At 70.9% G+C, this 57,671-nt stretch carries 38 protein-coding genes (1 of these 38 running past the window's edge); 25 read left to right on the forward strand and 13 right to left on the reverse strand.

What is annotated here, in order from left to right:
- Positions 1–192: 192 nt before the first annotated feature.
- A complete protein-coding gene (locus tag AMK22_RS10255; protein WP_079186078.1) occupies positions 193–2,001 on the forward strand; it encodes an ABC transporter ATP-binding protein in 1,809 nt (602 codons plus the stop codon).
- A gap of 295 nt (positions 2,002–2,296) precedes the next feature.
- On the opposite strand, the gene AMK22_RS10260 is transcribed toward AMK22_RS10255, so the two are convergent.
- Positions 2,297–3,040, reverse strand: a complete 744-nt coding sequence (locus tag AMK22_RS10260; RefSeq protein ID WP_143203539.1) for a hypothetical protein — start codon at positions 3,038–3,040, stop codon at positions 2,297–2,299.
- Between the two features lie 938 nt (positions 3,041–3,978).
- Between AMK22_RS10260 and rph the strand changes: the two genes are divergently transcribed.
- Positions 3,979–6,576, forward strand: a complete 2,598-nt coding sequence (gene rph / locus AMK22_RS10265; RefSeq protein WP_073783645.1) for a rifamycin-inactivating phosphotransferase — start codon at positions 3,979–3,981, stop codon at positions 6,574–6,576.
- A 128-nt stretch (positions 6,577–6,704) separates the two neighbouring features.
- Here the strand turns inward: rph and AMK22_RS10270 are convergent, their stop codons facing one another.
- A complete protein-coding gene (locus AMK22_RS10270; RefSeq protein WP_073783647.1) occupies positions 6,705–7,175 on the reverse strand; it encodes a hypothetical protein in 471 nt (156 codons plus the stop codon).
- 71 nt (positions 7,176–7,246) lie between these two features.
- Positions 7,247–8,905: a flavin-containing monooxygenase gene (locus AMK22_RS10275; RefSeq protein WP_338014147.1), complete on the reverse strand. Its 1,659-nt coding sequence runs from the start codon at positions 8,903–8,905 to the stop codon at positions 7,247–7,249.
- Positions 8,906–8,988: 83 nt separating this feature from the next.
- Between AMK22_RS10275 and AMK22_RS10280 the strand changes: the two genes are divergently transcribed.
- The 3 genes from AMK22_RS10280 (at position 8,989) to AMK22_RS10290 (ending at position 12,249) form a co-directional block, all read left to right on the forward strand.
- Positions 8,989–10,218: a saccharopine dehydrogenase family protein gene (locus AMK22_RS10280; RefSeq protein WP_073783649.1), complete on the forward strand. Its 1,230-nt coding sequence runs from the start codon at positions 8,989–8,991 to the stop codon at positions 10,216–10,218.
- Between the two features lie 20 nt (positions 10,219–10,238).
- On the forward strand, positions 10,239–11,087 hold the full coding sequence (locus AMK22_RS10285; RefSeq protein ID WP_107430518.1) for an alpha/beta fold hydrolase: 849 nt from the start codon (positions 10,239–10,241) through the stop codon (positions 11,085–11,087).
- Between the two features lie 265 nt (positions 11,088–11,352).
- Positions 11,353–12,249, forward strand: coding sequence for a PaaX family transcriptional regulator C-terminal domain-containing protein (locus AMK22_RS10290; RefSeq protein WP_073783653.1), 897 nt, complete (start codon positions 11,353–11,355; stop codon positions 12,247–12,249).
- Positions 12,250–12,534: 285 nt separating this feature from the next.
- Here AMK22_RS10290 and AMK22_RS10295 read toward each other — a convergent pair whose 3' ends face one another.
- The 6 genes from AMK22_RS10295 to AMK22_RS10320 are packed head-to-tail and all read right to left on the reverse strand — an operon-like array spanning position 12,535 to position 27,728.
- Complete coding sequence (locus tag AMK22_RS10295) at positions 12,535–14,046, reverse strand: ABC transporter ATP-binding protein (protein WP_079186042.1); 1,512 nt, start codon at positions 14,044–14,046, stop codon at positions 12,535–12,537.
- Entirely contained in the window at positions 14,043–15,278 is a 1,236-nt protein-coding gene (locus AMK22_RS10300) for a glycosyltransferase (protein WP_073783655.1), read from the reverse strand. The genes AMK22_RS10295 and AMK22_RS10300 overlap by 4 nt, the downstream gene beginning before the upstream one ends.
- Before the next feature lies 1 nt (position 15,279).
- Positions 15,280–16,086, reverse strand: a complete 807-nt coding sequence (locus AMK22_RS10305) for an alpha/beta fold hydrolase (protein ID WP_073783657.1) — start codon at positions 16,084–16,086, stop codon at positions 15,280–15,282.
- A 2-nt stretch (positions 16,087–16,088) separates the two neighbouring features.
- Complete coding sequence (locus AMK22_RS10310) at positions 16,089–16,418, reverse strand: acyl carrier protein (protein ID WP_073783659.1); 330 nt, start codon at positions 16,416–16,418, stop codon at positions 16,089–16,091.
- On the reverse strand, positions 16,408–20,916 hold the full coding sequence (locus AMK22_RS10315) for a type I polyketide synthase (protein WP_073784023.1): 4,509 nt from the start codon (positions 20,914–20,916) through the stop codon (positions 16,408–16,410). The genes AMK22_RS10310 and AMK22_RS10315 overlap by 11 nt, the downstream gene beginning before the upstream one ends.
- Positions 20,917–20,924: 8 nt before the next feature.
- Positions 20,925–27,728 carry a type I polyketide synthase gene (locus AMK22_RS10320; protein ID WP_073783661.1) on the reverse strand — a complete coding sequence of 2,268 codons (6,804 nt, stop codon included), beginning with the start codon at positions 27,726–27,728 and terminating at the stop codon, positions 20,925–20,927.
- Between the two features lie 765 nt (positions 27,729–28,493).
- On the opposite strand from AMK22_RS10320, the gene AMK22_RS10325 reads away from it, so the two are divergent.
- Positions 28,494–29,054 (forward strand): hypothetical protein, encoded by a 561-nt coding sequence (locus tag AMK22_RS10325; RefSeq protein WP_143203540.1) that lies wholly within the window; start codon positions 28,494–28,496, stop codon positions 29,052–29,054.
- A gap of 169 nt (positions 29,055–29,223) precedes the next feature.
- On the forward strand, positions 29,224–30,015 hold the full coding sequence (locus AMK22_RS10330; RefSeq protein WP_242433908.1) for an SGNH/GDSL hydrolase family protein: 792 nt from the start codon (positions 29,224–29,226) through the stop codon (positions 30,013–30,015).
- A gap of 279 nt (positions 30,016–30,294) precedes the next feature.
- Here AMK22_RS10330 and AMK22_RS10335 read toward each other — a convergent pair whose 3' ends face one another.
- Positions 30,295–31,947, reverse strand: a complete 1,653-nt coding sequence (locus AMK22_RS10335) for an IclR family transcriptional regulator domain-containing protein (RefSeq protein WP_073783667.1) — start codon at positions 31,945–31,947, stop codon at positions 30,295–30,297.
- 191 nt (positions 31,948–32,138) lie between these two features.
- Here AMK22_RS10335 and AMK22_RS10340 point away from each other — a divergent pair, with 191 nt between their 5' ends.
- The 18 genes from AMK22_RS10340 to AMK22_RS10425 all read left to right on the forward strand — a co-directional run bounded on the left by AMK22_RS10340 (position 32,139) and on the right by AMK22_RS10425 (position 50,603).
- Positions 32,139–32,912 carry a CoA transferase subunit A gene (locus AMK22_RS10340; RefSeq protein WP_073784024.1) on the forward strand — a complete coding sequence of 258 codons (774 nt, stop codon included), beginning with the start codon at positions 32,139–32,141 and terminating at the stop codon, positions 32,910–32,912.
- Positions 32,909–33,550, forward strand: coding sequence for a CoA transferase subunit B (locus AMK22_RS10345; RefSeq protein WP_073783669.1), 642 nt, complete (start codon positions 32,909–32,911; stop codon positions 33,548–33,550). Before AMK22_RS10340 ends, AMK22_RS10345 begins: the two co-directional genes overlap by 4 nt.
- 2 nt (positions 33,551–33,552) lie before the next feature.
- Entirely contained in the window at positions 33,553–34,743 is a 1,191-nt protein-coding gene (locus AMK22_RS10350) for a thiolase family protein (RefSeq protein WP_073783671.1), read from the forward strand.
- Positions 34,744–34,802: 59 nt separating this feature from the next.
- Positions 34,803–35,516 (forward strand): protocatechuate 3,4-dioxygenase subunit beta, encoded by a 714-nt coding sequence (gene pcaH / locus AMK22_RS10355; RefSeq protein WP_242433924.1) that lies wholly within the window; start codon positions 34,803–34,805, stop codon positions 35,514–35,516.
- Positions 35,513–36,091, forward strand: coding sequence for a protocatechuate 3,4-dioxygenase subunit alpha (gene pcaG / locus AMK22_RS10360; protein ID WP_242433909.1), 579 nt, complete (start codon positions 35,513–35,515; stop codon positions 36,089–36,091). The genes pcaH and pcaG overlap by 4 nt, the downstream gene beginning before the upstream one ends.
- A complete protein-coding gene (gene pcaB, locus AMK22_RS10365) occupies positions 36,078–37,442 on the forward strand; it encodes a 3-carboxy-cis,cis-muconate cycloisomerase (protein WP_073783676.1) in 1,365 nt (454 codons plus the stop codon). Before pcaG ends, pcaB begins: the two co-directional genes overlap by 14 nt.
- Positions 37,439–38,641 (forward strand): bifunctional 3-oxoadipate enol-lactonase/4-carboxymuconolactone decarboxylase PcaDC, encoded by a 1,203-nt coding sequence (gene pcaDC / locus AMK22_RS10370; RefSeq protein ID WP_073783678.1) that lies wholly within the window; start codon positions 37,439–37,441, stop codon positions 38,639–38,641. Before pcaB ends, pcaDC begins: the two co-directional genes overlap by 4 nt.
- 154 nt (positions 38,642–38,795) lie before the next feature.
- Entirely contained in the window at positions 38,796–39,989 is a 1,194-nt protein-coding gene (locus AMK22_RS10375) for a 4-hydroxybenzoate 3-monooxygenase (RefSeq protein ID WP_073783680.1), read from the forward strand.
- 2 nt (positions 39,990–39,991) lie between these two features.
- Positions 39,992–40,681, forward strand: coding sequence for an HD domain-containing protein (locus AMK22_RS10380; RefSeq protein WP_079186043.1), 690 nt, complete (start codon positions 39,992–39,994; stop codon positions 40,679–40,681).
- Positions 40,682–40,829: 148 nt separating this feature from the next.
- Positions 40,830–41,615, forward strand: coding sequence for an IclR family transcriptional regulator (locus AMK22_RS10385; RefSeq protein ID WP_073783682.1), 786 nt, complete (start codon positions 40,830–40,832; stop codon positions 41,613–41,615).
- A gap of 111 nt (positions 41,616–41,726) precedes the next feature.
- Positions 41,727–42,986: a cytochrome P450 gene (locus AMK22_RS10390; RefSeq protein WP_073783684.1), complete on the forward strand. Its 1,260-nt coding sequence runs from the start codon at positions 41,727–41,729 to the stop codon at positions 42,984–42,986.
- A gap of 3 nt (positions 42,987–42,989) precedes the next feature.
- Positions 42,990–44,198: a PEP/pyruvate-binding domain-containing protein gene (locus AMK22_RS10395; protein ID WP_073783686.1), complete on the forward strand. Its 1,209-nt coding sequence runs from the start codon at positions 42,990–42,992 to the stop codon at positions 44,196–44,198.
- A 24-nt stretch (positions 44,199–44,222) separates the two neighbouring features.
- Complete coding sequence (locus AMK22_RS10400; protein WP_199883181.1) at positions 44,223–46,043, forward strand: PEP-utilizing enzyme; 1,821 nt, start codon at positions 44,223–44,225, stop codon at positions 46,041–46,043.
- 5 nt (positions 46,044–46,048) lie between these two features.
- A complete protein-coding gene (locus AMK22_RS10405) occupies positions 46,049–46,813 on the forward strand; it encodes an SDR family NAD(P)-dependent oxidoreductase (protein WP_073783688.1) in 765 nt (254 codons plus the stop codon).
- A 24-nt stretch (positions 46,814–46,837) separates the two neighbouring features.
- On the forward strand, positions 46,838–47,158 hold the full coding sequence (locus tag AMK22_RS10410) for a 2Fe-2S iron-sulfur cluster-binding protein (RefSeq protein WP_073783690.1): 321 nt from the start codon (positions 46,838–46,840) through the stop codon (positions 47,156–47,158).
- A gap of 6 nt (positions 47,159–47,164) precedes the next feature.
- A complete protein-coding gene (locus AMK22_RS10415; protein ID WP_073783691.1) occupies positions 47,165–48,433 on the forward strand; it encodes an NAD(P)/FAD-dependent oxidoreductase in 1,269 nt (422 codons plus the stop codon).
- 14 nt (positions 48,434–48,447) lie between these two features.
- Positions 48,448–49,119 carry an HD domain-containing protein gene (locus AMK22_RS10420; protein WP_073783693.1) on the forward strand — a complete coding sequence of 224 codons (672 nt, stop codon included), beginning with the start codon at positions 48,448–48,450 and terminating at the stop codon, positions 49,117–49,119.
- Positions 49,116–50,603, forward strand: a complete 1,488-nt coding sequence (locus tag AMK22_RS10425) for an aldehyde dehydrogenase family protein (RefSeq protein WP_073783695.1) — start codon at positions 49,116–49,118, stop codon at positions 50,601–50,603. Before AMK22_RS10420 ends, AMK22_RS10425 begins: the two co-directional genes overlap by 4 nt.
- A 186-nt stretch (positions 50,604–50,789) precedes the next feature.
- On the opposite strand, the gene AMK22_RS10430 is transcribed toward AMK22_RS10425, so the two are convergent.
- The 3 genes from AMK22_RS10430 to AMK22_RS10440 all read right to left on the reverse strand — a co-directional run.
- Positions 50,790–54,179, reverse strand: coding sequence for a S8 family peptidase (locus AMK22_RS10430; protein ID WP_073783697.1), 3,390 nt, complete (start codon positions 54,177–54,179; stop codon positions 50,790–50,792).
- Between the two features lie 549 nt (positions 54,180–54,728).
- On the reverse strand, positions 54,729–55,754 hold the full coding sequence (locus AMK22_RS10435) for a helix-turn-helix transcriptional regulator (protein WP_073784028.1): 1,026 nt from the start codon (positions 55,752–55,754) through the stop codon (positions 54,729–54,731).
- Positions 55,755–56,045: 291 nt separating this feature from the next.
- A protein-coding gene (locus tag AMK22_RS10440; RefSeq protein ID WP_073783699.1) for a flavin-containing monooxygenase crosses the window boundary here: on the reverse strand, positions 56,046–57,671 show its 3' portion. The gene runs 174 nt beyond the window's last position; 1,626 of the gene's 1,800 nt are visible here — the last part of the coding sequence; its start codon lies off the right edge, out of view — the gene reads right to left on this strand; its stop codon occupies positions 56,046–56,048.

A 57,671-nucleotide genomic window follows, 5' to 3' on the forward strand; every position in this document is an offset into this window, starting at 1 on the left:
ACCTAACAAAGCCCTACTAGCAGCGTCGCACGGCACAACGGGCCGCGCCCCGCTCACCGTCGAGGACCGGGCCGGCCGCACCGATCCTGACCGCCGGCTCGTGGGCCCGCTGCGCCTCCGCGGCGTACGGGGCTGATCGCTTCACCGGTCAGGTGGCCGGGGCGCGGGCGCGTCCCCCTGGATGTGACCGCAATCGAAACGGCCCCCGGCCCCACGCCTTCCATACCCGCTCGTCTCGTCCGGCGCGCCCTGTACGGGCACGTCCGGCCGCATCGGGCGGCGGTCGCTCTCGGCGCGCTGCTCGCACTGGTCGGCGCGGCGAGCGGGCTGGCCCAGCCACTGGCCGCGAAGGCCCTGGTGGACCGGCTCGGCCAGGACGAGCCGATCGCCCCTGTGCTGCTCGCCCTGACCGCCCTGGTCGTGTTCGGCACGGCGGTCGAGGCGCTTGGCTCGTACGTGCTGGAACGCACCGCCGAGTCGGTGGTGCTCGCCGCCCGGCGCTCGCTGATCGGGCGGCTGCTGCGGCTGCGGCTGAACGAAGTCGAGAAGACCCAGCCGGGCGACCTGATGTCCCGGATCACCTCGGACACCACGCTGCTGAGAGCGGTGACCACCCAGTCCGTGGTGTCGGCGGTGACCGGCGGTCTTTCCTTCGTGGCCACGCTGGTCCTGATGGGCTTCATGGACCCGGTGCTGCTCGGCGTCACGGTCGGGGTGATCGTGCTGATCGGCGGGGCCGTGGCGCTGCTCATGCCGCGGATCGCGGCCGCCACCCGGCGCTCGCAGGAGGCGGTCGGGGAGATCTCCACGGTCCTGGAGCGGGCCTTCGGTGCCTTCCGCACGATCAAGGCGTCCGGCGCGGAGGCGCGGGAGACGGCCGTGGTGGACGCGGCGGCTCAGCGGGCCTGGCGGCACGGCGTGAAGTCCGCGAAGTGGCAGTCGCTCGCGGGCTCCTCGATCGGCCTCGCGGTGCAGGTGTCCTTCCTCGCGGTGCTCGGCATCGGCGGCGCGCGGGTGGCGTCCGGGGCGACGACGGTGTCCTCGCTGATCGCCTTCCTGCTGTTCCTCTTCTACCTGATCGAGCCGGTGTCGAAGCTGGTGGAGGCGGCTACGCAGTTCCAGATGGGGTCGGCGGCGGTGTCGCGGATCCTGGAGGCGGAGGCCCTCGATGTCGAGGAGGCGGGTGGCGCCGCGGCTCCCGGTCACGGGCCCGTGTCCGTCGTCTTCGACGAGGTCTCCTTCCGCTACCGCGAGGACCTGCCGCCCGTGCACCGGGGTGTCTCCTTCGAGGTCCCTGGCCGGGGCATGACGGCCTTCGTCGGCCCGTCGGGTGCGGGTAAGACCACCGTCTTCGGGCTGATCGAGCGCTTCTACGAGACGGGCGGCGGCCGGGTCCTGGTCGACGGCCGGGACGTCCGGGACTGGCCGCTCGCCGAGTTGCGCGCCGCCATCGGCTACGTGGAGCAGGACGCCCCGGTGCTCTCGGGCACCCTGCGTGAGAACCTGACCTTCGCCGCGCCCGACGCGACCGAGGAGGAGTTGCGCGGCGTGCTCGTACGGGCCAGGCTCGACACGCTCGTCGAGCGGCTGCCCGAGGGTCTGGAGACCGTCGTCGGACACCGCGGCTCCAAGCTGTCCGGCGGCGAGCGGCAGCGTGTCGCGATCGCCCGGGCACTGCTCCGCCGCCCCCGGCTGCTGCTCCTGGACGAGGCCACCTCGCAGCTGGACGCGGTCAACGAGCTGGCGCTGCGGGACGTGGTGGCGGAGGTGGCCCGCGAGACGACAGTCCTGGTCGTGGCGCACCGCCTGTCGACGGTGACCATGGCGGACCGGATCGTGGTGATGGACGGGGGCCGGGTACGGGCGGTGGGCACCCACGCGGAACTGGTGGCGGCCGACGCGCTGTACGGCGAGCTGGCGGCGACCCAGTTCTTCCTGCCCGAGAGTCGGACCGAGAATCCGAAGATCACCAACGAGCGATCGCAGATGACCGATCTATGAAATGAAACGGGCAATCACATCGTCCGGTACACGGTCGCTGTGACCGCGTCCCGGACGATTCCTCCGCTCCCGCCTCCTCCACCGCTCGCACAAGCCCCGCCTCCTTCGCGGCGCCCCGGCGGCATGGCCGTCGTCGCCAACTCGACCTCCGGCGGTGCCGGAACCGCCACCGAGGACGATGGGGGCCTGCCTCGAAGGAGCCTGGCGGGTGGCCGCTCGTCGGTACGGGCATGGAGCCGATCCACGCCTGGTTCCCGAGCCGAGGGGCGCGGGAGAACGGGCCACCGCCCCGGCCTCACTTCACCCGCGGAGCTATGGCCTTCGCCAGTGCCACGACATCGGCGAAGCCCCCGTACTTGTTGTCGGAGGTCACGGACAGCACCCGGTCGCCGATCTGCATCACGACAAACTCCTGACCGACGTAGATCTTCCGGTCGACCTTGACGAGCACGCCTCCCTCCCCCGGGCCGTCCACCGCGCTGACCGTCACCGTCACCGGGTTGGCCAGCAGCCCGGAGGAGTTCGGCTCATAGGTGGTTCCGCAGATGCCCTCCAGCACCTTCAGCCTGCTGAGCACCTCCGCCGCCTCACTCGCGGGGTAGGAGTTCACCGCGACCCCGACCTCGTGGGCCGACGAGTCCACGACCCCCACGCCGGCGTACGCGGCCGGGCTGCCGACGGCCGCCCCCGTTCCGTGGCCGGCCAGTTGGTCGCAGTCGGGAAGCACCGTCGGGCTGGGGGCGGGGGATCGCGGCAGCTGCGTCGGGCCGCTGTCCGCCTCCTTGAAGACGGAGGACAGCTTCCAGCCCGTGGGCAGGGTGTGGTTGGTCGGCAGGTAGGTCTTCAGGACCGACCCCGGCACCACGTTCGGGTCCACGGTCGGCGTCGCAGGCGTCAGCGGCGACGGGCCGGCGGCGGTACTGGCCGCTGCCGCCGGCCTCTCGGCCGTCGCCTGCTCTGCCAGCTGCGAGCTGCACCCCGCGCAGATGACAGCAATGCACACGGCCCCGGCAACCGTGGAGAATCGGAACGTACTCATCGACACCTCGCCTTCCTGCTCTGTATGACAGCACACCAGGCTGACATCCCCGACGCCCCGGACCGCATGCGGATCCGCCCCTGGTGCTTCCCGGGCCTGCCGTGTTCCAAGCCGCCTGCACCGCGAGGCCGAGCACTTCCTCGCCTTCGTCGGCATGGCGGGCCGCGCGCACCTCGCCGCGAACGGGAACCCGCCCCGTGCGGGAGCCCATGGCGAACGCGGATCCCAGGTTTCCGTGAGACGTGCGTGCCGCACTCGTACGGCCCGACGGCCATGTCGCCCGGGCAAGCAACGAGCCGGACGACGAAGCGCCGGCCCAGGAAGCACGAAACGTCGTGGCCGCCAAGCGCGTCGGGTGAGACGAAGTCGCTGCGGTGGCCGAGGCGGACCACCGGGGCAGCGGTGCGGGCGGGGCCGGAACGGTGGCCTGCGCGGCCTCGGTGCGGGTCTTCGGCCCTGCGGTTTGCCGGGCGCGGACCTGCTCCCGCTCGTACTCGCGGATCCACGCCCTGTTCGTCACCGCTTGGCGCAGCCGCCTCTCGGTGGTCGTGCGGCGCCGCGCCTCGGAGGCGTACTGCATTCCCCGTCGGTCTCAACGTATAGCGCGCCGGGGGGCTTGCGGCAAGACCCGGGTCGTGGCGCAGAATCATCGGCCGAGGTCACAACCTGCGGAAATGGGAACATGTGCGCCTTTTTCGATGTGCGAGGAACGCGGTGCCGTCGAACCGGTGGTGGGACTGGCAGTGCGGTGGCGGGCCCGCGGCGGAGGTTCGGGGGTGCGCTCCGCCGGACGGGGCGGAGCGATCGACTGACTCGTCGGAGGGAAGGCGACCAGGGATGAGGACGTACCCGGCAAGGGGTTCGACAGAGCTGGAGGTGTCGGTGATTCGATCGGCCAGTGCAGCACACCGGAGCACGGCTGCCTCGGAGGTGTCGCGATGATTGAGCAGTACGTGTTGGATCTTCAAGGGATCGACGAGACGCAGATCGCGGTCGTCGGCGGCAAGGGCGCACATCTGGGCGGGCTGTCGGGGATCGAGGGCATCCGCGTGCCGGGGGGCTTTTGCGTGACGACGGACGCCTTCCGGCGGATCATGGCGGAGGCGCCGTCGATCGACGATCGGCTCGACCAGCTGTCGCGCTTGAACCCGGACGACCGGGAGGGGATCCGCACGCTCAGCGCGCAGATTCGCCGGACCATCGAAGGGATTGCCGTCCCGGGCGATCTCGCGACGGCGATCACCCGCGCGCTCGCCCGGCTCGGCGAGCAAGCCGCCTGCGCCGTCCGATCCAGCGCGACGGCCGAGGACCTGCCGACGGCCTCCTTCGCCGGCCAGCAGGACACGTACCTGAACGTCGTGGGGCCGACGGCGATCCTCCAGCACGTCGGCCGGTGCTGGGCCTCGCTGTTCACCGAGCGGGCCGTGACCTACCGCCGGCGGAACGGCATCGACCACCGTACGGTCCACATGGCCGTGGTCGTGCAGCAGATGGTCTTCCCGCATGCGGCCGGCGTCCTGTTCACGGCCGACCCCGTCACGGGCAACCGGAAGGTCGCCACTGTGGACGCCGGCTTCGGCCTCGGCGAGGCCCTGGTCTCCGGCCTGGTGAACCCGGACGTCTTCAAGGTGCGACACGGCGAAGTCGTCTCCAGAACGATCGCCGCCGAACAGCGTGCCGTTCGCGCCCTGCCGGCCGGCGGTACGCAGGAAGCGGCGTTCGACTCGCAGCCGCAGGAGCAGCCGGCGCTGACGGATGCGCAGGTCGTGCAGCTCGTGCAGCTCGGGCGGCGGATCGAGGCGCACTTCGGCCGCCCGCAGGACATCGAATGGTGCCTGGCCGATGACGGCTTCCAGATCGTTCAGAGCCGACCGATCACAACGCTGTTCCCCGTCCCCGAGACCGGCGACCAGGAGAATCACGTCTACGTCTCCGTCGGCCATGGGCAGATGATGACCGACCCCATGAAGCCCCTGGGGCTCTCCATGTGGCAGCTGACGGCCATGGCACCGATGCACGAGGCCGGCGGGAGGCTGTTCGTCGACGTCACCCGGCGCCTGGCCTCGCCCGCGAGCCGCGCCGGCCTCCTGGACCTCGTAGGGAGAGGCGATCCGCTGACCAGGGACGCTCTGGAGACCGTCCTCGACCGCGACGATTTCGTCCCGCTGCTCCCGGACACGGGTCCCGGCGGGCCGCCGGCCGGCGGCGCGTCCGCCCCGATCGAGACCGATCCGGCCATCGTCACCGAGCTGATCGAGCGCAGCCGGGCATCCATCGATGCCCTGGAGCGCGACATCCGGACGAAGACCGGACCGGCGCTGTTCGACTTCCTGTTGGAGGCCTTCGAGGAGCACAAACGAGTCCTCGGTGATCCGCTGAACCTTCGGGCGATCATGGCGGGGATGGAGGCCACGTGGTGGCTCAACGACAAGCTGCAGGAGTGGCTGGGCGAGAAGAACGCGGCTGACACGCTCACGCTGTCCGCCCCCGACAACGTCACCTCGGAGATGGGACTCGCGCTGCTCGACGTCGCGGACGTGATCCGGCCGTGGCCGGAGGTGGTGGCGTTCCTGCAGGGCGTCGAGGACGAGGGCTTCCTGGACGAGCTGGTGAAGCTCGCGGGCGGGACCGAAGCGCGCGATGCCATAGAGGCCTACCTCGACCGGTACGGCATGCGCTGCGTCGGCGAGATCGACATCACGAGGCCGCGTTGGCGCGAGCGCCCCACCACGCTCGTGCCCGTGATCCTCGACAACGTCAGGAACTTCGAACCGGGCACCGCCGAACGGCGCTTCGAGCAAGGGCGGAAGAAGGCACTGAAGAAGGAACAGGACGTGCTGTCACGCCTGCGCGACCTGCCGGACGGGGACCAGAAGGCCGACGAGACCAAGCGGATGATCGACCGGGTCCGTACCTTCATCGGGTACCGGGAGTACCCGAAGTACGGCATCGTCAGCCGCTACTTCGTCTACAAGCAGGCCCTGCTGGCGGAGGCCGAGCGCCTCGTGCAGGCCGATGTGCTTCGTGAGAAGGAGGACATCTTCTACCTCACGTTCCAGGAGTGCCACGACGTCGTGCGCTCGAACCAGGTGGATGAACAGCTCATCCAGCAGCGCAAGGACGTGTTCCGGTCGTACCACGCGCTCACACCACCCCGGGTGCTCACATCGGATGGCGAGGCCGTCACCGGGGCGTACCGGCGCGACGACGTGCCGACCGGTGCCCTGGTCGGCCTACCGGTCTCCGCCGGGACCGTCGAGGGAAGGGCCCGCGTCATCCTCGACATGGCGGAGGCCGATGTCGAGGCGGGCGACATCCTGGTCACGACCTGCACGGACCCCGGCTGGTCGCCCCTGTTCGTCGGAATCACGGGCCTGGTGACGGAGGTGGGCGGCCTGATGACCCATGGCGCAGTGATCGCCCGGGAGTACGGCTTGCCGGCCGTCGTGGGCGTGGAGCAGGCCACCCGGCTGATCCGGGACGGGCAGCGGATCCGCGTGCACGGAACCGACGGGTACGTCGAGATCCTGCCTTGACCGACCACACCGGGCAGGCCCATCCGTATCACGGACTGAGCGGGACCATGCTTGTGGGGGTGGGCCGCGAGGTGGCTCACCCCGCTCCTCCCGCTGGTCGGAACTGCGCCACGTACCGCTCAAGGCCGTCAGGAACGCTGTCTCCGCCGGCAGTCGGCGTGGCCCGTGCCGCGCAACAGCATGCCGAGTGAGAGCATCCCGGACAGGCTGAGCAGCAGCGTGGACCAGAACCAGAAACGCATCCATGTGTCGGGGACAGGCAGCAGGAGCACCAGCACGGCTGGGTACAGAACCAGCAACCACCCCAACCGGCGCTCCGCTCCGGACTGTTGGCCCAGTCGCCTGGTCACGCACTCGCCCGACCCGGTGGCCCCACGGGTGACCAGCATCAGCCCATCAACGATGGTCGGCCGACACGTATGCACGAGCGCGCCGATCATTGTGAGGAGCAGGGCCAGTCCCAGTAACTGAGCCCATGCGGGCACTCGGGGATGGCCTGCTGTGGTGACCATCAGCATGGGCACCGCGAACATCACGGTGCCCAGCGCCTCGAAGGCGAGAAGCCGGTTGGCCGGGGTGCGGCTCAGCGCCGTGGACACCGGCGACTTCCTGGACAGAGAACTTCGGTGGCCGCAGGTACAACCGATCGCTCGGGGGCGGCGAGGATTCGTCATGATCCTGGCTGCGCTGCGTCGGCGCCCACCCGGTCGGACTCGCCGGAGACGTGCCGGTTCAGGGTGTCGCGTGACGCCGTCAGCACATACTCTTCCGGGTCGATGGTTCGGGTGCGACGGCGGAACCGCCAGGTCGGCGCGGGCCAGATGGTGGTGACACGGCCCGTACGGTCCTGGTACCAGCCGGAGCAGCCGCCCGCGGCCCAGACGGTGGGGGCCATCCTGTTCCGCAGTTCGACGTTGTACGCCTGTTGCGTCTCCGCGTGCACCTCCACGGCGCCCAGGCTGCGGCTGCGCATCAGCCGCAGGGCGCTGATGAGGTAGTTGATCTGTGACTCGATCATGTAAATGAGGCTCGTGTGTCCCACGCCCGTGTTGGGGCCCGCCATCAGGAACAGGTTGGGGAATCCCGCGACGGTCGTGCCGAGGTGCGCCTGCGGGCTGCCCTGCCAGATCTCGTCCAGGGAACGCCCGTCAACGCCTATGACGCGCCGCGCGTAGGAGGCGTCGGTGACACGGAATCCGGTTCCGAAGAGCAGTACGTCCACCGGATGCGCGGTGTCGGCGGGTGCGGCGCCACCGGATGCGGCTTGCGCGCCGCCACCCGGCGTGGTGAGGACCACGTCCGGCCCGATGCTCGCGATCGGGTCGGTGACGACGTGGACGTTGGGTTGGACCAGTGCCGGGTAGTAGTCGTCGGACAGCAGGACCCGCTTGCAACCCAACGCGTAGTCCGGGGTGAGCTTGGACCGCAGCTCAGGATCCTTGACCTGGCGGTGCAGATGGGCCAGTGCCTCCCGACGCCCCAGAGCGGCCATGGTGCGGTTGCCGAGCAGAGCCGGCAATGTCGCCTCCCGAACCAGGTACTCCCAGCCTCGCGCCAGTCGCTGCACCGGCGGAGCCAGCCGGAACAGGCGACGCTGCCATGCCGGGACCGGCCGATCCCGGCGCGGGGCGACCCATGACGGAGTGCGCTGAAAGACCGTCACCTGCTGGGCCGTGCGCTGCAGGTGAGGGATGAACTGGACGGCGCTCGCGCCTGTCCCGATCACACCCACCCGCTTTCCGGAAAGGTCCAGGTCGTGCCTCCACCCGGCGGAGTGGAACGCCGCTCCGGTGAAGTCTTCCAGGCCTGGCAGCGAGGGGATGGCCGGCTCCGAAAGGGGCCCTTGGGCCATCACCAGCAGCCCGGCGCTGAGCGGTCCCGTGCTGGTGTCCAGGTCCCAGCGCAGCCGCTCAGGGTCCCAGGTGGCGCGCTGCAACTCGCAGCCGAGCCGAAGGCGGGGCGTCAGACCGTACCGGGCGACGCAGCGCTTCAGGTACCGCTCGATCTCCTCCTGAGGAGCGAAGCGCCTGCTCCAGGTGGGGTTGGGTGCGAACGAGAACGAGTAGAGACGCGAGGGCACGTCGCAGGCGCACCCCGGATAGGCGTTGTCCCGCCACGTGCCGCCGACCTCATCGGCCCGCTCCAGTATCAGCAGGTCGCGGTGGCCCTCCCGCAGCAGCCGGATGGCTGTGCCGACTCCCGCGAATCCCGCACCGACGATGACGACGGATGCGTGACGTCCGGGTGCGGCGCTGCCCGGCCCGGTACGCCGCTGCCGCGCCATGACTGGCCCGCGGGGGACCGGATCCGTGTCGTGCGAGTCGGCCATGATGACCCTCCTCCAGCATTTACTCATCGTGAATACGATCGTATGGTCTACGATCGTATTACACGCGACGAACGGAGTGCGCGATGAGGATTCTGGCTCTTGGTGGCCCCGGTGCGATGGGAGCCGTAGCGGTACGCGTGGCAGCCGGACTCCCCGGTGTCACCGAGATCGTGGTGGCCGACCGGCACCTGGAGGCAGCCCGGGCGCTGGTGCGCCGGATCGACGAGGAAGGCACGGGTGGCGCGGCGATGCGTGCGCTCAGGGTCGACGTGACCGACAGCATCGCCCTGCACGCCGCTCTGGAGGGCACGGACGTCGTCCTCAACACCGTCGGCCCGTACTACCGTTTCGGTCTCACCGTGCTGCGGGCCGCGATCGCGACCGGTACCCACTACCTGGACATCTGCGACGACTGGGAGCCGACGGTGCAGATGCTCGGTCTGAACGAGGAGGCCCGGCGCGCCGGCGTCCGCGCCGTGGTGGGAATGGGAGCCAGTCCCGGCGTCAGTAATCTGCTGGCCACACGCGCCGTCCGGCGGCTGGACCATGTCCAGGACCTGTACACCGCATGGCCCGTCGACGTCTCCGGCAGTGGCGGGGACGACGAGCAGCTGAGCGACCCCGACGGGCGCCCCAGCGCGGCCGCCGTGCACTGGATGGAGCAGATCAGCGGGAAAGTGGCGGTGGTCAGCGACGGCCGGCTCGTCCACCGGCGGCCACTCCGGCCGGTCACCCTCTCCGTGTCCGCCGGACGCTCCGGCACGGCCTACACCGTCGGCCACCCCGAGCCGGTCACCCTGTACCGCAGCTTCAGACTGGCCGGCGAGGCGGCCAACCTCATGGTCGTCACCCCGGGCACGGTGGCGTACCTCGACGTCCTGCGCCGCGACATCGACGCCGGGAAACTCACCAACGAGACCGCGGCGGCCGACCTGGCCAAGCCCGCGATGTCCCGCGCGCTGCGGGCCACCGCAGGTGCCATGACCCGTAAGGGGCCCGGGTCGCTGCCCCCGTTCTTCGCCACCGCCACGGGCACCCGCGACGGCCGCCGGGTCACCGTGCTGGCCCGGCTCGCAGATACACCCGGCGCCTCGGCACTGCTCAACGACATGGCGGAGGCGACCGGTCTGCCCCTGGCGCTGGGGCTCGCGCAACTACTGGACGGCACCGGCGGCCGACTCGGCGTCCACCCACCGGAGACGGCCATCGACGCCGAACGCTTCTTCCTCGACCTGGCACGCCACGTGCCCGACCTTCCCGGTGACGACGGCCCTCGCGACGGCGTGGTCGTCGACGTGACCACGAACGAGTGAAGCGAAACAGGAGATACTCCGTGCCATCACGAGAAGCAGCCACGCCCCCCACCGCGTTCCTCGACGTGGCGGGACGCACCGTCCGCTACACCGCGGCGGGCAGCGGGCCCCCGGTACTCCTGCTGCACGGCCTGGACCGCAGCCTGGCGGACTGGGCGCCGCTCCAGGCTGCTCTGCCCGACCACCGGCTCATCGCGATCGACGTCCCCGGGTTCGGCCGGTCGCAGCCTCTGCCGGACTGCCGGCTCGCCTCCCTGACCGGGCACGTCGAGCGGGTGCTCGACCGGCTCGAAGTCCTCTCCACCGTGCACGTGGTGGGCAACTCCCTCGGCGGCGCCATCGCGATGCAGCTCACCGCCCATGCGCCTGAGCGTGTGGCGTCGCTGGCGCTGCTCAACAGCGCGGGATTCGGCCGCGAGGTCACCTGGGCACTGCGCATCCTCGACCTGCCACTGATCTGGCGGCTGCTCCTGCGCCCCGGTGAGGGGAACGCGCGGCTGACGGAGCGTTCCCTCTTCCATGACCCGGACTTCGCGACCCCCGAGCGGATCGCCGCGGCGGTCGCCCTCGCCCGCCGCGAAGGCGCTGCCCGGACGCTGCGGCAGGTGGCCCGCGACCTCGGCTCCTGGCGCGGCGTACGTTCCGACTGGCGCGCAAGACTACTCGCGGAGATTTCGGCGCTCGATACCCCGACACTCATCGTCTGGGGCACCCACGACCGCATCCTCCCCGCCCGCCACCTCATCAACGCCGCGTCCGCCCTGCCCCGGGCACGCACCCACCTCTTCCCGCGAACCGGTCACCTGCCGCAGATCGAGCGCACGGAAGAGACAGCCGTTCTGCTCAGCTCGTTCTGGAACGGCCTGTGAGGTGCGTTCGTGCGGGTGCGAGGGCCTGGCGGCGGAAGTGACGGGCAGACCCCGTCCCCGGTCACCTTTGCAGGCGTCCTGGGTCTCCCCCGCGCTCTCGCCGTAGACGTGCAGGTGTGCATCGCGCTCGGGAGTGCGCAGTATCCGATGACCAACGGTACTCTACTTGACAAACGATCGAATCCATTCCGATCGCTCATCGACTGAACATCCGGACGCAGTGCCTTGGTCAACCTCTCAACGACGCTCGAAAGGCTCCCACCCCATGACCGGAACGGATTCACCCCGCACACCGGAACCGGCCGTCCAGGTCCCCACCCGGACGCTCGTCGAGGCGCTGATCCGCACCGATCACACCGTCGACACCGGTGAGCTCTACGCCATCGCCCCGCTGCTCGGCATGACCGACCAACAGGTGCGGCTGTGCGTCAAGCGGCTGGTCACCGAGGGGCGCTTCACCCAGGAAGGCAGGGGACGCAAAGCAGTACTGCGGGCCACCGGCGCCACCGAGCAGACTCTTGTGCCCGACGTCGAATTCGTCGCACACGCCTTCCGGCAGGACGCGGGCCTCGCACCCTGGGACGGCATCTGGCACCTGGTCGCCTTCGCGGTCCCCGAGACGGCCCGCACCGCACGCGATGCCCTGCGGGCCGCACTCACCCGGCTCGGCGGCGCCGCCGTGCAGGGCGGGTTGTACATCAGCGCCAACGCCTGGGAGCCGTACGTCGAAGACCAAGCCCGTCACCTCGGCGTCCTCGACCACCTCACGCTGCTGACCACGGACAACCTGCGCCAGGGCGACGAACACGCCCCCGCGGCGCTCGCCCGCGTCCTGTGGCCGTTGGACGAGATCGCCGACCGCTACCAACGACTCGCCGCTGTCGCCCGACCGCGGCTGCGCCGGCTCCAGGAAGACGACGGCCTCCCCGGTCCCGAGCGGCTGACCATCGCGGTCGAACTGGCCGCCGAGTTCACCCGTGCCATGGAGCCCGACCCCCTCCTGCCCCCGGAGCTGCTGCCCCAGCCCTGGCCCGGCACCCAGGCCCGTGAACTCGTCGCGCAATGCTGGACACTCCTGGAGGAGCACACGAAGGGGAGCGAGCGAGCCAGCCTCTTCCAGCTCTACCGCGACGTGCTCCGCCCAGCAGCCGCCGACAGCTGAGACCCGCGACGCCCGGACGCCCCACACGGAGTCGCCGCATCCGCGGTATCGCGATCAAGCCCAATCGGCCGGCAGTCGAGCACACCACCGCGTACTGCCAGGACCTCCACCGACAACACTCTCAAGGGGTTGCGCCGCCGGCGCGGGATCTCCTCAGGCGGAGGCGAACCGACGCGGGCAGGGACCGAAGGGACTCGATTCTCGTACTTCTCGCATGAGCGGTCCCTCAGCTGCCGTGGGGCCAGGGAGAAGGGCGCTTCTCGTTGTGCTCGCCGATACCGACGATCAGGGTGCTGCCGTCGACGGCGCCGGCAGCGCGGCAGGCCGACCCCGGGTCGCTGAAGCCCAGCTGCATGAGACCGGCGGCTGCGCAGGCCATCTGTCCAGGCCCTTGTCCAGCCGGGCCGTCAGGCCGTCGAGCCGGGTGGCCCGCAGAGCCTCGGCGATGTTCTCGTGGGTGGCGTCCGGCGCCGCGTGGAGCAGGTTGTCACGGAGGGTGCCGGCCAGTGCGGGGGCGTCCTGCTCGACGTAGGCGATCCGGCGGCGTACCTCGGCGCGTGGAAGGGACGCGATGTCCTGCCCCCCGATACGGATGCACCCTGCGGTGGGTTCGTAGAACCGCTGCAGCAGTGAGAACAGCGTGGTCTTCCCGGCGCCCGACAGGCCGACCAGTGCGGTCTGGGTACCACCGGGGACGGTGAAGCTCACACCGTGCAGCACCGGGGGCCGGTCGGCGTAGGCGAAATCCACGCCGTCCACCTCGACCGCCGGGGGCGGGCCTGACGCGGTGCAGGCGGCGAGCGCCGAGTCGATGTCGTCCTCCACGGGCATGACCGTGACGTGTTCTATGCGACCGATGGCGCCCAGGCCCTGCTGGAGTATCCCTGCCCCGCCGACCAATGAGGCAATAGGGCTCGCCAGGAAGAACACGTACAGCAGGAAGGCGATGAGTTCGGAGGCGTTCATGGTGCCGTTGGCGACCAGCATCCCGCCGAACCCGAGCACCACCAGGAACGCCGTCTGGATCGACGCGCCGCCGAGCATGGTGATGATCGCGCTGTAGCGCGCGCCGGTGAGGCCCGCGCGATAGGCGTCCTCCACGGCGTCCTGCGCCGCCTGCGTCTCACGCCCCTCGGCGCCGTTGGCCTTGACCGTACGGGTTGCCCCGAGCGAGCGGTCCAGGAGGGAACCGACGACACCGACCGCGTCCTGCTCGCGTGCCACAGCCTGCCGGATCCGGGGCAGCACCAGGGTCATCACGACCCCGACGAGCGCGAGGACCAGTGTCGTCGCGGCCAGCAACCCGAGGTGCAGGGTGGCCATCATCACCAGGGCCGCGACGAATGTCAGCAACCCGTTGACCGACATGATCAGGCCCTCGGTGGCGGCGCTCTTGAGCAGAGTGCTGTCCGAAGTGACGCGTGCGATGAGGTCGCCGGGCGGGCGCCGGTCGATCTCGGGAACTCGGAGCCGGATCAGCCGGTGCACCAGGTCGCGGCGGACCTGACGGACCACGCGCTCGGAGGTGCGCTGCTGAAGCCACGCGTTCGCTCCGGTCAGCAGCGCGCCCGCGACGAGCAGGGCTGCCAGCACGGTGATCGGCTCCGCGACGCTCCCGCCGGTGGCGAGCCGGTCCAGGATGTTCTGGGCGAACTTCGGCTGGACGAGGCCCGAAACGCTGGCCAGCAGGCTCAGGACGAGGGACAGCGTCAGGATGCGCCAGTGGGGCCGGGCGTAGCCGAGGAGCGAGCCGAAGGTGCCCGGGGGCCTGTCGTCGGATGGGGTGCCGGTCGTCATCGGGCGCCCGCTCTCTTCTGCTTCCGTCCGCTCCCGTGGCCTGCGGACGGCGACGTGGCACGCGGCAGGAGGCCTTCGAGACGGTCGGCCGCGGCCACGCTGCCGCCCGCCGCCCGGAACGAGCGGCCGATCGCGCGCGCCGCGTCGCGATGTCCGGCGGTCTCGTCCAGGACGGTGCCGACGGCGTCGGCGATCCGCCGCGCGTCGGCACGGCCGAAGCGCAGGCGGACGCCCGCGCCCGCGGCGGTGACCTGGCCCGCGACAATGGGCTGGTCGTCCCTGATGGGGGCGACCACCAGGGGGACGCCGTTCCACAACGCCTCGCAGACGGTGTTGTGCCCGGCGTGGCAGACGACGGCGTCCACGTGGGCGAGCAACGGCAGTTGCGGCACGTGCGGGCGCAGCAGGATGTTCTCACCTGCTGCGGCAACGCTGTGAGCGGGATCGACGACGACGGCGCGTACTCCGGGCAGGCCGGACAGCGCCTGCACCGCGGCGTTCAGGAACGGCCCGCTCGCTTCCGCGTTGGCGGTGCCCAGGCTGACGAGGACGGTGCGCTCGGTCCCTTCCAGCCATTCCCAGGGGAAGTCGGTCGGCGCCGGGCGGTCGGTGACGGACGGGCCCACCAGCCATACGTGTTCGGGGAGTGCGACCGCGCCGAGCAGGGCTCTGGTGGTGTAGGCGAGGACGCCGTACGGGGACATTCTCGGGTCGGCAGCGCCCTTGCCGTCCGCGATCCGGCCACGCAGCGCCTCGACGAGGCCGTCCAGCCAGGCCGCCACCTTGGGCATGCCCGCGAGCGGGTCGACCAGTTCGGCCGATGTGGTGGCGGAGGTGACCCAGGTCAGGCCGAGCGACTCGGCGACGATGCCGCCCGCGATGGTCTGCTGGTCGGCGATCACGACGTCCGGGCGGAACTCCTCGATGGCCGTGCGTATCCGGGGGGCCATGTGGTCGGCCAGCGGGATCAGGAAGCGCTCCCACAGGAACTGGAAGGCCGCGGGGCCCTTCAGGTGACCCGTCCGGCCCACGATCTCCCCGGCGTTGTCCGGTTTCGGGTCGGGCGGCACACAGGGGAACACGCGTGCGTCGGGTCCGGCCAGGCGGCGCACCAGGTCGGCAGGTCCGGCCCAGGCGACTTCGTGGCCGCGCGCGGCGAGCACGGCTGCGGTGCCGACCGCCGGGTTGACGTGGCCGACGAGGGGCGGGACGACGAACAGGAACCGGCTCATGCTAGCCCGCCTTCAGGGGTGTGTGGATGTCGTCCGCGAGCCAGCCCGATATCAGGTCGGCCGTCTCCTTCGTACGCTCCACGAGCACCGAGTGCCCCTGATCGGGCAGGACTACGGTGCGGCAGTGCGCGAGGGTGGCGGCCAAACGGCGGGCCTGGCCCGAGAGTTCGGAGTCGGCGCCGTACAGGGCGAAGACGGGGCAGCGGATGTCGGCGAGCCCGTCGTCCAGGAGACGGCTGCGCGGGAGGTCCTCCCTCAGCGTGGTGCTCTCCAGGATCCGTCCGGCGAACTGGAAGGGGCGCGGGTTGCGCTGGGGGTCCGCGGCGAGCCAGGTGCGCACGTCTTCGACCAACAGGCCGCCTTCTTTGCCGGTGAGGCCCGCGGCCATCTTCTCGGCCCACGCCTTCATCGGCGGCTCGGACTCGATCGCGATGACGGACCGGACGCGGTCGGGCCGGGCAGCGGCGAGCCCGTAGGCGATGACACCGCCGAAGGAGTTGCCCACGACGTGCGCCGGGCGGTCCTCCCCGAGTGCGTCGAAGAGTTCGTCCAGGTCCGAGACGAAGTCCTCCAGGCGGTAGCCCGCAGCAGGCCGACTGGTCCGTCCGTGCCCGCGCAGGTCGTACATGAGGACGTCCATGCCGCTCTCGGCGAAGGCGGGGCCGAGCGAGAAGTAGTAGCTCGCCAGGCTGTCGATGAGCAGACCGTGGACCAGCACCACGAGGGGCGGCGGGCTCTCGGCCGGGGCACCGACCGCGGACATGCGCTGTATGTGGACGTCGAGTTCGCCGACGCGGATCTTCGCCATGCTCAGACCGCCTCGGCCGCGGCCGGGAGGGAGACCACGATGTGGAGCACCAGGTCGCCCACGGTCAGAGCGATGATCTCTTCAAGTCCGCGGTCCGCGATGAATGCGGCGAGGTTGACCGTGTCACCGTAGTGTTCGCGCAGCGCCGCAGAGAGCGTGACGAGGTCGATGCTCTCCATTTCGAGGTCGTCGTGGAACCGGGTGTCCATGGTGATCGCGGCGTCCGTGAGTTCGTACTCGCCGAGCACCTCCCGCAGCATGCCGGTCACTTCCTCCAGCACGATCGGTTCGAGCGGAGTGGGCGGTACGGCGCGGTGGTCTTCAGCAGTCATCGTCGCTCTCCTCATCGTGGGCGGTCGTCCAACCGACGACGTAGTTCCTGGGTGGCAGTCCGGGTGGGCTGCCGACCGTCCGGTGATGGACGTGGTAGGTGTCGCCGCCGGTGAGGACAGTCAGTGCCGTACCGGTGGCGGTCTTGATCTCGAAGCGCTTCGGGGCTCCGGCCAGGCCCGTGCCGAGCGTCTTGCCGACGGCCTCCTTGGCGGTCCAGAAGCGGGTGAACCACAGGGCCTCGGGTTCGCCGGTGTCGCGGGCCAGTGAAGCGATGAGGTCCCGCTCCTGGGCGCCGAGCGCCACCTCAAGGGTTCCGTCCGGACGGTCGATCACCTCTTCGATGTCGATTCCGCAGGGGCCGTTTCCGGCGATCGCGACCGCGGCCTCCGCCCGGTGCGCGAGGGAGACGTGGAGGTCGGGGAGAGTACGGCCGTAGGCGCCGGTGACGTACGGTCGGCCGGACGGGTCGTTGACGACCCGTAGCTCGGAGGGGAAGATCCCGCCGTTCCCGGCATTCCACAACCGTCGGCGCACCGCGTCCTTGACCGCGATCCGGCCGAGCAGCCACTGGCGGCGGCCGCGGGGTGTGTGCGCTTCGTAGGCGGTCCGTTCCTCGCCCGCCAGCATGTTCCGCATGATCAGCTCGCGGGTGGCCAGGTCGGGCCAGCGTTCGTGGAGCAGGACCCAGCCGCCGGGTTGCGGCTCGGAGAGGGTGTGGTGTTCCGGTTCGCGGTCCACCCTGCGGATGTGCGGGTCGCTGTCGAAGCGGCGGTCGCGCCAGCCTGCGAGTTCGGCCCAGACCCGGCCCTGTCGCACCAGTTGCATGTCGGCTTCGAGCGTGGTGTCGGTGACGGAGGCGATACGGATCAGGCAGTCGAGCCGTTCGCCCGGCTCGGGGGGCGCACCGTGGAAGCGGATCTCGCGCATGCCGACGGGGAAGACGGTGGTGCGGGTGGGGAGTTGGGCCGTGATCCAGTAACCGAGCAGTTGGCCGACGTTGTCCAGCAGGGCTCCCGGAGCGGGTGGGGTGGTGATGACTCCCCTGACATGGGCGTCGCCGATCGCGGTCAGTTCGGTGACGCCCTGGAAGCGTGGGCCATGGAACATCCAACGACGGGCGTACAGCTCACGGGCTGTCAGCTCGCAGGGGCGTTCCTTCTCCTTCGGGAAGGTCCAGGCGGTCGCCGGTCGGGGACCGTATTCCCGGGCGAGTTCGACGGTGGCTCGGGCGTAGGGGCCGAGGGTGGCCGTCACCCGGGCGGCGCCGGAGGGGTGCGGGGGCTCGGGGGTGATGTGGACGGGAACGTCCACCGCGGGGATGGCGTTGATCCACTGGTTGAGCCGGACGTCGTGGACAGCGACCGCGCGCAGACCGGAAGCCGCCTGCTCGGCGAATTCCATCATGTGCCCGATGATGGTGGTGCCGGGTACGACGGGCCAGCGGTCTGCGGGAGCGGCCTGCGGCGGTTGCTTGAAGAAGCAGTGGTCGAGCAGGTACGGCATGGTGTCGACCGAGACCCGCAGCGAGGTCCGCAGTTCGCGCGGGGTGGACGGTGGTGGGCCGGCAAAGGGCCCGTTCGGCCGGGGAGCGTGCGCGGAAGCCCGAGACGCGGTGGATCGCGGCCCGCCGTGCCGGCGCACGGTGAGGACGTCCGCCGCGAGCGCTGCGGTGTCGTCGAGGATCGCGGAGAACTCAGCGGCCAGCGGGTCCTTGATGGCGAGGGCGTCGAGGGCGGACGGCAGCGTGCCTTCGGCCACCCTGCGTGGCCGCGCCAGCGCGGCGCCGATCTCCGTGCGCGTGGGCTCGTCGAGGGAGATCAGCGCGCCGCCGAGGTCGAGCCGGACCGAGCGGTGCGCGACCTCGCGCGCGGGAGTGGGGCGGAGCGCGGCCGTGTTCGGCCCGGCCCCGTCGGCCCACAACGCCGTGGCCACGCGACGCAGTTGGGGAAGGCCGGAACGGTGCGGGGAGTGGGCGGCGACCACGAGGTGGTCGGAGCCTCGCAGCGTGTCCGCGATCAGTGAGCCGACCTGGCCGGCCCCGAGCTGGACGAAGGCGCGGAAGCCGGCCGCGTGCATGGCCTCGATCATCTGGCGGAAGCGGACCGGTTCCAGGAGGTGCTGTACGAACAGCTCCCGTATTTCTCGTGGTCGCGCGGGGTACTCCCCCGCCGTGGTGGCGGACCAGACGGGCAGCCGTGCGGCGTGCAGCGTGTAGGTGTCCGCCGCCTTCCGTATCGGGTCCAGATAGGGCCGGAGCATGGGGGTGTGGAAGCCCGACCGGAACGGCAGGACCTGCGAGATCGCGCCCTTTTGGCGGAACAGGTCGACGAATTCGTCGACCGCGGCCGACGGGCCGCAGATCATGGACTGGTGAGGGGCGTTGTCGTGCGAGAGCACGACCTGTGTCTGGCCGTCGAGGGCTTCCATGACGCGATCCACGGGCGCACCGATCACCGCGAAGGCCAGTCCCGGCACACGCAGGGCGTCCGGATCGAATGTGGTCAGGAAGGCATCGACCTCCTCCTGAGCGTGGATCCCGGCGGCGGCCATGGCGGTCCACTCGCCGAGGCTGTGTCCGGCGAGCGCGTCGGGCACGATGTCCATCCGCTCCAATGCGGCGTGCAGGAGGCGGCCGAGTTGGAATACACCGGTGCCCTGACGGCCGATGTCGCCGACCGTGATGTCGGTACCGGAAAGCGACCACGGGAGGCCGAAGTGGCGTGCCACGTCGTCGCAGTTGGTGTCGAAGTCGGCTTCGAGGCCGGGAAAGACGAAGGCGAGACGGCCGCCGGCGTCACCCAGCAGCGGCTCGGGAACGAACCACATGTCGTTCTTGCCTCGCCATGGTCGGCCCCGGTCGACCGCCTTGCGGGCCAGCGCCAGCCGTTTGGCCGTCGGGTCCACCACGCCGAGCCGGACCGGGCTGGCGGGCTCGGACCCGGTCTCGTCCGAGGCGGTGGCGAGGAGGGTTGCGTCATCGCGGTCGAGCAGGCGGGCCAGTTCGGCGGGTGCTGCGGCTGACAGCCGCAGCACCCGTTCGGGCTCGCGCACCACCGCCACGGGTCCGCCGGTGACGGGCGGAGCGGCGACGGAGGCGGGCTGTTCCAGGACGACATGGGCGTTGATGCCGCCGAAGCCGAAGGCGTTGACGGCGGCACGGCGTACGGGGCCGTAGGTGTCGGTCGCCCACGGCAGCGCGGTGTCCACGGTGGTGAAGCGGGTGCGGGCGAGTGCCGGGTGCGGGTCGTCGCAGTGCAGGGTCGGCGGGAGGACGCCATGGTGCACGGCGAGTGCGGCCTTGATGAGCCCGGCGATCCCCGCGGCCGGCATGGTGTGACCGATCATGGACTTCACCGAACCGATCACGCCGCGGGACGCGTCGCCCGGCGGGCCGAAGACCGCGGCGACCGTCTCCAGCTCGGCGGTGTCGCCCGCCGGGGTGGCGGTGCCGTGGGCTTCGAGCAGCCCGACGGAACCGGGCTCGGCAGGGTCCCGGCCGGCGCTGCGCCATGCCTCGCGGATCGCCTCGGCCTGGCCCGCGGAGTCCGGGCTGAGCAGACTGCCGGTGCGGCCGTCGCCCGCGACGCCGGTGCCGGTGATCACGGCGTAGATCCGGTCGCCGTCGCGGTCGGCGTCGGCGAGCCGTTTGAGCACCACGACGCCGGTGCCCTCGCCGATGAGCACCCCGTCGGCGTCCCGGTGGAACGGCCGGATGCGCTCGCTCCGGGACAGGGCACCGAGTTGTGAGAACACGCTCCACAGCGTGATGTCGTGGCAGTGGTGGACTCCCCCGGCCAGGACGACGTCGCACCGGCCGCTCTCCAGCTCGCGGGTCGCGTGGTCGACCGCGATGAGCGAGGAGGCGCACGCGGCGTCCACCGTATAGGCCGGGCCCCGCAGGTCCAGCCGGTTGGCCAGCCGGGAGGCGGCCAGGTTGGGCACGAGTCCGATGGCCGACTCCGGTGCCTCGGGACCCAGTTGGTCGGTGAAGGCGCGGCGCACCTCCTCCAGGCGCTGTTCTCCGAGGTCCGGCAGGAGTTCGCGCAGCGTACGCACGAGCTGTCCGGCGGTGCGCACCCGCTGGTCGAGGCGGACCAGGCCGGGGGTGAGGTATCCGCCGCGGCCCAGGATGACTCCGGTGCGGCGCCGGTCGGCGAAGAGCCGGTCGGCGCCGCCCGCGTCGCGGACCGCCTGGGACGCCACCCGCAGTGCGATCAGTTGGTCGGGTTCGGTGGCCTGCACGGAGGCGGGCATGATCCCGAACGAGGTGACGTCGACGTGGGCGAGGTCGTCGATGAAACCTCCTCGGCGGCAGTAGACGCGGTCAGCACGGCGTTCAGCGTCCGGGGCGTAGTACACGGCGTCCCAGCGGGCCGCGGGGACGTCGGTGATCGCGTCGACGCCGTGGACGAGGTTGTGCCAGTACGTGTCGAGGTCGGGCGCTCCTGGGAAGAGCGCGGCCATACCGACGACGGCGATCGGGCAGGCCCTGGCCATCGCGGCGGTCACCACCCCGAGGCGGTGTAGACGACGGCGGCGCTCTCCTGCGGGCCCCACGCCAGTTCGCGCAGCAGGCTCATGGCGCCCTCGTCGGGATCGATGAGGCGGATGCCGCGTGCTGCGTAGGTGCGCATCAGTTCCGGCGTGACCATGCCGTTGTTGGTGCCGGTGGGCGCCCACGGGCCCCAGTGGACGGTCAGCCCGCGGCGGTCGCTCCGGTCGCCCCAGGCGCGGCCGATGGCTTCGAGGGCGTCGTTGGCCGCGGCATAGTCGGTCTGGCCGCGGTTGCCCAGGGTGGCCGCGATGCTGCCGAACAGCACCGCGAGGCGGGGGCCGTGCGAGAGTCCGTCGACGGCGTCGAGCAGAGTCCTGGCGCCGTCGGTCTTGGTGCCGAAGACCCGGTGGAAGGACTCCGGGGACTTCTCGGCGAACAGCTTGTCCTCGATCACACCGGCCGCGTAGACGACCGCGTCGAGTCTGCCGTGTTCGGCGTGCACGTCCTTCACCGCGCGATGCACGGCCTCGGTGTCAAGCACATCCACGCAGTGGTAGCGCACCCGGCTGCCCAGCCGGGTGAGTCGGTGGACGGTGTCGCGGACCTCCTGCTCGGCCTGGATCCTTCCGATCTCCCGTTCGACCTGAGCCGGGGATCTCATGCCGCCCGCGATCAGCTCGGCTCGGAGCTCGGCTTCAGTGGCAGCCGTCGAGGCGGTTTCGTCCAGGACGGGCAGCGGCGTGCGGCCGAAGAGTTCCAGGCGGCAGCGGGCAGCGGTGGCAAGCGCGGTGGCGAACCTGGCAGTGATGCCACGCGCCCCGCCGACGAGGAGTACCACCGACTCGTTGTCGAGTCCGAGAGCCGCAGCCTCGGCGGCGCCGTCGTCGGAGGGGCCGGCTCCGGCGCTGCCCAGGACGCCGCGGTCGGTCTCGGTCATCCGCAGTCCACGCCGGGTGTTCCCGGTGCGCAGAACGACCGGCTCGCGGTCGGTGGAGGTCAGCTCCGCGACGATCGCGTCGGCCGCGACGGACGGGTCTGCTCCGGCAGGCTGTTCGATGACGCGGGCGATGGTCTGCGGGTACTCCCTGGACAGGGAGCGGAACAGTCCGCGCAGGCCCTCGGAGGCGCCGGCGACCAGCAGCCAACGTGGCCCGGCGGGCAGGGCGGACCGGTAGAGGGGGACGGCACCGGGCAGCACCGGCTCGTGGGCCGGACCGCCGTCCGGGGAGGCGAGGTGGATCAGGCCGTCGAAACGGTCGCCCTCAGGGAATTCGGTGGCGGTCACCGTCCGGGCACCGCAGGAGTCGAGCCGCTCGGCGACGGCCGCCGCGAGCGGGCCTTCGCCGATGACCAGGAATGTCCGTCCGACGAGTTCGGTGGGCTCCAGGAGGGCGGGCGCGAGGTCGTATTCCGACATCACCAGCCGTTTGGGGGCCGTGACGACTGCTTCGGCGTCGGCGGGTGGTGCGGCCGGTTCCGTCGCGGCGGGCCCGGAGGCGGGGGGCTCGGGCGGTGGAGTGTCGTCCTGCCGCGCGGCGACGATCAGTTCGGCGATGCCCGCCGCAGTGCGCGCCCTGGTCAGCGCCTCCGTGGCGGCGTCGTCGGTGGCGGGCAGCCGGAGCCGTCGAGCGAGCTGGCCGACGATCTCGGCACGCTTGATGGAGTCGACACTCAGGTCGGCCTCCAGATCCAGATCGGGTTCGATCATGTCGGCCGGATAGCCGGTTCGTTCGCCTATCACGTCCAGGACGGCCGCGAGGACCGCATCCGTGGTCAGCTCGGTCGGCGCCGGGTCCGGCGCGGGCTGCGGCTCGGTGGGCTCCGGGACCGCCTCGTCGGCGGGTGCCGCAGTCGCGGGGAGAATCGCCTCGTTCAGCTCACGAGGTGCGTACTCCACGGGCTCCGGTCCGGTCCGGACACCGGGGTCGGCGCCGAGGTAGCTCAGCAGGACATCGCGCTGAGCGGCGATCATGTCCCGGCTGGTGCGCAGGAATTCACTGATGAGGGCATCGCCGCCGATTCCCGACGCGCCATGGGCGGGTTCGGTGCGGAGCGCGTTTCCATGCTCTGCGTCTCTGCCGGAACGAGTGGTCACAAGTGCCTCCGGGATGCGCTGGGCGGGATGCAGGGCTGCGGCGGGGATGGCGCCGTCGGAGGTGCGGAGGAGATGGCCGTCGATGGTCCAGCCCGCGCGCCTGCGGCGGGGGGCCTGGACCGCATCGACGGCGTCGCGGCCCTCGAACAGCCAACCGGTGCGTACGTCGGCCCCGGCGACGGCGAGTTCGGCGAGCGCGGCAAGGAATCCGGTCAGGCCCGTGCCGCGCCGGGCCTCCAGGGTGACGGTGCGGTGCGGGCGATCGCCGAGGATTTCGGTGACCTGCCTGGTCAGCACCGCTCCGGGCCCCGCTTCGACGAAGATTCGGGCACCCGCCTCGTACATGCCCTCGATCTGCTCGACGAAGCGGACCGGCGATCCGATCTGGGCGGCCAGTTCGGCGCGTATCGCCTCGGGGGTGGTGGGATAGACCGCGGCGGTGCGGTTGGACCACACCGGGATGGACGGTGTCTCCAGCGGTACCGAGGCCAGCATCGCCGCGAAGGTGCCGCCGGCGGTGGCGACCAGGGTGCTGTGGAAGGCGCAGGCCACGGCGATCCGCTTCGCCTTCAGCCCCTGCGCGCGCAGCCGCTGCACAGCTGTCTCCACGTCGTCGGTGGGGCCCGATATCACCGTCTGACGGGGTGAGTTGTGGTTGGCGACGACGACGGAATCGGCCACACCCGCCTTCTCCAGGGCGGCGGCGGCCTCCGGTGCCGAGGCGGTGACCGCGGCCATGGTGCCGGGGTCGTCGCCGCAGGCGGCGAGGACGGATTCGGCACGCGCCCTGCTGCACGACAGCAGTTCCTCGGGGCCGAGGACGCCGGCCGCGGCGAGGGCGGCGAGTTCGCCGTAGCTGTGTCCGGCCGCCATCGCCGGGCGCACACCGACACGGCCGAGCAGATGGCGGGCGGCGAGTCCCGTGATGCCGAGGGCCGGCTGGGCGACACGGGTGTCGGTGACACGCTCGGCCAGGGCCTGGCGTCCGGCCTCGTCGAAGCAGGCGGGTGGGAAGAGGGCCGCTGCGACGGACTCGTCGAGGCGAAGGAAGCGCTGGAGTTCGGGGAAGGAGACGAACAGGTCGGCGAGCATGCCAGGTCGCTGGCTGCCCTGCCCGGGGAAGAGGAAGGCGATCTCGCCCGGTTCGGTGCCGTCCGCGAGATGGATGCCGTCGTCGGGAGCGTGTTCGCCGTCGGCGGCCCGCCGAAGCGCTGCCGTCAGCTCCGGTACGGAGGAGGCCAGTACGGCGATGTGGGTGGACAGGCCGCGCGCGGCCGCGAGGTCGGCGCGCCGGGAGGCGGCCAGGGCGAGGTCCCGCAGGCGCGGCGACTGGTGCGCGGTGTGGTCGGACTCGGCGAGAGCCAGTAGTTCGCGGGCGGCCTTGACGGCGGCTTCTCGGTCGGCGCCGCGGAAGGTGAACAGTTCGGCGGGCCACTCGTCACGGGCGTGGGTGGGTGGGGCGCCGTCGCCGTGGGCGCGCAGAACGACGTGGAAATTGGTTCCGCCGAAGCCGAAGGCGCTGACACCAGCGACACGTTCGGTGGGCGGCGCGGGCCAGGGCCTGGCCCGGGTGTGGAAGGCGAAGGGGCTGGTGCGTTCGTCCCAGGCCGGGTTCGGCTGTCGCAGGTGCAGTGTCGGGGGCTTGACACCGTGGTGCAGGGCGAGCGTGGTCTTGACCAGTCCGGCGAGGCCCGCCGCACACTTGGTGTGGCCGATCTGGGACTTCACCGAGCCGAGGGCACAGCCGCCAGGGTCTGCTCCGGCCTCGGTGAAGACCGCGGTCAGGGCGCTCAGCTCGGTGCGGTCGCCGACGACGGTGCCGGTGCCGTGAGCCTCGACCACGCCGACCTCGGCCGGTGAGATCCCGGCGTTCCGGTAGGCCCGCGTGAGTGCCCTGCGCTGACCGTCCGCGCGCGGCGCGGTGAGGCCGAGGGCCCGGCCGTCGCTGGAGCTGCCGACTCCCTTGACGACGGCGTAGATCCGGTCGCCGTCCCGTTCGGCGTCGGCAAGTCGTTTGAGGACCACGCAGGCCACGCCCTCGCCGAGTGCGATGCCGTCGCCGGAGCGGTCGAAGGGCGCGGAACGGCCGGAGGGGGACAGCGCGTGCGCGGAGGCGAAGAGCAGGTAGTCGTTGATGCCGTTGTGCAGGTCGGCGCCGCCGCACAGCACCATGTCGCTGGTGCCGACCGTCAGTTCCTTGCAGGCCACGTCGACCGCGGCGAGGGAGGAGGCACAGGCGGCGTCCACCGTGTAGTTGGCCCCTCCGAGGTCGAGGCGGTTGGCGATCCGCCCGGCGATGACGTTGGCGAGGACACCGGGGAAGGAGTCCTCGGTCAGGCGCGGCAACTGGGCATCCAGCCCGGGTGGAAGCTGTCCGACGTAGGCGGGCAGGACCGTTCGGAGCGTCATGGTGTTCGACAGGTCGCTTCCCGCCTCGGCCCCGAACACCACGGAGGCACGGTCGCGCCGAAAGGGGCGGTCGGCGTAACCGGCGTCGGCGAGCGCGCGTCGCGCCACGTCGAGGGCCAGCAATTGGACCGGTTCGATGCTCGGTAAGGAGGCGGGCGGGATGCCGTAGTCCAGGGGTTCGAAGGGGATCTCGGGCAGGAAACCGCCCCAGCGCGAGGGGGTGTGTTCTCCCGCCCCGTCCTCGGCGTAGTAGAGGGAGGGGTCCCAGCGCGAGGTGGGCACCTCGGTGATGGCATCGGTGCCGGACAGCACGTTCCCCCAGAAGGACTCCAGGTCGGGCGCCTCGGGGAACACGCAGGCCATCCCTACGATGGCGATGTCCAGTGGTTCGGGTGCGGCGGCCGGCTCGTCCGGCCCGGTATCGAGTGCAGCCCTGCGTCGGTCGAGAAAGGTCTGCGCGCCGGTGGTCACCGCGGTGTGCAGCGCGGCGACGGTGGTGACCTCCGACCGGAGGACGGCGACCTGCCCGGCCATGAACATGCCCTCGGAGCGCTGCCGCTCCTCGTCGACCTCGCGCAGTTCGTCACCGACACGTTCGATGCCCTTGCTCGCCAACCTCAGTCGGCCGACATTGAGTTGTTCCAGCCGCTCCCATGCCTCGCGACCGGACACGTCACCGGCCCGCAGCTGTTCCTTGCGGGCCGCGAACTCGTCCGTGAAGGGGCTGCGGACACAGCGAGTCGCATGACCGGGTGCGGTTTCCAGCAGTTCGGTGCGCTCGGCGTCGACCATCTGCTGCTGGAAGAGCGGCTGTACCGCGCCCGCCGCCACGGCCTCCTCCGTGAAGAGGTAGGCGGTACCCATGAGGACTCCGATCGCGGCACCCCGCGCGGCCAAGGGGGCGGTCATGGCGGCGATCATGGCTGCGGACCGCTCGTCGTGCACGCCACCGGCGAACAGCAGTTGGAGTTCGGCGGCGGCGTCCTTCCCGGCAGCTGCGAGGAAGTCGTCCACCACGTCGAGCTGCGCCTGCCACAGCGGAAAGCCGGCCCGGGGCCCGACGTGGCCACCGCACTCGGAGCCTTCGAAGACGAACTTGCGTGCACCGGATTCGAGGAACTGGCCCAGCAGGCCGGGCGAAGGCACGTGCAGAAAGGTCGAGATGCCGACTTCTTCAAGAGCCACGGCCTGCGCGGGACGTCCACCGGCGATGATGGCGTGCGAGGGACGGACCTCCCGGATGACCTCCAGTTGCGCTTCCTTGACGGCCGCGTCGGCGAAGCCCAGGACCCCGACACCCCAAGGCTCCTCGCCCAGGGTGCTGCGGGTCTCCTCCAGCAGCGCGCGCGTCCGCTGCCCGTCGGACACGGCGAGCGCGATGAACGGCAAGGCGCCCTCGGCGGCCACGGAGGCGGCGAACGCGGCTTGGTCGCTCACCCGTGTCATCGGCCCCTGGACAACCGGGAGCCCCGTACCGAGAGCACGGCTGCCCGTGCTGCCCGGCCCGAGTACGGGCACGTCCTCGGCAAGCGTGTCGCTCACCGCCCCGCGTATGCCGCGTATCGCCGCGCCCAGCGTGCCCCAGCACCGTTGGAAACGGACCGCCAGGAACGCGTCCTGGCCGATCTCCAGGGGGGCTGCGATGCCGTCCGGGTCGGGGGTACGTCGTCGCAGCACGCGCAGACCGTCCTCGACCACGGTCTCCGAGCCGTCGAGTCCGACGAGCGCTCCGGTGATCTCCGCGGGGAGTTCCGCCTCTGCGAGCAGCGCGGTCTGGGTGTCGAGGACCACACCGCAGGCGCCACCGGCGACCGCTGCCGCCGCAGTGTGCGCGCCGATTCCACCGCAGGCCCACACCGGCAGCCGGTGGGACGCGTCCGCGAGCAGTTGCTGCAGCAGCACGAACGTGCTCAGCTCGCCCACCCGGCCGCCGGCTTCATGGCCGCGGGCGATCAGTCCGTGTGCCCCGGCCGCCACGGCGGCGCGCGCCTGAGCGCCGGAGGTCACTTCGGCCAGCACACGTCGCCCGGGGAAGTCGGCAGCGTTCACCGTCGCCCCGGCGACGAGGACCACGGTGTGGACACAGGCGGGAAGGTCCGAGGCGGGGATGCCGCTCCCGTCTCCGAGTCGTACGCCGAACCCGCAGCGCGCCCACTCGGTGGCCAGGCCCAACTGCTCGCGAGCGGACCGGGCATCGCCCGTCAGGTCGAGTACTCCCAGTCCGCCGGCGCGCGCGGCGGCCGCGGTGAACCGTGCCGACGCGACACCGAACGGATGCACTGCGAGGACGACGTCCGCCGTCGTGGACATGCCACCATCAGTGCCGGCACCAGGCGTGCACATGAAGAACTCCAGGGGACGAGGAGGCGCGCGAGATCGAATGTCCAGGAACGACGCCAGCCACTCTCTTTGCGAGACGCATAAATACGCGCAGGTCTGACTCGGCCTCGAAAGAAGAGCGAACTGCCGACGAATCAAGCGCCTCGGGGGGTGGGGGGTAAGGCGTTCGAGAGCGGGCAGACGCGATCGTACTACGGAGTACGACAATCCACTCCGCCTCTTCGGTTACAGCTTGACATCGACGGATCGAATTATCAGGACCCACCGAGCAAACAACACCCATTGACACGAGTCGACCCGATCCCGAAACGAATTAAGCAACAAAATTTCCGAAATCGCCTGAACATACCCTTACGAATACACATGCTTGGTCCGCGTGAATACGAACTCATCGCATATGACAGCAGCACCCCGCAAACGCGGGCTCGACGCCTGACATCCGACGCGTCACGGACGCCCGCGACACAGGAATCCACCAGCCCTGCCGAACACACCCATATCGATGAAGGCGGAGGCTGCGCGACTATTTCATTCGCAGATCACCGGACCCGGCCCAACGGAAGCCAGGGGTAGGAAATCCGCCACCCCCGACTGATCGAATACCCCTCGGCAACCTTTCATATTGACGCGTACACGCCAACCGAGATACGGTCCCTCCGCCGAATTGGCGCACCCCCCACGAAAATGGCTTCCACTTCGGCTGCTTTGAGGCGGGAGCCAGAAGGAGACATTTCAATGTCCAGCCTGCCCAAAAAGTCGAGATCAAGGTTACCCAAGTCATTCACGCGCGCGGCGATCTCCCTGACAGCGGGGGTTCTGCTCGCGGGGAACGTGAGCGCGGGGGTCGCTTCCGCAGATGCCGCCGACACCCCCCGTCACCACGCGAACGCCGAACTCCTCGACTCCCGCTGCGCCGTTCCGGCAGACCGTGACCCGGACATCACCCGGACCGTGTACCGGACGGCGGTCGAGCGCGGCGTCACCGACAAGGTGCTGCTCGCCGCGTTCGAGACGGGCTGGGTGGAGTCCCACATGAACAACCTGGACTGTGGCGACCGCGACTCGCTCGGCGTCTTCCAGCAGCGCCCGAGTCAGGGCTGGGGCACCCCGGAAGAGTGCATGGACCCGGTGCACGCCACCAACGCGTTCCTGGATCAGGCCGTTCCGAACGACGCCGACAACCCCGGCTTCACAGCAGGCGAACTGGCACAGAGCGTGCAGCGATCGGCGTTCCCGGACCGGTACGACGAGAGCGAGGCCAAGGCCCTCGCCCTGATCGCAGAAGTTCAGGGCTGACGCTCCTCAAGTGCTCCAACCGATCGGAGTCCTGCGTCGGCCGGGGCCCACCCCCGTTTTCCCGCACTGCACCGGCGCTCCGCCTGCTCCGGCAGGTCCTCCAGCAACCTCTCACACACTCCAGGAGTGAAACATGCGCTCGTCAAGAGCTCGCAGGTGCCTCGCGTCGTTGTCCCTCGCGCTGGCTGCCGTTTGCCTCGCGGTCCCAAGTGCGTATGCCGCCGACGTCGAGCCGGTGGCCGCCGGCAAGTATGTGGCGCTCGGCGACTCGTACGCCGTCGCGCCCGGCACACGCGAATACGACAACCCTGACGACCCGTGTCGTCGTGGCCCGTCGACGTACCCTCGGCTGTGGGCCCAACAACACCCCTCGTACTCTTTCGTCGAGGCGTCGTGCTCCGGCGCGACCACCGCAGATCTGACAAGCCAGCAGGTTCCGCAGCTCACCGCGGACACCACACTGGTGACGGTGCACGTGGGCGGCAACGACGTCGGCTTCGTCGAGGTGCTGAAGAACTGCATCCTCACCATCGACGACAAGGACTGCATTGCCGGAGTGGAGGCCGCGAAGGCCGCCGCGACCAGCAGTCTGCCAGGCGCGCTGGCGAGCACGTACGCGGCGATTCGGGCAAAGGCACCGAACGCCAAGGTCGTGGTCGTGGGCTATCCCCGGCTCTACACGATCGGCGGCAGCTGCGGCATTCTCGGGCTGAGTGACCGCGAGCGGACGGCACTCAATTCGGGATCCGACACCCTCGACTCGGTGCTGGCGTCCGAAGCCGGAAAGGCCGGGTTCACCTTCCTCGACCCGCGTACCGCGTTCGACCCGCACACGATCTGCTCCAAGGGCCAGGCCTGGGTGACAAGCCTGGAGTGGAACAAGATCGACGAGTCCTACCACCCCAACAAGGCCGGGCACGGCGAAGGGTACCTGCCCTTGCTGAACGCGATCACCGGCTGATCGCGGCCGACTGTCCGGCAGTCCCGGGCACCCCGCGGTATTCGTGAGTCCGACGGCGCGATCGTCGGCGTCGGATCTCCGGCTGTCGTGCCACCGTGGCCCTCCGCCCGCAAAATCGCACCGCGCCCGGACGGCACCGACGCACCCATCTGCGGACCGACCCGCCCGGTCGCTGCCACGGTTCGCGAGAACCGTGGCAGCGACCGGGTACAACGCCTTCGTCACGTCGCCACGACATCCAGCAGCGCCGCCACGAAGAGATCCGCGACGGGGTCGGGCTCAGGCGAATGGCAGCGGATGCGCGTCGGAGACCAGGGCGACATCGGCGCTGATCCGCTCCGCCGCGGCGCGCAGGGCGGGCAGGACGGTCCTGAGGGCCTCGTCGGCGGAGGTGCGGCCGGCGTGGAGCGAGACGTTGGCCGCGGCGATCACCTGCCCATCGCGTCCCAGGAGCGGGACGGCGATCGAGCGCAGGCCCTCCTCCAGTTCCTGGTCCACCAGCGCGAAGCCGTCGTGTGCTGCCTGTTCCAGGACGGCGGCGAGGCGGTCCGCACTGGTGACGGTGTGGTCGGTGAACGACTCGAGGCGTGCGTTGCGCAGCCATCGGGCGCGGTGCTCGTTCGGGAGTCCGGCGAGCAGCACCCGGCCGAGAGAGGTCGCGTGCGCGGGGAAGCGCGTACCGACCGTGATCGCTACGCTCATGATCCGCCCGGCCGCGACGCGGGCGATGTAGCGCACGTCGTCGCCGTCCAGCACGGCGACCGAGGCGGACTCGTGCAACTCACGGACCAGTGCGGTCAGGTGAGGCTGCGCCAACTCCGCGAGCGAGAGTGCGGACAGGGGCGAGTAGCCGAGGTCGAGCACCCGGGGCAGCGGGGCGAACCGGTGGCCGTCCGCGTCGATGGCGACGTAACCGAGGTGCTCCAGTGTCAGCAGTGAGCGCCGGGCCGTGGCGCGGGGCAGGGCGGTGGCCTCGGCCACGGCGGAGAGCGTCATTCCGGCCGGGCGGTCGAGAGCGGCCAGCACGGACAGGCCTCGGGCCAGTGACTGCAGGTACTCCGGGCCCAACTCCCTCTTGGCGTCCAGGGAATGGTCCCGGTCCGGGGTCCGGGCCGGTGGCCCGACGTCGACTTCGGCGAGCGCGCGGCTCATCTGCTCGGCCGTGTTCCGCATCCGGTCCAGGGCGAAGTCGCGCAGCCCCTCCGCCGAGTGGCGGCTGGTGTGGCTGACGACGCTCAACGCACAGACCACACGCCCCTCCTGGTCGTACACGGGGACGGCGACGGCGACCAGGCCGGGTTCGATCCGCTGGTCGTCGAGCACCCAGCCGTTCTCGCGCGCCTCGGCCGCGCGGGCGCGCAGCTCCGCCTCGGTCGTCCGGGCCCGGCGCGGCCGGGGAGGCGGCACGGCCGGGAAGCCCGCGTCGTGCGGGTCGGCCCGGGTTCGGGCCTGCCACTGCGCGTACTGCTGAACATCCCAGTCGGCGGCGAAGAGTTCGCCGGGGGCGCAACGCTCGGCGGGCAGCGCGTCGCCGACGCGGAAGGAGACGGAGAGCGTGCGTCGGCGGTTGCTCTGCACGACGAAGCGCACCGCGTCGCCGTCGGGGACGGCCAGTGAAACGGACTCGTCCAGCTCATCGGCGAGCGCTTCGGCCGGCGGCCCGAGCGCCTCGGGGATGCCGCTGCTGTGCAGATAGGCGAGGCCGAGCTCCATCAGCCGGGGTGCGAGCACCAGTTCCCGGTCGTCCTCGCGCAGGTATCCGAGCCGGACCAGGGTGGTCGCGATCCGGTCGACGGGGGACCGGGTCAGGCCGGTCAGGGCGACCAGTTCGCTGGGTCGCAACCGTGCCCGGGGGGCCTGGGCGAGCGCGCGCAGGACGGCGAGCCCGCGTTCGAGCGGCCCGACGGACGAGTCGGCGGTGGTCGGCGGCATGGTCCCTCCTCGACTCCGAACCGTACCTCCGTTCGGCGTCCTTCGGACGCACTGATCGAGGACGGGGCCTTGACAGGCGCAATAACTGCGTCGACACTCACTGCACCGTAGAAGATGAAGAATAGTTCATCAGGCGAACACGCCGTGTGCGGACAGACCGCGGCAAGGCCGACGAGGACAAGGGCGAAGACATGGACAAGGTGGTGCAATCGGCCGACGAGGCCGTGGCCGACATCGGTCACGGCTCCTCGCTGGCCGTAGGCGGCTTCGGGCTGAGCGGCGTCCCGGACGTGCTCATCCGCGCCCTGCACCAGCAGGGCACCGGGGGCCTGAGCGTGGTCTCCAACAACTGCGGCGTGGACGGCGGCGGGCTGGGCATCCTGCTCGCGGCCGGCCGGATAGTCCGCGTCACCGGCTCGTACGTGGGTGACAACAAGGAGTTCTCCCGCCGCTACCTCTCCGGTGAGCTGGAGCTGGAGCTCACTCCGCAGGGCACACTGGCCGAGCGGCTGCGGGCGGGGGGCGCGGGCATCCCCGCCTTCTTCACCCCCGCCGGCGTCGGCACCCTGGTCGCCGAGGGCGGACTGCCGTGGCGCTACCACGCGGACGGCAGCGTCGCGGTGGCCTCGCCCGCCAAGGAGGTACGCGAGTACGACGGCCGCGCCCACGTCCTGGAGCGCGGCATCACGACCGACTTCGCGCTGGTGCGCGCCGCGAGGGGCGACCGCCACGGCAACCTCGTCTTCGGCAAGGCCTCGCGCAACTTCAATCCGCTCGCCGCGATGGCGGGCCGGATCACGATCGCCGAGGTGGAGGAACTGGTCGAGCCCGGCGCGATCGACCCGGACGAGGTGCATCTGCCCGGCGTATTCGTGCAGCGGGTGGTGGAGCTGACGCCGCGGCAGGCCGCGGCCAAGGGGATCGAGAAGAAGACCGTGAGCGAGACGGGAGCGACGGCCCGATGAGCTGGACCCGAGACGAGATGGCCGCCCGAGCCGCCCGTGAACTGCCCGACGGCGCCTACGTCAACCTCGGCATCGGCCTGCCGACGCTGATCCCGAACCACCTGCCCGAGGGCGTCGACGTGGTGCTGCAGTCCGAGAACGGCATCCTCGGCGTCGGCCCCTACCCGACCGAGGACCGGGTCGACCCCGACCTGATCAACGCGGGCAAGGAGACCGTCAGCGTCGTCCCCGGCGCGTCCTTCTTCGACTCCGCCCTCTCCTTCGGCATGATCCGCGGCGGTCACATCGACGTCGCGGTGCTGGGCGCGATGCAGGTCTCCGCCCGTGGGGACCTGGCGAACTGGGCCGTCCCCGGCAAGATGATCAAGGGCATGGGCGGCGCGATGGACCTGGTCCACGGCGCCCGCAAGGTCGTCGTCGTGATGGAGCACACCGCCAAGGACGGCAGCGCGAAGATCGTCGTCGACTGCACCCTGCCGCTGACCGGCCGCCGCTGCGTCGACCGCGTCATCACCGACCTCGGCGTCCTCGACGTCACCGAGGACGGGCTTCGCCTGGTCGAGCTCGCCCCGGGCGTCACGGCCGACAGGCTGCGGGAGCGCACCGCCGCCGAGGTACTGCACCCGAAGGAGCCGTGAGCATGTCCGAGCAGATCAGTGACGTCTACGTGGTCGACGCCGTGCGCACCCCGTTCGGCAGGTACGCCGGGGCCCTGTCGGGCGTCCGCCCGGACGACCTGGCCGCCCGCGTGATCGCGGCACTGCTGGCACGCACCCCGCAGCTGGACCCCACCCGGATCGGCGACGTCGTGCTCGGCAACGCCAACGGTGCGGGCGAGGAGAACCGCAACGTCGCCCGGATGGCCGTGCTGCTGGCCGGACTGCCCGTCGGTGTGCCCGGCGTGACCGTCAACCGGCTCTGCGGCTCCGGCCTGGAGGCGGTGATCCAGGCGGTGCGCGCCATCCGCGTCGGCGACGCGGACATCGTCGTCGCCGGCGGCGTGGAGTCCATGAGCCGAGCCCCCTGGGTGCTGCCCAAGCCCGAGCGCGGCTTCCCCGCCGGACACCAGGAACTCCACTCGACCACGCTCGGCTGGCGGATGGTCAACCGCCTCATGCCGGCCGAGTGGACCGTACCGCTCGGCGAGAGTGCCGAGCTGATCGCCGCCAAGCACGCGATCAGCCGCGAGGAGCAGGACCTCTTCGCACTCGCCAGCCATGAGAAGGCGTCGCGCGCCTGGCGGGACGGCCTGCTCGACGCCGAGATCGTCCCGGTCGACGGGGTGGACCTGCCGCGCGACGAGTGCATCCGCGACGGTGGCACGCCCGAGTCGATGGCGCGCCTGAAGCCCGCCTTCCTCCCCGACGGCACGGTGACCGCCGGCAACGCCTCCCCGCTCAACGACGGCGCCGCAGCACTGCTCCTGGTCGGCGAGCACGCGCTGGCCGAACTCGGCCGCGAACCGCTGGCACGGATCCGCGCGGGCGCGGTCAGCGCGATCGAGCCCCAGTGGTTCGGCCTCGGACCGGTCGAGGCCGGCCGACGCGTCCTGGAGCGGGCCGGGCTCGGCTTCGACGACCTGCTCACCGTGGAGCTGAACGAGGCGTTCGCCGCCCAGGCCCTGGGCTGCCTCGCGGAACTGCCCGAGCTGGACCCGGCCAAGGTCAACCCGCGCGGCGGTGCGATCGCCGTCGGCCACCCCCTCGGAGCCTCCGGCGCCCGCCTCGTCGGCTCCGTCGCCCACCAGCTCGCCGCCCACGGCGCGGGCACCGGGCTCGCCACGCTGTGCATCGGCGTCGGGCAGGGACTCGCCCTCGTACTCGAGCGCTGAACCGTAGAAAGGACAAGGAGATGAGCGAACTCATCGAGCAGGGCGTGATCGACGCCGAGATGGCGGCGATCCGACCGGACGGCGATGTCCACCCGTCCCGTTCCTACGCCCCCTACCGCAGCACGCTGCTGCGCCACCCCACCCAGCCGCTGGTCGTGGTCGAGGACCCGGAGGCGGTCGAGCTGACCGGCCCGGTCTTCGGACACACCGACGTGACCGCGCTGGACAGCGATCTGACCCGCCTGCACTCCGGCGAGCCGCTGGGCGAGCGCATCACCGTCACCGGCCGGGTGCTCGACCGCGACGGGCGCCCCGTGCGCGGCCAACTCGTCGAGATCTGGCAGGCCAACGCCTCCGGTCGCTACGCCCACCAACGCGACCAGCACGCGGCGCCGCTCGACCCCAACTTCACCGGCGCAGGACGCTGCCTGACGGACGACCAGGGCGGCTACACGTTCACCACCATCAAGCCGGGCGCGTACCCGTGGCGCAACCACCTCAACGCCTGGCGTCCGGCGCACATCCACTTCTCGCTCTTCGGCACCGCGTTCACGCAGCGCCTGATCACCCAGATGTACTTCCCGGGCGACCCGCTCTTCGCCCACGACCCGATCTACCAGTCCATCACCGACCCGGCGGCCCGCGAGCGGCTGATCGCCGCATACGTCCACGATCTGTCCCAACACGAATGGTCGCTGGGCTACCGCTTCGACATCGTCCTCGACGGCCCCGGGGCCACCTGGACCGAGCAGCAGGAGGATGAGGCCAGGTGAGCCGCCAGGTGACCGCGAAGGACATCACGCCCGCGCAGACCGTGGGCCCCTTCTTCGGGTACGCACTGCCCTTCGCGGGCGGCGGGGACATCGCACCGGTCGGCGACCCCCGTACCGTGACCCTGCACGGACACGTGCTGGACGGCGAGGGGCGGCCCGTCCCCGACGCGCTGCTGGAGTTCTGGCAGGCGAGCCCGGAGGGTTCACGGGCCGGTGCGCCGGGCTCGATGCGCCGCGACCCCGTCACCGGTGCGGCCCTCGGCCGTCATGGGGTGGACTTCACCGGCTTCGGCCGCGTCGCCGTAGACGCCGACGGCCACTACACGCTGCGCACGCTGCCGCCGCCCGCCGACGCTCCCTACCTCGGCATCGTGGTCTTCGCCCGTGGCCTGCTGCACCATCTGCACACCCGCGCCTACCTGCCGGGCCACGAGGACGACTCGCTGCTCCGCGGTCTCCCGGCCGACCGGCGCGCGACGCTGCTGGCCGTGCGGGAACGCGACAGTGTCCACCGCTTCGACATCCGCCTGCAAGGAGACCCGGGAAAGGAGACGGTCTTCCTTGAGTTCCGCTGACATGCCCGCCGACGTCGGCCTGTTGGCGCCCGGCCGGGCGGGTTCGCCAGTCGAGGCCGCGACCGGCGACCACGGCTTCCTCCAGGCCATGCTCGACGCCGAGGCGGCATTGACGCGGGCGCAGGCCGAACTCGGCCTCGCGCCCGCCGGGGCGGCCGACGCCGTCACCGCGGCCGCGCGCGCCGAGCGCTTCGACGCCCGCTCGCTCGCGCTACGGGCCAGGGGCGGGGGCAATCCGGTGATCCCGCTGGTCGCGGACCTCACCGCGGCCGTCCCGAGCGCCGCCGACCACATCCACAGAGGCGCGACCAGCCAGGACATCCTCGACTCCGCACTGATGCTGGTGGCCGCCCGCGCCCGGCGGCTGATCCTGGCCGACCTGGACCGTGCCGCCGCGACGCTGGCCAAACTCGCCGCCGCGCACCGCGACACGCCGATGCCCGGCCGCACGCTCACCCAGCACGCCGTACCGACCACCTTCGGACTGAAGGCGGCCGGCTGGCGACACCTGGTCCTGGATGCCAGGGACCGGCTCGCCGGCGTCCTGCTGCCCGCCCAACTGGGCGGCGCCGCAGGCACGCTGGCCGCCTTCGGGGAACAGGCGCTGCCGCTCTCCGCCCGGTACGCGCGGCAGCTGGGGCTCGCCGAGCCGTTGCTGCCGTGGCACGTGCTGCGCATGCCCGTCGCGGACCTGGGCGCGGCGCTGGCCCTGGTCGGCGGCGCGCTCGGCAAGATCGCCGCCGATGTGCTGGTGCTCTCCCGCACGGAGATCGCCGAGGTGACGGAAGGCACCGGCGGCGGCTCGTCGGCCATGCCGCACAAGTCCAACCCGGTCCGGGCCACGCTCATCGCCGCCACCGCGCGCCGCCTGCCGCAGCTCGCGGCGGTGCTCCTCGGCTCCATGGCCGCCGAGGACGAGCGCCCGGCCGGTGCCTGGCACGCCGAGTGGGAAACCCTGCGCGAAGCCCTGCGCCTGGTCGGCGGAGCGGCCCATGACGCCGCCTGGATGGCCTCCGAGCTGCAGGTGGCCGACTACCGGATGCGCGCCCACCTCGAACTGACGGAAGGGCTGATCGTCTCCGAGCGCCTCGTCGCCGCCTTCGAACCGCTGGTCGGCCGGACCGAGGCACGCAGCCTGCTCACCCGTGCTTCCCGGGCCGCCGCAACCGCGGGCCTGGGCCTGGACGAAGCACTGGAGGAGGATCCGGCGCTCGCCGGCCTGCTCGCCCCGAAGCAGCTGCGGGATCTGCTCGACCCGACCGGCTACCTCGGCGCCGCCGCGCCGCTCACCGACCGAGCCCTGCGCCGCGGCCCCATCCACCATCACGACTACTCCGAGGACCTGCCATGACGTCACCGAAGACGTCGACCACACTGCTCCACCACCGCGTCGACGGGCGCGACGACGCTCCCCCGCTGCTTCTCGGCCCGTCCCTGGGCACCTCCCTGAGGCTGTGGGACGCACTCGTCCCGGCACTGTCGCGGCGATACCGGGTAATCCGCTGGGACCTCCCGGGCCACGGCGGTACGCCCGCTGCCGTGCTGCCGGACCTCGAGCCCGGGCACACCGCCGTCGCCGACCTCGGCGCGCTGGTGCTCGCCCTCGCCGACGCGCTCGGCGTCGACCGGTTCGCCTACGCGGGGGTCTCGCTCGGCGGTGCGATCGGCACCTGGCTGGCCGTCCACCACCCCGAGCGGGTGGCATCGCTGACGGTCGTCTGCTCCGCGGCCCACTTCGGCGAGCCGACGGCCTGGCAGGCGCGGGCCGCGCTGGTCCGCACGGAGGGGCTGGGCCGGCTTGCCGCCGACGCGCCCACCCGCTGGTTCACCCCGGCCTTCGCCGGGACACCGACCGCCGCCGCCCTGGTCGAGGACCAGAGAGCCTGCGACCGGGACGGCTACGCCGCCTGCTGCGACGCCCTGGCCGGATTCGACCTGCGCGCCGAACTGAGGGGAATCAGCACACCCGCACTTGTCGTGGGCGGACGCGAGGATCTCGCCACCCCGCCGGTCAACGCCCGAGAACTCGCCGACGGCATTCCTGGTGCGACCCTGGTGGAGATCCCCGGGGCCGCGCACCTCGCCCCCGCCGAGCAGCCGCAGCGCGTGCTCGCCGCGCTGCTCGCCCACCTCGACCCGGCCCCGGACACGGCCGGAGTGACACGCGAGGAGACGCACGCCGCCGGTATGGGGGTGCGCCGCGCCGTCCTCGGCGACGCACACGTGGACCGCGCAGTGGCCGGCACCACGGCGTTCACCGAGCCTTTCCAGGATCTGATCACCCGCTACGCCTGGGGCGAGATCTGGACCCGCCCGGGGCTGGACCGGCGCACCCGCAGCTGCATCACCCTCACCGCCCTGATCGCCCTCGGCCACCACGAGGAACTGGCGATGCACGTCCGCGCGGCCCGTACCAACGGCCTGTCCGCGGCGGAGATCGGAGAGGTGCTGCTGCAGGCCGCGATCTACTGCGGCGTCCCGGCGGCCAACTCGGCCTTCGCCGTCGCCAACGGTGTACTCGAAGAACTCGAAGGAGAGCTCCGCCCATGAGCCGAACCACCCCCGCCCGCAGGGCTGTCGGCACCGCCGCCGGCCCCGCGGGCCCGCCGACCGGCCGGACCCGAGCGGCCTTGGCCACAGCGACTTCCGTTGGGCAGAAGTCAGCCGTGGCCGGGGCGGACAGGAGCACCGAACAATGAGCCGTATGTCATCCTCGCGCATCCACTCCCGCACCCGGGTCGGCATCGTCGGTGCCGGTCCCGCCGGACTCATGCTCTCCCACCTGCTCGCGCGGGCCGGAATCGACTCCGTCGCGATCGACCTGCGCAGCCGCGAGGAGATCGAGCGGACCCACCGAGCCGGGATCCTCGAACAGGACTCCGTGGACCTGCTGGTCGGCACCGGTGTCTCGGACCGGGTGCACCGTGACGGCTACCAGCACGACGGCATCGACCTGGCCTTCGGCGGCGGCAGCCACCGGATCGACTTCCGCGGCCTGGTCGGCGCCTCGACGTACCTCTATCCCCAGCAGGACGTCTTCGCCGACCTCGCCGACGCCCGCGAACGCGACGGCGGCGACGTGCGCTTCGGCGTCACCGACGTCTCGGTCGACGACCTCCTCTCGGCGCCGGTCATGCGGTTCACCGACGCGGGCGGGGCCGCTCACGAGGTCCGAGCCGAGTTCCTGGTGGGTGCCGACGGCTCGCGGAGCCTGTGCCGCCGGATGGTGCCGGAGGCCGAACGACGCCAGTACTTCCGCGAGTACCCCTTCGCCTGGTTCGGCATCCTCACCGAGGCACCGCCGAGCGCGCCGGAGCTCATCTACAACCACTCACCCCGCGGCTTCGCGCTGATCAGCCAGCGCACCGAGACGCTGCAGCGCATGTACTTCCAGTGCGATTCCGCCGAGGACGCGGACGCCTGGTCCGACGACCGGATCTGGACCGAGCTGCAGGCGCGCCTGGACGCCAACGGCCACGTGCTCAAGGAGGGGCCGATCACCTCGCGGACCGTGCTTCCGTTCCGCAGCTTCGTCCAGGAACCGATGCACTACGGCCGCCTCGTCCTCGCCGGCGACGCCGCGCACACGGTCCCGCCGACCGGCGCCAAGGGGCTCAATCTCGCACTCGCTGATGTCCGGGTGCTGGCCGAAGAGCTGGAGCGGGCGCTGACCACCGACGACCCGGCCCCGCTGACGAGCTACAGCGAGCGGGCGCTGCACCGGGTGTGGAAGGCCCAGCACTTCTCCTACTGGATGACGACAATGCTGCACACACTGCCGGACGCGACCCCCTTCGACGTGCGGCGCCAGGAGGGCGAGCTGGCCTCGGTGACCGGATCGGCCGCGGGGTCGACGTACCTCGCCGAGGCCTACACCGGCTGGCCCGGAGGGCGTTGAACATGGCTCTGCCCCGCCTGCACCCGATCACCAACCAGCTCGGCAAGGACGTCACGGGCCATCTGCCCGATGCCGCCGGCGTCCCCGGCACGGCCGGCTGGCGGGCGGAGGACGACGCCGTGTGGCGGCTGGCCGTCGATCACCTGCACGTACGCGGCAACGACGGTCACACCGCCTACTCCTACGGCCTCGCCCGCGCCCTGTGCGACCTGCACCCCGAGGCGGACCGCGACGTCGTGCTGCCCGCGATCATCCTCCATGACACCGGCTGGTCGCGGGTGCCGGAGGAGGAGGTGCTGGAGGCGATCCGGCCCGGGGGCGGGCGCCCCGATCTGGTCCTGCGGCACGAGAAGGAGGGTGCCGCCATCGCCGCGGACATCCTCGCCCGTCTCGGCCACGACCCGGTCCGGACCACGGAGATCGTCGAGATCGTCGACGGTCACGACTCACGCCCCGCCGCCCTGTCGCTCAACGACTCGCTGGTCAAGGACGCCGACAAGCTGTGGCGGCTCACACCACACGGCGTCGACACGATCATGGACTGGTTCGGGCTCACCCGGGAACAGGCGCTGGTGCTGATCGGCAGCCGGGTCCACGACCACCTGTTCACCGACACGGCCCGCGCCATGGCCCGCGCCCTGGCCGCCGTCGCGGGGATCGACAGCGCTCCCCAGCGGGTCGCGCTGGGCTGACGGTGCGGGGCCGACGGCCGCGCGCACGACCGCGCTGGGCCGAGGGCCGCGGACCGACCGCGCGAGGTGGGCTCGCGGAGGCATATGCCGTCGCACGCGACAATGTCATCACCGTGGCGTCATCGCTGCGACCGAGAAGGAGGGTGCCATGCGCGGTGACGGCCGTACCGTGACCACCAAGGTGTTCGCGCTGCTCGGCGCCTTCGAGAGCGGCCAGCACGCACTGTCGCTCAGCGAGCTGGCCCAGTACGCCGATGTGCCGCTGCCCACCGCCCATCGGCTCGTCGGGGAACTCGTCGAGTGGGGCGCCCTCGAACGGGACGACCGCGGCCGCTACATCGTCGGCCTGCGCCTGTGGGGGGTCGCCCAGAACGCCGGCCGTCACCTGCGCGACACCGCCCGTCCCCACCTGCAGGATCTGTTCTCGCTCACCCACGAGACCGCGCACCTCGCCATCCGCGACGGGGACGAGGCGCTCTACATCGACCGGATCTACGGATCGACCCGGGTTCCGCGGGCCTCGCGCGTCGGCGGCCGGCTGCCGCTGCACGCCACGGCGGTCGGCAAGGTGCTGCTGGCGTACGAGGAGGAGTGGGTGCGCGAGGCGTATCTCGCGCACCGCCTGGAGGCCCCGACCCGGCACACGCACGTCAACCCGGGTCGGCTCATGGCCGAGCTGCGCAAGGTGCGCGACGAGGGCTACGCCACCACCCAGGAAGAGGTCCGCGAGGGCTCCTGCTCGATCGCGGTACCGGTCCGCCTGGAGCCGCACCCTGCCGCGATCGGCCTGGTGATGCTGTCGAACCAGGGCGCCGTCATGACCCGCCACCTGCCGACCCTGCGGGGCGTCGCGCAGCGCATCGAGGCCGCCGCGGCGCGACCGCAGCCTGCCCCCGTCCTGCGGCCTCGCCGCGCCACCCGGCATCCCCGCTGATCCGGGGCGCAGCTGCTTCCGTCCAACGGAAGCTGCGTCTGGACGGCCTCTGTGGCCGAAGACACCATGAAGCGGTCGTCACACGACCCGACACACATCTCAGGAGGCGTAATGGCGTCGACTCACAGCCCGGCCGGGACTGCACCGGCGTGTCCGGTCCACCACGGCTACGAACCATTCGAACAAGACGACCCGTTCCCGTCGTACGCGGCCCTGCGGGCGCAGCAACCGGTGATGTTCGACGAGCGGGTCGGCTACTGGGTCGTGAGCCGTTACGACGACATCAAGGCCGTCTTCGAGGACTGGGAGACCTTCTCCTCCGAGAACGCCCAGGCCCCGGTGCGCGAACGGGGACCGCAGGCCCGGCAGATCATGGAGGACGGCGGCTTCACCGCCTACTCCGGCCTCTCCGCCCGGGTCCCCCCGGAGCACACCCGGATCCGCAAGGTGGCCGCGAAGGCGTTCACGCCGCGCCGGTTCAAGGTCCTCGAACCCCGGATCCGCGCCAACGTGGTGCGACTGCTCGAGACGATGCTGGCCCGGCCGGAGCGCCGCGGCGACCTGCTCCGGGACCTCGCCTACGACGTCCCCACGATCACCATCCTCACCCTGATCGGCGCGGACGTCGGCATGATCGACACCTTCAAGCGCTGGTCGGACTCGCGCGCGGCGATGACCTGGGGCGACCTCACCGACGAGGAACAGGTGCCGCACGCCCGCAACCTGGTCGAGTACTGGGCCGAGTGCCGGCGCCTGGTCGCCGAGGCGCACGAAACCGCACCGGACAGCCTGGTCGGCGACATGGTCCGGATGCAGGCCGAGGGCGACCCGATCAGCGATCACGAGATCGCCTCGGTCTGCTATTCGCTGCTCTTCGCCGGCCATGAGACGACTACCACCCTGATCTCCAACGCGCTGCGTGTGCTGCTCTCCCACCCCGAGCAGTGGCGGGCCGTGGTCGACGACCCGGCGCGTATCCCGGCCGCCGTCGACGAGGTGCTGCGCTACAGCCCGTCCATCGTCGGCTGGCGCCGAAGGGCGCTGCGCGACACCGAGATCGGCGGCGTGGCAATCCCGAAGGGCGCCGAAATCCTGCTGCTCATGGGCTCCGCCAACCGCGACGCGTCCCGGTTCAAGGACGGCGAGTCCTTCGACATCGGCCGTCCCAACGCCCGCGAGCACCTGTCGTTCGGCTACGGGATCCACTACTGCCTGGGCAACATGCTCGCCAAGCTGCAGGCGAAGATCGCGCTGGAGGAGGTCGCGCGCCTCGCACCGGCTCTGCGCCTCGCCGACAGCGCGGAGATCCGCTTCGGCCGCAACCTCTCCTTCCGCGCTCCTGCCGCGGTTCCCGTCATCTGGGAGGACTGACCCGTGAGTGACTTCATCGTCTTTTTCGACAGCAGGCACGAGCCCTCGCTCGAACTGCTCGGCGGCAAGTGCGCCTCACTGGTCTCGATGACCTCGGCGGGGATGCCGGTGCCGCCCGGCTTCGCGGTGACCACCACCGCCTTCGACCGCTTCATCGACGGCAGCGGGCTGCGCGACGAGATCCGCGCCCGCCTCGCCGAAATCGACCCCGACGACGTCGAGTGCGTCGACCGGATCTCGGCGCGGATCCGGGACGCGATCGAGTCGCGCGAAGTGCCCGAGGACATGCACGGCGTCCTGGGCGAGGCCTACGAGCAGCTGATGTCACGGTTCGACGCCGGGGTGCCGGTCGCGGTCCGCTCGTCCGCCACCGCCGAGGACCTGCCCGACGCCAGCTTCGCCGGCCAGCAGGACACGTACCTGTGGCTCACCGGCTACGAGGAGGTCAGCGAGCACGTCCGACGTTGCTGGGCCTCGCTCTACACCAGCCGCGCCATCACCTACCGTCTACGCAAGGGCATTCCCGAGGACGACCTGTCGATGGCGGTCGCGGTGCAGAAGATGGTGAACGCCCGCACCGCCGGTGTCGCGATGACCCTGGACCCCTCGAACGGCGACCGCTCCAAGATCGTCGTGGACGCCTCCTGGGGAGTTGGCGAGATGGTCGTCTCGGGACTGGTAACCCCTGACAACATCCTGCTCGACAAGATCATGCTCACCGTGGTCCGCGAGCACATCGGCGACAAGCACGCCGAGCTGGTGCCGGACCCGCGGCCCGGCCGACTGGTCGAGCGGGAGGTCGAGCCGGAGCGCCGCGCGGTCCGCTGCCTGTCCGACGCCGAGCTGCGCGCGGTCGCGGTCATGGCCAAGCGGGCCGAGAAGCACTACGGCACCCCGCAGGACATCGAGTGGGCCATCGACGCCGATCTGCCCGACGGGGAGAACCTGCTGCTGCTGCAGTCCCGTCCGGAGACGGTCTACTCCAGTCGCCCGACCACCGCGCCCTCGGCCGCCCCAACGTCGATCCCGGCGATCTCGCTCCCCGCGGCCGCGACCGTTGCGACACCGACCGCCACGGCGCCGGCCCTCGCACCGACGCCCGCCGCGGCAGCGACGCCGACGACGTCGCTGCCCACCGACCCGACCTCCACGATCACGCACACACCCGGCTTCTCCATGGCCGGGATCACCTCCTCCCTCATCGGCCGCTGAGCCGCTCCCGCAAAGGATCCGAGCGTGACCATCGAACAGACCATGAAGTCCTTCCCGAAGCCATCCGAGATAGAGGTGCCCGAGGGAGCCGAGGGCTGGGAGCAGCTCTACCCCTACAACCTCGTCTTCGACAACGCGCCGGGCGGTGACGACAAGTTCTGGTTCTGCGACAGCCAGCACTGGCCCACCGTGTTCAAGCCGTTCGAGACCATCGGTGGCGAGTTCGCGGTCAAGTGCCTCGGGCAGTACAACACCAGGCACCTGCTCATCCCGCCGGCCAACGGCATCGAGTTCAAGATCCACCTGGGTTACCTCTACATGAGCCCCGTGGCCGTGCCGCCGGAGGAGATCCCGGCCCGGGTACCGGAATTCGAACGCCGCGCCGGCCACTACTTCCAGAACTGGGACAGCCTGCTGGAGGCCTGGCACGCCAAGGTCCGCGCCACCATCGACGAGATGGAGGAGCTGCGCTTCGAGGCGCTGCCCGCGATGGTGCCGTTCGACGACATCGTCTCCGGCAAGGCGATGGACGGCTCCCAGACACTGATGGAGAACTACGACCGCCTGATCGCGCTGCTCTACCGCAACTGGCAGTACCACTTCGAGTTCCTGAACCTCGGATACCTCGCCTACCTCGACTTCTTCGGCTTCTGCAAGGAAGCCTTCCCGGGCATCCCCGACCAGGCCATCGCCAAGATGGTGCAGGGCGTCGACATGGAACTGTTCCGGCCCGACGACGAGCTCAAGCAGCTCGCGGTCATGGCCGTCCAGTCGGGGCTTCAGCCGGCCTTCGAGAACCCCGACGACGTCGAGGGCACCCTGCGGGCGGTCCGCGAGGCGGGCGGCGAGGAGTGGGCCGAGGCCTACCGGGCGGCCCAGGACCCGTGGTTCAACTTCACCGTCGGCAACGGCTTCTACGGCCACGACAAGTACTGGCTGGAGCACCAGGAGATACCACTCGGCTACATCAAGGACTACATCCGCCGCATCGACGAGGGCCAGGAGATCATGCGCCCGGTCGAGCAGCTGGCCGCCGAGAAGGAACGGATCGTCGAGGAGTACCGCGACGCGCTCCAGGGCGAGCTGCGCGAGCAGTTCGACGCCAAGCGCGAGCTCGCGGCCACCGCCTACCCGTACGTGGAGAACCACAACTTCTACATCGAACACTGGACGATGGGCGTGTTCTGGCGCAAGGTGCGCGAGCTGGCCCGGGTCTTCGTCGGGGCCGGTTTCTGGGCCGACCCCGCCGACATGCTCTACCTCAACCGCAACGAGGTCCGCGACGCGATCTTCGACCTGGTCACCGGCTGGGCGGTCGGTGCCGAGTCGACCGGCCCGCACTACTGGCCGGCCGAGATCGAGCGGCGTCGCCGGATCATCGACGCGCTGTCCACCCGGCGCCCGCAGCCCGCGCTCAACACGCCGCCGGCGCAGATCACCGAGCCGTTCACGATGATGCTCTATGGCATCACCACCGAGCAGGTCCAGCAGTGGCTGGACGGCGACAAGGGCGCTGAAGACGGGGCGATCACCGGCATGGCCGCGTCCCCGGGCGTGGTCGAGGGCATCGCCCGCGTGATCACCTCCGCCGACGAGCTGGGCGAGGTCCAGGAGGGCGAGATCCTCGTCGCCACGATCACCGCGCCGTCCTGGGGACCGATCTTCGGCAGGATCAGGGCGACCGTCACCGACATCGGCGGCATGATGAGCCACGCGGCGATCGTCTGCCGCGAATACGGCCTGCCCGCCGTGACGGGCACCGGTTCGGCGTCCGCCACGATCCGCACCGGACAGCGCCTGCGCGTCGACGGCAACGCCGGACGCGTCGAGATCCTGGAGAGCTGATCACCATGACGCTCCCCACACACCAGCCGCCCGCCCGCACCGTCCTGGTGACCGGTGCGGCGGGCGGTCTGGGCCGCGCCTTCGCCCTCGGCTTCGCCGGCCGCGGCTACCGGGTCGCGGCCTGCGACCTCGACCCGGACGGGGCCGAGGAGACCGCGCGCCTGGTCGAGGCCCAAGGCGCCGACGCCTGGCACGGCCGGGTCGATGTCACCGACCCGGCGAGCACCGTGGCGGCCGCCGCCCGGGTCGCGGAGTTCGGCGGCGGCGCAATCGACGTCCTGGTCAACAACGCCGCCGTCTACGGCACCGTCACCCGGTCCCCGCTGGAGCGGATCGACCCGGCGGAGTGGGACCTGGTGATGGCGGTCAACCTCAAGGGCCCCTGGCTGATGACCCGGGCGGTGAGCCCGCACCTGCCCGACGGCGGACGGGTCGTCAACCTCTCCTCGGCCACGGTCTACAGCGGTTCGGAGAACTGGGCACACTACGTCGCCTCCAAGGGCGGCGTGATCGCCCTGACCCGGGTGATGGCCAAGGAGCTCGGGCGGCGCTCGATCACCGTCAACGCGATCGCGCCGGGCTTCACCCTCACCGAGGCCAGCCGCGGTCTGATCGCGGACGCCGAGTCCTACGGCGTCGACCGCGGCGCGCTGCGGCGGGCCAGCCGGCCCGAGGACGTCGTCGGCGCCGCGCTCTACCTCGCCGGTCCCGACAGCGCCTTCGTCACCGGGCAGACCCTGGTCGTCGACGGCGGCCGCCAGTTCATCTGACCCCGACCACCAGGAGAAAAAGCCATGCCGAAGGTCACCTACACCGACCCCACCGGGGACTGCCGCACCATGGACGCCAACGTCGGCGACTCGGTCATGGAGACCGCCGTCCGCAACGGCGTTCCCGGCATCGTCGCGGAGTGCGGCGGCTCACTGTCGTGCGCGACCTGCCACGTCTACGTCGAAGAGGCCGATCTCGCCTCGCTGCCACCGATGGGTGAGATGGAGGACGAGATGCTCTGGGGCACCGCGGAGGACCGGCGCCCGAACTCCCGCCTGTCCTGCCAGCTCAAGGTGGCCGACGGCATGGACCTGCGGGTGACCACCCCCGCCACCCAGGTGTGAGGGGTCATGACCGACGGACTGCTCATCATCGGCTCCTCGCAGGCCGGCGTCTCCCTGGCGACGTCACTGCGCGCGCTCGGCCACGAGGAACCGATCAAGCTGCTCGGTGACGAGAACCATCGCCCCTACCAGCGACCCCCCCTGTCCAAGGAGTGGCTGCAGGGCGAGATCACCAATGAGTCGCTCATGTTCCGCACCCAGGAATACTGGGCCGAGCACCGCATCGACGTGGTGAAGAACGAGCGGATCATCCGGATCGACAAGCGCGACAACGGCTCGGGCACGGCCCACTCCATGTCCGGAGCCCGGTTCGCCTTCGACCGCCTCGCCCTCGCCGTCGGCGCGCGGCCGCGCAGGCTGCTGCTCGACGGCGTGGACCTGCCCGGCGTGCTCTACCTGCGCAACGCCGACGACGCCCTGGAACTGAAAGCCCGGGTGCCGGACGTGCGCGACGTGGTCGTGATCGGCGGCGGCTTCATCGGCATCGAGGCCGCCGCGTCGCTGAACAAGATGGGACGCACCGTCACCTTGCTGGAGGCGGCACCGCGGCTGGTCGCGCGCGCCGTCGGCGAGGAGACCTCGGCGTATCTGCTCGGCCACCATCGCGCCGCCGGTATCGACATCGTGCTGGGCGCCACCGTCCGCCGGATCGTTCCGCGCGGCGACCGGGTCGGCGGTGTGGAGCTCGCGGACGGCCGCGTCGTGCCCGCCGACCTGGTGCTGGTCGGCGTCGGTGTGATCCCCAACACCGAACTTGCCGAGTCGATCGGCCTGGTCTGCGACAACGGGGTGCGCGTCGACGCCTCCGCGCGCGCCTCTGACGGCGTCACCGTGGCGGTCGGCGACTGCGCGAACCTGCCCAATCCGGTGCCCGGCGCACCCGAGGGCGACCGCGTCCGGTTCGAGAGCGTCAACAACGCAGTCGAACAGGCCAAGGTGGCGGCGTACGCGGTCACCGGCCGCCAGGAGGAATACGCCGGCATTCCGTGGTTCTGGTCCAACCAGGGTGAGCTCAAGCTCCAGATCGCCGGGCTGTCCACCGGCCACGACCGCACCCTGGTCCGCGCCGACGCCGAGCGCGGCAGGCACAGCGTGCTGTACTACCGCGGCGACCGCGTCGTCGCCGCGGACTGCGTCAACCACCCGATGGACTTCATGGCGGTCCGCAACGCCCTCACCAAGGGCCTGTCCATCCCGTTCGGGGCCGCCACCGATCCGTCCGTGCCACTCAAATCCGTGACCGTCCAGCCGACCGCTCCGGTCGATGCCGACTGAGGAGAGGCTCCCCCATGCCCACCAACTTGCCCGCCGCGCACCCGATCCCCGGGTCGGGGCCGGTCGACATCTCACCGATCTCGCTGACTCCGGCTCCCGGCGAGGACCTCGACCCCATCTGGAAGGCAGTCGTTCCGGAGACCCGCACCCGTGGCAACGACATCCATCTGCCGATCTCCCTCGCCTACGCCGAGCGGCTGTGCGATGCCTTCCCCGAGGCCGACCGGCTGCTGGTGCGGGTGGCCATACAACTCCACGACACCGGCTGGGGCAGGGTCGACGAGGACCGCATCCTCTCCGAGGGTTTCTCGGGCGAATGGCGCAAGGCGGAGATCCGCTTCGAGCACGAGCGGCAGGGCTGCGCCATCGCCCGCGAGGTGCTGCCCCCGCTGGGCTACGACGAGGAGTTCGTGCGCCAGGTCTGCGACATCATCGACGGCCACGACACCCGGCAGGAGGCCTACTCGCTGGAGGACGCCCTGGTCCGCGACGCCGACCGGCTGTGGAGGTTCGACCACGCCGGAATCGCGCTGGCGTCCGGCTGGTTCCGCATGGACCCCGCCGTCTACAGCGACCGGCTGGAGGCGGAGATCATCCCCGAGCTGCTCACCGCCCCGGCCATCGCCATGGCCACGGCCGAACTGGAGCGCTCCCGCGCCCTGTTGAAGACGGAGGTGATCAGGTGAACGTCACCGGCACCCCGCCGTCCCCGGCCCGGCCCGTGCCGCGGTGGACCCATACCGACGACTACTACGTCGACGGCGCCTGGGTCCGCTCGACCGCCGCAGCCCGCCTGCCGCAGATCGACCCGGCCACGGGCCGCGAGTGGGGCACCGTCCCCGACTGTTCCGCCGAGGACGTCGACGCCGCCCTCGCCGCTGCCGACCGGGCCTTCCGCACGGGGCCGTGGGCCCGCACCACGCCGTCGGAGCGGGCAGCACTGCTGTGCCGGATCGCCGACGAGGTCGAGGCCCGTGCCGCCGGGACGGCCGTGACGAACACACTCGAGAACGGCTCGCCGATCGGCGAGACCCGGGGCGCCGCGGCGAACGCCGCCGGCATCCTGCGGCACGTCGCCGGGCTGGCGTCCTGGCTGGAGGACGAGGATGTCAGGCCGTTCCCGGCGGGAGGCGCCGAGTCCGTCGTGCGCAAGGATCCCGTGGGCCCGTGCGTGCTGATCGCACCGTGGAACTTCCCGATCAACCTGATGGTGGTCAAGCTGGCGCCCGCCCTGCTCGCCGGTTGCACGGTGGTCATGAAGCCCGCGCCCGGCACGTCGCTCTCGATCCGGTTCGTCGTCGAGGCCTGCGCCGCGGCCGGAGTCCCGGCCGGGGTGGTCAACCTCGTCACCGGCGGCGGCGAGGTCGGCGACCGACTGGTCCGCCACCCGCTGACCGCCAAGGTCGCCTTCACCGGATCGACCCCGGTCGGGCGCCGGATCGCGGCCGCCTGCGGGGAACTGCTCCGCCCGGTCACCCTCGAACTCGGCGGCAAGTCCTCGGCGATCGTCCTGGAGGACGCCGACCTGGAGCGGGTGGCCCCGGCACTGATCCGCACCTGCCTGCGCAACACCGGGCAGACCTGCTACATCTCCACCCGCATCCTGGCCCCCTCGTCCCGCTACGACGAGGTGGTCGACATGGTCACGCGCGTGGTCGCGAGCGCACCGCAGGGCGACCCGTTCGACGAGGACACCGTGTTCGGGCCGATGGCGTCGCAGGCGCAGTACGACGTCGTGCGCGACCATCTCGACTCCGCGCACGCGGAGGGGGCCCGCGCCACCACCGGCGGGCACCCCGCGGACACGGACCAGGGGTGGTTCATCGAGCCGACGGTGTTCGCCGATGTCACACCCGACATGCGGGTCGCCCGTGAGGAGGTCTTCGGGCCCGTGGTGAGCATCCTGCGCTACGACGACCTCGACGAGGCCGTCGCCCTCGCCAACGACACGCGCTTCGGACTCGGTGGTGTCGTCTTCTCCGCCGATCCCGCGGCCGCACAGGCAGTCGCGGAGCGCATGGACACCGGATCCGTCGGTGTGAACTTCTTCGCCTCCAACCACAACGCGCCCTTCGGCGGACGACACGACTCCGGGCTGGGGGTGGAGTACGGCATCGAAGGGCTGGCGCAGTACGTCACCTTCAAGTCGATCCACCGTCGTCTCGGCTGAAGCCGCCCTCGGTTCCGGTGACGCAGCTTCTGGACGGTCGAGGCGACGGCTCGCCGGAACTCGCACAAGACGGCGGCCTGCCCGGCCGACCGCCTCGGCGAGGCCCTCACGGGCCCGCCACCGGTGAGGACGACCACGTGGCCGGGTGGGCCCTTGTGCTGGGGCCCACCCGGCCGAACCGCGTGGTTACCGAACGTCGTAGGCGCGGGTGACGGTCTGGGTGACCGCGTTGCCGTTGGCGTCGGTGAAGGTGGCCTTCGTCATGACCTGCTTGCCGGAGGCGCCGGTGTGGTCGAGGACGGCTGTCCACTTGCCGTCCTGCTGCTCGGTCGGCGCCTGGGTCCAGGTGGCGCCGCCGTCGTAGGAGTACGACAGCGTGGCCGCCTTGATCTTGCCCGGGGTGTATCCGGCGTGGCCCTCGACCGACAGACCGACCTTGATGCCGCTCTGCGCGGGCAGGGTGTTCATGCCGTCCACCGGCAGGTCGTACGCCGGGTGGAGGATCGGCAGGCCGCGGGAGTAGACGTCCGGCTCCCGGTGCGAGCGGAAGCTCCAGGTGGTGTCGGCAGCGGTGGAACGCAGCCAGTTGCGGTCCCCGGTGTAGATCTTCTCCAGGTGCTGGGTGAGCTCGTACGCGGAGTCCTCGTCCGGCACCTCGAACACGCCGTACGGGTAGGCGAGCCGGCCGATCTCTTCGCCGTTGCGCTTCAGCGACATCTTGCCGATGTCACCGAACGACCCACCGTAGGTCCAGTGGTCGCCGGAGCCGTCGACCCAGAGGGCGTTCTGGATGCCGAACAGGTTGCCCTGCCGCTCGGCGGCCAGCATCAGGTTGCCGTCGGCATCGCGCGCCGCGCCCGGCCGCAGGGGGCCGCCGTACCACTCCTCGGTGCTCCGCTGTCCGGCCTTGTAGGTACGGTCCTGGTCGCCCATGAACGCGGCGAACGGGAAGCTGGTCATCGCCCCGTGGTACCAGGCGTCGTCGCCGGTCGTGTAGTAGGCGGTGCGGGTACCGGGCACGTGGACCGTCTGGTAGAGGCTCACGGGGATCAGAGTGTCGCTGCTCCCGGAGGGACGGATGAACAGCGCGTCGATGTAGTCGGCCTCCTTGCCCAGGGCATGCCACGTCTCGGTGACCTGGGCCAGCCGGGAATCATTCGGTTGGTAGGCCTGGTCGGAGTGCAGTGGCCCCTCGGTCGGGAACGACAGGTTGTAGACATAGGACGAGCCGTCCTCGGAACCGGTCGCGCGCCAGGTGGGCCGGAACTCGAAGGTGCCCTTCCGAGCGCGCCTGTCGACGTCTGCGTAGAACTTCTGCACGGCGCCGCCGGCCGTGAGTGTTCCGCTGAGCTGCCAGGTGTCGTCCCACGTGCGGGCGTAGGTGAACGTGGTGCCCTGCAGCTTCGAGGGGCGGTCGGTGTGCAGGCTCAGCCGGTGGGCCTTGCGGGCGTCGAGGACGACGGTGGTGTCCTTGGTGATCCGCATCTGCGGGTGGGCGAGGTAGCTGACCGATTCGGGCGCGCTGTTCGCGTCGGGCGTCGTCACGAAGCTGCTGATGGCGTAGTCGCCCGGGCGCACACGGTAGGTCTGATCAGCCGCGCCGTTGTTGGTGCGGCGCTCGCCCTCGTCGGAGTCGAGGCTGGCGACGTCCAGGGAGGAGGGACCGGTCGCGGCCTTGCCGTTGCGGTCGATGACCTTGACCCGGAGGGTGACCGTCTCCGGCTGGACGTAGAGCGTGACGGGCACGGAGACGTGCACATCGCCGCCGGTGGCCAGGATCCGGCCGGTCACCGCACCGTACTGTCCGTCCTTCAGACGGGCGGTGGGGTCGATCCGCAGCGGCACCTGGACGGTGGCCCCCGCGGGGACCGTCACCTTGTTCTCCTCCAGCTTGACGACGCCGGAGGTGACGTCGCTGCCGTCGTTGCCGTGCACCCCGCTGACCCTCAGGTTCAGGGTGAGGTCGCTGCTGCTGGTGTTGGTGAAGGGCACCTTCACAGTGGTGCGGTCCGACGGGTCCTGCGGCCAGTTGTAGCTGCCGGCCTGGACAGCCGGCGCGGAGAGCGCCTTCTGGTTCACCGCGCCGAACACGTCAAGCACCCCACCGCCGGTCTCGTCCGCACCTGCCACCTTGCCGCCGGTGCGGGCGGAGGAGACCAGGGCAGCCTTGATCTGCTGCGCGGTCCAGTCCGGGTGCGCCTGGCGGACGACGGCCGCGGCGCCCGCGACATGCGGGGTGGCCATGGAGGTGCCGGACATCGTCCGGTAGGCGTAGACGCCGCGGCCGCCCGCGCCGGCCGCCGAGATGTCGACGCCAGGGGCGGCGATCTCGGGCTTGAGGGTGTGGGTGACGGCCACCGGGCCGCGGCTGGAGAACCGCGCCGTGGTGTCATCGCGGTCGACGGCGCCGACGGTGAGCACGTCGGGCACGCAGCCGGGCGAGGAGACGGTCTCGGTGCCCGGGCCGGAGTTGCCGGCGGCGACGACGAACAGGGTGTGGCTGTTCTGCGCGAGCTGCTTGGTGGCCTGGGCCATCGGGTCGGTGCAGTCGCCGATCCTGGGGTTGCCCAGGCTCATGGAGACCACGTCGGCCTGCTGGTCGACGGCCCACTGCATACCCGCGATGATCCAGGAGTCCTGGCCGTAGCCCGCGTCGTTGAGGACCTTGCCGACGAGCAGGGAGGTGCCGGGGGCGACGCCCTTCTTGCGGCCGTCACTGGCCGCTCCGGAGCCGCCGACCGTGGAGGCGGTGTGGGTGCCGTGGCCCACCCGGTCGTCGGTGGTCTTGGAGTCGGTGAAGTTCTTGGACGCGGCGACCTGGCTCGCCAGGTCCGGGTGCTCGGCGTCCGCGCCTGTGTCCAGCACGGCGACCTTGGTGCCCTTGCCGTCGTAGCCGGCCGCCCAGGCCTCCGGCGCGTGCACCTGCGCGGTGGACCGGTCCAGCGCAGCCTCGACTCTGCCGTCCAGCCACAGCTTCTTCAGCGTGGAGGCAGAACGCGAGCGGGTGTTGGTGATGTCCTGCCAGAACGTGGCAGCAGTGTCCTTGTCGGCCTTCAGTGCGACACCGCCCACAGCCGGGAGGCTCAGGCCTCGCTCGGCCCCGCGAGGGGCCGGCGGCGCGCCGACGACGACGTTCACGCCGTTCCGGTAGGTGGCGATGAGGGGCAGCGTGTCGGTACGCGTGTCGTCGTATCCCTGACGGATGAGCCCGGTGACATTGAACAGTTGCTTGTCGACCTTGCCCTCGGAGATCGCCTGCAAGGCGTCCTCCGGGTAGACGTAGAGGTCCTGACCCATCTGAAAGGTCTGCACGATCGGCTGTTCGCCGTCCTCGCGGGGCAGCACGGCCGCCGAGCTGCGTCCCGACGTGTCCGTGGTCACCAGAACCTTGTCGCCGGTGACGAGCGTGACGGTCGCCTGCTTTCCGCCCGCTGCCGTGGCCCCACTGCCGACGATGGGGCGTTTCCCCGAGCTGCCGTCAGGTGGCGTGTCCGCTGCGCCTGAAGGCGCGACTCCGGTGACTGCCAGGACAGCGGCGGTCGCCGCGCCCAGGGCTATACGCGTTATGGAGCGCATGAGTCTCCCTACTTGATTCCGTGAACATGCCATGCTGCGGCTGCATCCTGGCAGACATGCGGATCACTCAGGGATGCCGTGCTGTGACGGATTTCCCACGTGACGGGTCTCCGCCACTCGGCCACCTCGGTCGGTTCCTCGGCTCGGTGGCGCCTCGGAGCCGACGGACGAGGTGTGCGCCGCCGGGCCGACGATGGCTCGGAGGATCTCGTCGAAGGAGCACGCGGCGCACTTCCCACACCTTGGCCAGTACCGTTCCCCGGCCGCCGTGGAAGCTCCCCGACATGCCAACTTTCATGGATGCGGGGCGAGTTCAGACCACCGGCGACGTACCCGGCGGCTCAGGAACCGGCTGCGCGCCGAACCGCACGTCGGCCATGGCCGTCAGGGGGCAAGGGTGCGGGCAGTGGACTCCGGACCACGGGGTCGTCTGCGGTAAAGGGAAGAAATATTGGGGAGTTGACGGATCGTTCGCGCAGGGTTCCCCGCCGACGGACGGGGAACCGCCGACGGACGGGGAACACCTCGGCCTTCGGGCCGAGGAAAAGGTCAGAGCCAGCCCGCACGTGCGGCGTGCCACCCGAGCTGCAGGCGCGACTCCACTCCGGCGAGATCCATCAGACGGCGCATCCGTCGCTCCACCGTCCGTATGGAGAGCCCGAGCTGGGAGGCCGCGCGCCGGTCGGAAATCCCCGCCAGCAGCAGGGCGAGAACCTCCCGTTCCTCCTCGGTCGGCTGCTGATCGGCTGCCGGCTCCTCGCGCAAACCCGTGGTCGTGGTGTAGATCGGCCGGGCTTGGGCCCATTCCTTCTCGAAGAGATGGACCAGGGCCGTCAGCAGACCGCTGCGGTGCACCACGATGGCGCTCGGCTCGCCGTCGGAGTCCGCCATGTCCACCAGCGGCACCATGGCACGCTCCCGGTCCGATACGAGCATCTTCAGCGGCAGCGAGTCGACCAGCCGAAGCTCAACGCCTGTGGTGATGGCCGCCCGCACGTCCCGCACCACGTCGTGACCGTCCAGATAGTCCTTGTCGGCCACCACCCGGAAGTCGACCCCGCGGTCCAGCGCGGAACTCTCCGAGACGTCGGCTTCCTCGCGCGGCACCGCGATGGGCGCGCCCACCAGGAAGGCGAGCAGTTCCCGCTGGGCGCCGCACTGCAGTTGATGGAATCGATGGGCGACCTGTTCCACACCGACGACCACTTCCATGACACCGCCCGCTGTCTGGGCGTTGGTGGTGCGGTACTGCTCGGTCAGCATCGAGAACGCGCTCTCGGCCTGGTACAGCGCGTTGCGCTGCGCGACAAGGAGCGGGGCCAGGGCCACCGAGGGCGGTGTGAGCCGGTAGCGGGCGGGCCGGAGATCGACCTCGCAACCGTCGGAGTCGGCCGCTGCGGACTCGGTGGCGACCGCCGCCAGGCCGCGCGCCGTCAGATCGAGCAGGATGCGTGCGGTCTCGGCCTCGTCGAAACCGCTCTGCCGGGCGAGTTCCTGCGCAGAGGCCGCCGGGCAGGCCAGCAGCGTCGTGTAGATGACCTCTTCGGCAGGTCCCAGTCCCAGTGCCTGTAGCATCCGGTCCTCCTCGGGCAGCCCCATCGTGTCCGGTCCTGACGCACCTCTCCTGGCCGAAAGGGTACTTCTCGGCCGCATCCTATCCCGCTGTCTGCATGTCGCCGTAGGCTGTCCACCCGGCCCACCCGGCCCACCCGGCCAGGACGCCCGGCGTTCCAGTCGCCGGAACACAGCGGCGAACTCCGCGTCGGGCCGCGCATCGACCTGACCGCGCCGTTCCTGCTGTCCTGGGCCGTGGTGCCGTACACGCCGGCGGCCGGGCGGGGCTCGACCTCGTGCACCGTGCCGGTGTCAGGCTTCCCGAGAGGCTCTGGGCCGGAGGGCCTCGGCCATGGACTCCTCACGCCATCGCTTCAGCAGCTCGTGGAAGGCGAAGGCACCGTGAGGGTAGGCGGTCGGGCCGTTCGGCCTGCCGCGGCCTTCGCCGTTGTAGTAGCCGGGGGTGCACTCGGCGTGGAACCACTCGTGATCGGGTGCGTCCTCGGCCAGGGTTGCGCGCCAGGCGTCCTCGGCCTCGTGCGACGGCTCGATGAGGGCGTCCTGGGCTTCGGCAGCTGCGATGAGAGCAGCTGCGTGCACGGCTTGCTCGTCCAGGATGTGCGTGAAGTTGACGCTGCTGGCGTTCTGCAGGGATCCCATCTGAATCAGGTTGGGGAAGCCGCTGCTGGTGAAGCCGTGCAAGGTGTGGGGTCCGTGCTGCGCCCACGCATCCCGCAGCTGGACACCGTCCCGGCCATGGGCGGGGAGCTTGCCCGAGTGGATGCCCGAGACTCCGACGGAGAAGCCGGTGGCGAAGATCAGGCAGTCGAGTTCGTATGTGGTGTCGCCGACCACGACGCCGTTCTCGGTGACGCGCTCGATGCCGTGTGTGTCCGCGGTGTCGATCAGGGTGACGTTGTCCCGGTTGAACGCGGGGTAGTAGAGGTCGGAGAAGGTGGGACGCTTGCACGCGTACCGGTACCACGGCTTGAGTTTCTCCGCAGTGTCCTGGTCGGCGACGATCTGCTCGACCCGGGCGCGCAGCTCGTTCATCTTCGCAGCGTCGGCGGCCTCGTAGGCGCTCTCGAAGGACTCTCGGTCGCCGCAGCGACGGAAACTCGGCAGAAGCTTCTCCAGAAGACCTGCCGACGAGGTCCAGCCGTCCGCGACGAGATCCCGTTCGGCCTCCTCGCCCGACACGATGCGCAGAAAGTTGTCGCGGCGTTCACGTGCCCAGCCTTCGTGGTCGGCACTCACGTCCGCGGCAGTGGTGGGGCGGTTGTCCCGCACGTCGACGCTGGAGGGCGTGCGCTGGAAGACGTACACGTGTCCCGCGTCCTCGGCCAGCATCGGTATGACCTGGACACCGGTTGCGCCGGTGCCGACGACGCCCACTCGCTTGTCCGAAAGACGGGTCAGCCCGCCGTCCGGACCGCCGCCGGTGTAGGCATAGTCCCACCGCGACGTATGGAGCGTATGACCCCTGAAGTCCTCGATGCCGGGAATCCTGGGAAGCTTCGGCTCGGAAAGGGTTCCGGTGGAGGTCACGACATACGTGGCCCGGAAGGCATCGCCCCGATCAGTGGTGACGATCCACTTCTCGGACGCTTCGTCCCACCGCAGCGAGGTGGCCGCGGTGGAGAACAGGGCGTCCGGGTAGAGGTCGAAGTGCTGGGCGACACGCATCGCGTGGCGGCGGATCTCCTCGCCAGGGGCGTACTTCCACTCCGGTACATACCCCGTCTCGTCGAGCAGCGGCAGGTATACGTGCGACTCGATGTCGCAGTGGATCCCCGGATACCGATTCCAGTACCAGGTACCCCCGAAGTCGCCGCCCTTCTCGATGATCCGGACGCGTTCCACACCCTGTTGCCGTATACGCGCCCCTGCGAGGAGGCCACCGAATCCGCCACCGACAACGGCGACATCGACGGCGTC

Origin of the sequence: Streptomyces sp. CB01580, from assembly GCF_001905795.1 — a bacterium.
In the GTDB taxonomy this organism is placed as follows: Bacteria; Actinomycetota; Actinomycetes; order Streptomycetales; family Streptomycetaceae; genus Streptomyces.

Bases quoted from the DNA above. Each gene is read 5' to 3' on its own strand.
- AMK22_RS10260 (WP_143203539.1), bottom strand. From the start codon at position 3,040: ATGAGTACGTTCCGATTCTCCACGGTTGCCGGGGCCGTGTGCATTGCT.
- rph (WP_073783645.1), top strand. From the start codon at position 3,979: ATGATTGAGCAGTACGTGTTGGATCTTCAAGGGATCGACGAGACGCAG.
- AMK22_RS10275 (WP_338014147.1), bottom strand. From the start codon at position 8,905: ATGGCCGACTCGCACGACACGGATCCGGTCCCCCGCGGGCCAGTCATG.
- AMK22_RS10280 (WP_073783649.1), top strand. From the start codon at position 8,989: ATGAGGATTCTGGCTCTTGGTGGCCCCGGTGCGATGGGAGCCGTAGCG.
- AMK22_RS10290 (WP_073783653.1), top strand. From the start codon at position 11,353: ATGACCGGAACGGATTCACCCCGCACACCGGAACCGGCCGTCCAGGTC.
- AMK22_RS10295 (WP_079186042.1), bottom strand. From the start codon at position 14,046: ATGACGACCGGCACCCCATCCGACGACAGGCCCCCGGGCACCTTCGGC.
- AMK22_RS10300 (WP_073783655.1), bottom strand. From the start codon at position 15,278: ATGAGCCGGTTCCTGTTCGTCGTCCCGCCCCTCGTCGGCCACGTCAAC.
- AMK22_RS10305 (WP_073783657.1), bottom strand. From the start codon at position 16,086: ATGGCGAAGATCCGCGTCGGCGAACTCGACGTCCACATACAGCGCATG.
- AMK22_RS10310 (WP_073783659.1), bottom strand. From the start codon at position 16,418: ATGACTGCTGAAGACCACCGCGCCGTACCGCCCACTCCGCTCGAACCG.
- AMK22_RS10315 (WP_073784023.1), bottom strand. From the start codon at position 20,916: ATGGCCAGGGCCTGCCCGATCGCCGTCGTCGGTATGGCCGCGCTCTTC.
- AMK22_RS10320 (WP_073783661.1), bottom strand. From the start codon at position 27,728: ATGTCCACGACGGCGGACGTCGTCCTCGCAGTGCATCCGTTCGGTGTC.
- AMK22_RS10325 (WP_143203540.1), top strand. From the start codon at position 28,494: ATGTCCAGCCTGCCCAAAAAGTCGAGATCAAGGTTACCCAAGTCATTC.
- AMK22_RS10335 (WP_073783667.1), bottom strand. From the start codon at position 31,947: ATGCCGCCGACCACCGCCGACTCGTCCGTCGGGCCGCTCGAACGCGGG.
- AMK22_RS10340 (WP_073784024.1), top strand. From the start codon at position 32,139: ATGGACAAGGTGGTGCAATCGGCCGACGAGGCCGTGGCCGACATCGGT.
- AMK22_RS10345 (WP_073783669.1), top strand. From the start codon at position 32,909: ATGAGCTGGACCCGAGACGAGATGGCCGCCCGAGCCGCCCGTGAACTG.
- AMK22_RS10350 (WP_073783671.1), top strand. From the start codon at position 33,553: ATGTCCGAGCAGATCAGTGACGTCTACGTGGTCGACGCCGTGCGCACC.
- pcaH (WP_242433924.1), top strand. From the start codon at position 34,803: ATGGCGGCGATCCGACCGGACGGCGATGTCCACCCGTCCCGTTCCTAC.
- pcaDC (WP_073783678.1), top strand. From the start codon at position 37,439: ATGACGTCACCGAAGACGTCGACCACACTGCTCCACCACCGCGTCGAC.
- AMK22_RS10375 (WP_073783680.1), top strand. From the start codon at position 38,796: ATGTCATCCTCGCGCATCCACTCCCGCACCCGGGTCGGCATCGTCGGT.
- AMK22_RS10380 (WP_079186043.1), top strand. From the start codon at position 39,992: ATGGCTCTGCCCCGCCTGCACCCGATCACCAACCAGCTCGGCAAGGAC.
- AMK22_RS10385 (WP_073783682.1), top strand. From the start codon at position 40,830: ATGCGCGGTGACGGCCGTACCGTGACCACCAAGGTGTTCGCGCTGCTC.
- AMK22_RS10390 (WP_073783684.1), top strand. From the start codon at position 41,727: ATGGCGTCGACTCACAGCCCGGCCGGGACTGCACCGGCGTGTCCGGTC.
- AMK22_RS10405 (WP_073783688.1), top strand. From the start codon at position 46,049: ATGACGCTCCCCACACACCAGCCGCCCGCCCGCACCGTCCTGGTGACC.
- AMK22_RS10410 (WP_073783690.1), top strand. From the start codon at position 46,838: ATGCCGAAGGTCACCTACACCGACCCCACCGGGGACTGCCGCACCATG.
- AMK22_RS10415 (WP_073783691.1), top strand. From the start codon at position 47,165: ATGACCGACGGACTGCTCATCATCGGCTCCTCGCAGGCCGGCGTCTCC.
- AMK22_RS10420 (WP_073783693.1), top strand. From the start codon at position 48,448: ATGCCCACCAACTTGCCCGCCGCGCACCCGATCCCCGGGTCGGGGCCG.
- AMK22_RS10430 (WP_073783697.1), bottom strand. From the start codon at position 54,179: ATGCGCTCCATAACGCGTATAGCCCTGGGCGCGGCGACCGCCGCTGTC.
- AMK22_RS10435 (WP_073784028.1), bottom strand. From the start codon at position 55,754: ATGCTACAGGCACTGGGACTGGGACCTGCCGAAGAGGTCATCTACACG.